Origin of the sequence: Clostridium ihumii AP5 (genome assembly GCF_000612845.1) — a bacterium.
GTDB classification, from domain to species: domain Bacteria; phylum Bacillota; class Clostridia; order Clostridiales; family Clostridiaceae; genus Clostridium_J; species Clostridium_J ihumii.
Genome location: NZ_CCAT010000048.1, coordinates 1 through 45321, shown reverse-complemented (window position 1 = coordinate 45321; position 45321 = coordinate 1). Strand labels below are relative to the sequence as shown.

Genomic DNA, 45321 nt, shown 5'->3' with positions numbered 1-45321 from the left:
GCTCTTCATGTGGTTGCAAACTGTAACAAAAATACCTTCTATCTTGTCCATTATCTTCTTTGTTAGTCAAAAGTGGAGATGCCCCATTTATTGCTTTATTGTTATTATCATAAAAGCTAATTTTATACTCTCCTAGATTTTTTTCCAAAACCTTATCTGTTTTATTTTTTATTGTCATATTTATAATAAAATATGAAAATTCATTTGTTATACTTCCTTTATCATCAATTTCTACTATCTTTTCCTCTGTAATTTTTCCTCTTTCATCAACTCTTGCCATAGGAATATCATTTCTCATTTTAAAGTTTTTTTGCTCTTTACTTCTTTCTACTTTATTAACTATATAAATTGAATCATCAAACTCTATTTCTTTTCCAACTTTAAATTCTTCTCCATTTTCATTTTCTCTTTCAGTAGCAATTGTAATTTCTCTGCCTTCCAATTTTTCACCTTGTGATATAACATTCCCGTCGCTTTCTTCTTCTTTAATATTTTCTTCTTTCTCACTTTTATCATCTTTTATGTTTTCATTTTTCTCACTATCTTCTGATTTACTATTTAAAACATTGTTTTTAGGTATAAAATTATTTTTAAGTACACTATTATAAACTACTACCATTATCATGCTCACGCCACAAACTATCAAAGCTATTTGTTTTTTATTCATCTTATATCACCTCAATACTTCTAATTTATATATTTCCTTTCACTTTAACTTCCATTTTAAAATGTATTTTGATGTAACTAAAAACTATTTCTTTAATACTTCTATAATTAATATCTAACTTTTAATGTTTTCCACTGTTGACCTCTAACTCTATAATCTACACTTCCAATAGTTAATTCAACATTGTTATAATCTAAATAATTGTCCCACATTATATAGATTAAATCTGTTGTAAGCTCTTCATGTGGTTGCAAATTATAGTAAAAATAATGTTTATCTCTCCCATTATCCTCTTTATTTGTTAAAATTGGCTCACCTCCATTTATTACTTTATTGTTATTATCATAAAAAGTAATACAATACTCTCCTAAATTTTTTTCTAAAACCTTATCTGTTTTATTTTTTATTGTCATATTTATAATAAAATATGAAAATTCATTTGTTATACTTCCTTTATCATCAATTTCTACTATCTTTTCCTCTGTAATTTTTCCTCTTTCATCAACTCTTGCCATAGGAATATCATTTCTCATTTTAAAGTTTTTTTGCTCTTTACTTCTTTCTACTTTATTAATATATAAATTGAATCATCAAACTCTATTTCTTTTCCAACTTTAAATTCTTCTCCATTTTCATTTTCTCTTTCAGTAGCAATTGTAATTTCTCTGCCTTCCAATTTTTCACCTTGTGATATAACATTCCCGTCGCTTTCTTCTTCTTTAATATTTTCTTCTTTCTCACTTTTATCATCTTTTATGTTTTCATTTTTCTCACTATCTTCTGATTTACTATTTAAAACATTGTTTTTAGGTATAAAATTATTTTTAAGTAAACTATTATAAACTACTACCATTATCATAACTACGCCACAAACTATCAAAGCTATTTGTTTTTTATTCATTTTATAGCACCTCAATACTTCTAATTTATATTTTTTAATAAATGTCTTCCTTTTTTCCCTTAATTAAAAATGTACTTGCTGTAATTAAAAACATTATCACTGTCTCTAATAATATAATTATAAATTTGTTTTTATAAGAATATGGTTGTAAAAATATAAGTGGTATATATGATTCTAAATTAAATGAACCTAATACAGAATATATAAATACATATATTAAAAATGGAGCTATAATTACCATAAATTTGTATTCTGCTATTAAACTTATGGAAAGTCCTATTGTTGCAATTAATCCACTAAATATGAAATCTATAATTAAATACCCTAATATATATATATATGGATGAGTAAAAAACACTTTACTCCACATACTTACTTCACTTAGATAACCATATGAATATGCATTAGGAACATATGATGGTAAAATCATTGATGTTATTATTAAATTAACAATTAATGGTACTACAACTGCAATACCTGCTGCTATAAATGTAGCTAAATATTTTCCTATAAAATAATCTTTTCTATTAGCTCTTATAAGTACATTTTTTATATATCCACTCTTTTTATCTGTAAAAAAAGAATCTGCAAAAGGTATACATGCTAAAATAGGTAATATTAGATAATATAAAAATGATTGAGCTGTATACTTTCCCCCTATCCAATCTATAATTGCATTTGGTGGCGAATACATAGGTTTATTATATTTACTTGCCATCTTAATAAAATTAATTGCTGCAGCATTATATTGAATATTATGAGCTACAGTTATAATCAAACCAATTAAAATTGCTGATACCATTGCTCTGCTTTTTATAGCACGTGATAGCTCTATCTTAAACATTTTTTTCATTTAAAACACCTCACTTGAAATTTAAATATATAATTATTTATGTAGTTTTATGCTTACTTAATCACCCCACTTAAATGAATTTTTAATCTAATTATGTGCTTGCTATGCTTTATATTTATTAAAATTACATATAAAATTAATGTAATAACTTTCACATTATTACATTTGCTTTATAATTATTATTTCACACTGTCATTGTATTACTGTGTATTTTATGTAGCCTTTATGTAAACATTTTACATAAAATTAAATTCCTGTATAATAAAAAATTCACACCCTTTAAGTGTGAATTTTTAATATACTTTTAATATAAAATTTTATCATAACAGTAGAATGGTTTTTCTTTGCCTAAAAAACTCATTTCACCAATTAGCTTCAGCCCACATTTTAAAAATAATGAATTCATTTTTGTATTTATTGAGTATGTATCAGTTTTTATGTATTTAATATTATTTTCCTTTGCTAATTCTTCAGCAAAACTTATTAATTTTTTACCTACTCCTTTATTTCTAAAATTAGAATCCACTGCCATTCTGTGAATTACCATACACTTTTCATTAGATGACCAATTTAAATCTTTATATTCATTAGGTTCAACATAGTTTATACATACAAATCCTTTTATAGAGTTTTCGATTTCTTCAACATACAAATCTCCATTTTTTATGTCATTGAAAAAATCTATATCTCTTGGATAGTTCTCGTCCCATTGAGTATTATTGTAACCTTTCATTTCTTTTACTGTAGATTTTATTATTTCCATTATTTTTAATACATCATCTTCTTTTGCTTTTCTTATCATTAGTGCACTCCCTTTCTCTTTTCATAAATTTCCAATCATCTTTTGTATTCTCAGCCATTCTTTTAATAAAATTAGTAGCTAATGTTTTTTCTTCTTCATTAAAATTTCTAAAACAAACTTCTATATTTCTATTTTCTTCTTCAATTAAAAAATCATATATATTTATAGCTTCCTGTGTTGGTTTTAGTTTATATCCTCTTTTATCCTCTTCATTTTTTTCTTTTATTACATATCCACCATCAATTAATCTTTGAATTGCCTTTGTAGTAGTTGTTTTATCAACTCTTAGCATATTTGATAAAGTAATAAGATTTATACCTGGATTTTCACATATACGGGTCAAAAATATAAATTGCCCTTTCTGCAAATTTATTTCTTTATATTTTTCATCACTGATATAATGTATTGCTCTTGATAATGCACCTATTTGTCTTAATATCTCACATTCTAATTTTTTAATAATTATCACCTCATTTAGTTGAATATTCAACTTAATTAATTTATATTTTACATTATTATAGTTGAAATTTCAACTATAATAATGTAATTGAAAATAATTATCATTATTTTGTGATAATGTATAGCTTTTATCTGAAATATATATTATTATATATTTAGGTAAACAAGCTAGAAGATTAAATTAATCTTATTTAAATTGAGAACTCGGAAATTAAAATGTTATATAGAAATTAGAAAGTAATATATCCAAATGTGACTAGGCAAGGTTGAAGCCTTTCCTACAAGTGAATTGGCACATTTTACTTTTTCTTTGTAGATAAAATCTATATCAGTTTGGTAGCTGAATTTTTAATCTTGGCTGTCCTTGATTTGAGTATAAATATTTTTTAAAAATATATTCAAGTGACGTTTGGCAAGAATTAATTCTCGCCTATAAAGGTTATAATAACATTTAAGAATAGAAATACCTATAAACTCAGTTTTACTGGTCACTTTCAATTCTCAATTTTTAATTTTCAATTAAATTAACAATGAAGGTAGGTAGAATTATGTCAATTTATACAATTACTTATTATTTAAAAGAAGAATCTCATTCTTGTGGATGTGGAGATAGCCATGAACATCACCATCATCATCGTGACGATTATGCAATTACTGGTAACATAAAAGCATTAGGTTCTTGGGCACATTTTATGCCTACTAGCTTTTTAGTTAAAACAGATTTAAGTGCTAATGAAATTTTAGAAAAGCTTAAAGAATTCGTTGAAGAAGATGATACAATTTTTGTTACTAAAGTAGATAAAGAAAATGTTGCATCTTTAACTCCTGGAGTAATTGACTGGATAAATAAATAATACAAAAAACCTCTCATAATATATTGAGAGGTTTTTTGTTAGTATTTCATTTACTAATATATGTATTTATGACACAATTAGTATATATTCTCATCAAGGTGGTGATTTTCATATTAAAATATCTAATTTTCCTATTTATATTTATACTTCTTAATAGTCTAATTCTTTTTAAACGATTTAAAAACACTAAGTATAAACAATTCATTCTTTATACTACAATATTTATAAATATTTGTTTTATAATAACTATCATATTTTGTTTTAATTTATAAAATTAAGACATCCATTCTTCATATAAATGGATGCCTTAATTTTTTATATTAGCTTTTCTATTTTATTAAATATAGATGAGTTTTCTTTAATTTTGCTTTCATTACCTACTACTGTACAGTAATTTTCATTCATGCCTTCTTTAATCATATTTGTGTATTCTTTCATTTCATCAAGTGTTGTATTTAAAATTTCATCTTTTTCTCTTTGTGTATCTTCATAAGTTACATTACAAATATAATTACTAACTGCCTTCTCACCTTTTTGTGATAATGTTAGTGGTTCATAAACTCTACCTATTGTTCCAATTATAAATTTATCCATATCATCTTTTTTGAAATCTATTTTATCTATAAATTTATAAGTTTCATTATAAACATCTATTGTTTTTGTAAGACTTGGATCTCTGTAAGAGAAAAATGCCATATTTCCATTTTTATCTATATTCATGTAACAACCATATGCACCACCTTGAAGACGAACCATAGGATATAAATATTCATTTTCTAGTATATTTTCAAGTACATTTAGATTGCCTGAATACTTATATCCAAGTTTTGCAAAGTTAAATCCTTTTATGACATATTGTACATTACTAGCAGTTATTATTCCTTCAATATCCTTGCCTTTTTTCTCTTCTAATTTAAAAGGTTCATATTTGCTATCATTCATACTATCTAAAATTGTGTTTATATTAGATGTTAATCTATCACTTTCACCATTTTCTCCAACTATAGATACAATTAAATTATTTTTGTTAAATATAGTTTTATAAACCTTTGAAAGTTTATTTTTAATTTCATCTACATTATTTTCAAAGTTATTTTCTAAATTGCATATAAATTTATAATATGAAGCACCAGTTACCCTATCACTATACTCTCTGCTGCATGAAACTTTTGATAATACGTTATTCATTCCAATTACATGTCCAGCATTTATTAATTTCATTTGAAGTTTAGATTTTATCTCTTGAATAATTTGTTTTAATCTTGTACTATCATCAAACTTAGTATCAAATATTATTTCTTTAATTAATTCTAATAATATACTTATATTTTTTGAAATAACCTTTGATTTAATAGTAAATTTAGGGTAATATTCCATGCTATTATTCTTTTCTGTATAAACTTCATTTTCAAAGTGTATTCCACCAGTATTTTTTTGAATTTCTGTTATAAGCTTAGAATAATTTCTCTTTTTAGTATCCATTTCACCTAATACATCACTTAATAACCCTAAATAATTAATATTGCCTTCATCAATACATGTAGCATCAAATAAGAAATTTATATATGCAATTTTATTAGTTTTTAAATTAGTTTTTATTAATGTATAATCCTTATTTTTAATTACTTCACTCGGTATCTTCTCTGCTTTTCTATCTATTTCTTCCATAGGTAATTTAGGTAAAGTATTTTTTTCTTCTTCTGTATCTTCTCTTAATTGAGCTTGATGTAATTTTTCATTTCTTTCCATAAGCTTTTCTAATTCTTCTTCACTTAAACTATTCTTATAATTTTCTAGTTTTTCTTCTAATAATCTATTTTTATCTACTTCTAATCCTTTTTTAGGATTTAAAACTACTAATGAGCAGTGTTTATTGTTAATCATATTGTTTTCTATAAATTTTTCAAAATATCCATCATTTATAGCATTTTTTATTTTATTAAGATTCTCTTCATATTTTAAATGTGTTAATGGATCACCATCGTATAACCAACTATTCAACACTCTTTGATTATATTCAATTCCTTTGTTAGCAATTTGCCAAGGGTCTGCTTCACGTAGTGCAAATTCTAATGTATTTATAGATGCTTTTAATTTATCCTTATCTATGCCATCTTCAACAAGTCCCTTTAAAGTATTGAATATAATTTCTTTAAATTCATCCTTTTTATCTCCATCAGCATTTTTTATTACTATTGGAAATAACATTTTCTTAGTTGGGTCCATATTCATTTCATCTATATCTATTATGCATTCTCCTATACCTACTTTAAGTAAAGCTTCTTTAATCGGCGATGCACTAGATTCTATAAGCATATCGTAAAGTATTTGATATGCTAAATAATCTTCTCCATTTTTTGTTTCTCCAAAAGCAAAGTTTAATGCTAAGAAAGATTTATTTTTGTCATCATCTTCTTCACTAATAGAATATTCTACTATTTGCTCCTCAATATTAGTAAAAATCTTAGTATCTTCTATACAAGACGGAATTTCTATTCTATCAAATTCATCAAGATACTCTTCATTTATAAATTTTAGACAATTATCTAAGTCTTGATTGCCATATAAGAATATATAACTATTAGTTGGATGATAATATTTACTATGGAATTTTTCAAATTGTTCTTGTGTTAATTTAGGAATATCTTCTGGTGCTCCACCTGAAACAAATTCATATGTTGTATTTGGAAATAATGAACTATATATTTTGCTTGCCATTACTTCTTCTGGTGAAGATACAGCCCCTTGCATTTCACTATAAACTACACCTTTATAACATAATTTATTAGTATTTGAATCAATTTCATAACGCCAACCTTCTTGACGTAATATCTCATGATTTTCATATATTCTTGGATGTAAAACTGCATCTAAATACACATCCATTAAATTCATAAAATCCTTGTGATTTCTACTTGAAACAGGATAAATTGTTTTATCTGTGTATGTCATAGCATTTAAGAAAGTATTTAATGAACTTTTTTCTATATCACCAAATGGGTCTTTTGCTTTAAACTTTCTTGATCCACAAAGTACAGAATGCTCCAAAATATGAGCAACACCTGTGCTGTCTGTAGGAGTTGTCCTAAAGCCTATAGAAAATAATTTATTATCATCTTCATTTGCTAAATGTAATAGTCTAGCCCCACTTTTAACATGTTCGAACACTCTAGCTATAGATTGTGCTTCACAAATTTTTTCTTCTCTTAATAATTTAAAACCATGATACATTTCATCGACTTTAAAATTCATATTAAATCATCTCCCCCATCATTTCTAAAACAATATAAAAAGCCATAGAGTTTAAATTACCCTATGACTTAAAATATCAAATAAAAATTTTTAAAATTTATAATCAAGGTCATTTAAAATATTATTAAATTTGCTTATATATATTAATCTTTTCATTACAATGACCTCCTTTTAATAAACTTTATGTTTTGACTTTATCACTTTTTTACATTTAAGTAAATACTTTTAAATTTTTATTCATATAAAGTTTAAAATCTGTTATGTGCTTTATTTTTATAGTGTTTTAAGTTTAGCTTTTAAAGTTTTTATCATTATTTAAAATTTGTTTTTTAATTTAAGATTTGTTTAAGCTTATAATTTTATAATTTACTCATAGAAACGAAAACAACTTTTATGGGAGGTAAATACTTATGGCTATAAAATCTTTTAAACGTTTTGAAAAAAAATTTATATTAAACCAAACTGAATATGATAATTTGCTTTTGAAATTAGAACCTTATATGACACAAGATGAATATTGTAAACTTTCTAAAACATATGATATTTTCAATATATATTATGATACAGATACTGATGATGTAATACGTCATTCCATTGCAAGTCCTTATTATAAGGAAAAACTTAGATTAAGAACTTACACAAATCCTACTAATTTAAATAGTAAAGTTTTCCTTGAATTAAAAAAGAAGATTAATGGGATTGTCAGCAAGCGTAGAGTAGTTCTTACACTTAAAGAAGCTTACGATTTTTTAGAATCTGGAAAACCACCTATTACTAATGATTATATAAATAATCAAGTTATACGGGAGATTGAATATTATCTTAGCAAAAATAAAGTTAAACCTAAAGTTTATATTGCTTATACAAGAAATGCCTTGTTTGCAAAAGATGATAGAGATTTTAGAATAACCTTTGATTCTAAAATATTAACACGACGTGATTATTTGTCCCTAGAAGAGGGGTGTTTTGGAAATGATATTTTAGGAACAAATAAATATCTTATGGAAGTTAAGTTTTTGGGAGCAATCCCTGTGTGGTTTACTAAAATACTTTCTGAACTAGAAATATATAATACACATTTTTCAAAGTACGGAAATGAGTATATGGATTATTCTTATAAAAAAAGATATGGCATTGTTGAAAGGAGAAAAGCAATATGTTAAATACACTAATATCATCAACTACAGGAGAATCGTTTACCCTGGCTAACGCACTAATAATTATAGCTTCCTCTATTATACTTGGTTTAGTAATTAGTATTGTATATATGAAAACTAATAAAAAAAATGGGTATAATCAAGGTTTTACAATTACATTAATAATGTTACCTGTTATAATTTCAATTATAATACTACTTGTTGGAAATAATGTTGCTAGAGCATTTAGTTTAGCTGGTGCATTTTCAATTATTCGTTTTAGAAGTGCCCCTGGCGATCCAAAAGATATTTCTTATGTATTCTTTACTTTAGCTGTAGGACTTACATGTGGTATGGGTTATATTGGATATGCTGTAATATTTACAACTATACTTTGTCTTTTAATGTTTGTTCTTTCTGTAACAAAATTTGCTGCACCTAATGGTAAGATTATGCAACTCAAAATTACTATTCCTGAAGAATTAAACTATGAAGACATTTTTGAAGATATATTAAATACTTATACTACTTTCCATGAAATGCAAAAGGTAAGAACTAGAGATTTTGGAGCATTATTTGAACTTAGTTACATGATTTATTTAAAAGAAGATATAAATCAAAAAGAGTTTTTAGATTCACTACGCTCTAGAAATGGTAATTTAAATATTAGTTTAACTTTTAATGGTTTTGAAGAAAAAATATATGGCTAACCTCCATCCTTGAATGTATTATTAAAATATATTCAGGGATTTTTTTATAAATTAATTTTCATTTAAGGTTAAAATGTTAAAATCTAATTATAAAAATTGAAACTGTATATATTATATGTTATGAGGTGATTTAGATGAGAATATTACTAATAGAAGATGAAATACAACTTTCTGAAGCATTAAAGCAAATCCTTGTTAAAAACAAGTATTCTGTTGATGCTGTGTTTGATGGTGAAGATGGGCTTATATATGCACTTACAGATGTTTATGATGTAATAATTTTAGATATTATGCTTCCAAAATTAAATGGATTAGATGTTTTAAAAGAAATTAGAAAAAAAGATATCTCTACACCTGTAATTTTGCTTACAGCTAAAGGTAGCATAGAAGACAAAATTATAGGTCTTGATTCTGGTGCTGATGATTATTTGCCAAAGCCATTTTCACCAGATGAATTGCTTGCAAGATTAAGAGCTGTTACAAGAAGAAATGGTGAATTTGTTAATGAAAACATACTTAAATTTAGTGATATAAATTTAAATTTAGCTACATATGAAATGATAGTGTATGATAATTCATTGACACTGACTTTAAAAGAATTTGAAATTCTAAAATATTTTATGCAAAGACCTAAAATTGTAGTAAGTAAAGATGACTTAATAACTAAACTTTGGGGCTTTGAATCTGAAGTTGAACATAATAATATTGAAGTTTATATATCTTTTTTAAGAAAAAAATTGTCTCATTTAAATTCCAATGTGAAAATTACTACTATTAGACGAGTTGGATATAGATTGGAGGAATAAATATGTTTGATAAACTTAAATCAAAATTTATTCTAATAAATATGATGTTATTAACTGTAGTGTTTTTAGCTATATTTGCAACTATCTATATAATGACTTCAACAAATATAAATAGGGAAATTAATATGACTCTTGATAATTTGATAAAAAACGGTAATATTAATAAACCTAAAATTAAGGAATTTGATAAAACTTCTAATGAATTAATTAAAGCTAATCATAAACCAATTCCAAATTCAGATAGCATTGTTGTTGAGGTTGATAATACAGGTAATATTCTAAAAAAATTTCAATCATTTGGTGTAGATATTGATGATGCTATACTTAAAAATGCTATAAACACAACTTTAAATACTGAATCGTCTTCTGGGACAATAACTATAGATAGTACTAATTATTCATATTTAAAGTATACTAGTGAATTTGGACGTAAAATTGCTTTTGTAGATAGAAGCCACTATGAATACTTAATGGCTGAACTATTAAAAAACTTTCTTTTAATAGGTTCTATAAGCTTAATTGCTTTATTTGTAATAAGTGTTTATCTTACTAATAAAACTATAGCTCCGATAAAAGAAACTTTTGAAAAGCAAAAGGAATTTATTGCAAATGCATCTCATGAATTGAAGACACCTTTAACTATAATAAAAACAAACACATCTTTAATTCTTAGTAATCCACAAGACACAGTAGAAAATCAATCAAAGTGGATTAATTATATAAATGCACAAGCTGATAGAATGTCTACACTTATAAATGAAATGTTATCACTTGCTAAATTAGATATTGCTGAAAACAAACTTACATTAACCCCTATAAATATAAGTAAAATTATGAACAATATGATTTTAATGTTTGATGCTGTTCTTTATGAAAACGAAATAGATTTAGAATCAAATATTCAAAATGATGTTTTAATAAATGGAGATCAAGAAAGTATAAAAAAACTATTTAGTATTATAATGGACAATGCGGTTAAACACACTAATCCAGGAGGAAAAATAACAGTTTCTATGTTCATTGAAAAAAGTAAGGTTAGAATAATTATAAAAAATACTGGTGAAGGAATAGCACCTGAACATCTTGAAAAAATATTTGAAAGATTTTATAGAGTTGATAGTTCTCGTGATAGAAAAACTGGTGGTTATGGCTTAGGACTTTCTATTGCAACCTCTATAGTAAAACAACATAAAGGTAAAATTTATGCTGAAAGCGAAATTAATAAATCTACTTCCTTCATTATAGAGTTGCCTCAATAAATTAAAATAAATTTTCTCTTCATATTCGTAGCTGAGGTTTTAACCTTGGCGGACTTTGATTTTTCTCCTTTTCTAAGTCCTGGTAGAATGAATTCCACCCTACATATCTTGTCACATTTTTTTCTTCTTTGTAGCCGAGATTTCAATCTTGTCGGGCCATAATTTAAATACACTATCATCATTGGTGACAGTCATTAATTTATGTGACTGTCTTTTTTGTAAGCTAAAATATATATTTTAATAACGTTTTGCAAGGTTAAAACCTGGCCTACATATTGGAAACAAATTTTTTTCTCACTTGTAGCTGAGGTTTTAACCTTGGCGGACTTTGATTTTTCTCATTTCCTAATTCCTGGTAGAATGAATTCCATCCTACATATATTGTCACATTTTTTTCTTCTTTGTAGCCGAGATTTCAATCTTGGCGGGCCCTAATTTAAATACACTATCATCATTAGTGACAGTCATTAATAATTTTAAATGTACTATACATCATTGCATTTAGAATAAAATACAATGAAAAAGAGTAAATTATCTTAAATAATTCACCCTTTTCTATTCAAATTTATATATACTTCTTATAATTGACTATTATTTTCGTTTTTTGGTGTTGCTGATGTTTCAGCATCATTAGGATTTTTCATTTCTTTTCCTGGTGGTGTTAAATTTTCTCCATTCATCTCACCTTCTGGACGTCCACCCTTATTTCCACCACGGCCACCGCCCATGCCTCCACCTTGAGTGGCACCTTCCTGTGTAATGTTATTTATAACACTTGTAACTTCTATGTCGCCTACATTAGCTCCACCTGAATATTTTCCATCACTATATAATCCATCTACTTGTTTTCCAGTTGAAGATCCCCCTACTGAAACTAAATATTTTTCATTACTTTTTATATTTGGTGAGCATATAACAAGTGATTGATATGATTTTGATGGTGCAAATGTAATAATCTCTTCACCACTTTCTGATTTTACATTGACTAAAGTATTTGCTTCTTGTGATGTTAAACTTATATTTAATGTATTTTGCTTAGATGAATCACTTGGTGTTTGAACCATTCCTAAGCTTCCTGCTGCAATTAATGTTCCTCCACTAACCTCACACTTTCCATCATAATCTAGTGCTCCATTTCCATTGTTTTCTGGTCCATTTACTATTACAACTCCATCAGTCATGTTAATTGAAGCATTAGGATCAAATTTTTCACCTTTCATCTTATCCTTAATACTCAACTCTTCACTCTTAGAACTACTATTAGCACTTCCTCCACCTGAAGAAATTGTAATGTCTCCATCTGCAATTAGCAATTCTGTTTCAGCTTGAATTCCATCTTCTCCTGATGTTATATTAATTCTCCCATTTTCAATATATATATATCCTTTAGTTGCATCTGTTGTATTATCCGCTTTTAAGCCATCACCTTCTGATTTAATTGTTAAATTTCCACTTGATATATTAATGCAATCTTTACCCTTTATCCCATTATTCTTTGCATTAACTACTATTTCTCCACTTTGTATTTTCAAATCATCTTTACTTGCAATTCTATTATTATAATTCCCATTAACACTTAATTTACCTTCCCCTATAATTGTTAAATCATCCTTACTAAAAATTGATGCATTAGGTTCATTATTAGCTTCATCATCTAATACATAACTTTCCCCATCTGTAAGAGTATTTTCTGTACCTTTTTCTAAAGCAAGCACACATTTTTTAGCACTCTTTACATATAGAGGCGCACTACTTTTAGATGTTATATTTACACCATTTAATATTATATATACCTTATCTTCCGAACTTGCATTTACTACTATTTGTCCCTCTTCCATATCTCCACTTATACTGTAAGTTCCAGCTTTTGTAATATTTATATTATTGTTATTTATAGAAGCTCCTTCTCCTTCAACAGACATATCACTTCCAAGTTTTATAATAGTATTTGCCTCTCCAACAGTTTCATTATCTAATGACTTTATATCTATTTTTGAACTTTCATTAACTTCAGTTGAATTATTGGTACTTGTATTGTTTGAACAAGCTGTAGCTGTTAAACATAATGTTAAGGCTATTAATATTGATATACCTTTTCTCTTCATAATATAAATTCTCCTTTTTTGTCTATATAAAAAATAAAGTTCTTTCATCGTTAATGAAATAATAGCACCTGTACCTTAAACCAAACTTAAGTTTCAAATTAGAATTTTAAAATACAAAATTTATATTTAGATGCTTTATTGAAAAAAAGATGACTGTCCCCCAAAATAAGATTTGGTGACAGTCATCTTTTTTTAATGTTCTTCTTTATTTCCTAAAACTGATCCTAAAAAAACAGTAAGACATATAACACTTGTTATTGCAATTATTATACTCATAAGTTTTGCTAAAACTGATATAGGCACTATATCTCCATACCCAATAGTAGTAAAAGTTATTATTGTATAGTAGAATAAATCAAATTTGCTTGGATTACCCGAATATGCATTTGCATTCATACTTTCAACAAGGCATACACCCAAAAATAAATTTAAAATTATCATAATTAATATAACTATAGAAACTATAATTATACTTCTTGAATCCACTTTTTCAGAACTCTTACCACTTATATTTCTAGGATTTCTTATAACTTTAATAAGAATTCTTAAATTTAGCAAATGACTTATAGCAACTCCAATCATACCAATATAGCAAGTGTCTGCAAATTCACTTGGAAAAAATATAAGAATAGTAAAATATATATTTAATATAAAATAACTAATTAATAAGTCTATTTTCATGCTCATATCTTCAACTGTATAAAATAACTTATATACTTTAGATGAAATTAAAAGAATATATCCTACTATAAAATAAATACCAATAATTATACAAGTTATAATTATTGTTTTTGTAATTAAATTTACATAAATGTTCTCTGCTACATCTAAATACTTTATAATTCCCGTTGTAATATTTATCATCATAAATATCTGTGCTAATACTAAAAGTATAGTTTGCATCAATCTCCCAATTGCATTTCGTTCTTTAAATAAGGATTTATAATAGTTATTTATATCTTTTATTCCTTTTTTAAGTGAATATACTGTTTTCTTATTATAAACTTTTCTAATAAACACAATTATTAATATGATAATTGTAGTTGTAATCATAAAAAATTTTCCCATAAATAATCTCCATTTACCATTTTAAATATTTTATATAAATTTAAAGTAATTATACTACAGTAAAATTATTTATTTCTACATTTACATATTTAAATAAAAAAATAAAGTTAAAAGATTTATTTTCATCATCTTTTAACTCTATCTAATATATCTATTATATTATAGGAAAATCATTATTAATATAACTGCTGAAACTATTTGTAGTAATCCAACAAACAATCCATAAAGTGATACTGCTTTTCCTTGTTTTATTAAATCTTTAACATTTACTTTTAATCCTATTGCAGCTAAAGCAAATATTTCAAGCTTATTACTTATTGTTTTACATAACATTGATACATCATTAGATATGATTCCTAATGAAAACAATGCACAAGTAACAAAGAATCCTATTACATACCAAGGTATTTTTACCTTGCCCTTTTTTACATCTATAGCTTCTTCTTCAATTATTTCTTCATTATTTTTATTCTTTAAATGACCAAATACAAGCACTACTACTACAAGCAATATAACTCTTACAATTTTAAATATAGTAGATAGGTCTTTTACTGATTCATTTACCATTGCCCCACTTGCAACAACTTGACCAACTGATTGTAATGTTCCTCCAATCAACGCTGACGTTTGCATAGTTTCATGACTGTAAAGAACCTTAGCAATAAGCGGTAATAAAAACATTAAAAATATGCCAGTTACATTAACTATTGTAATTGCTATTCCCTTTTCTTTATCATCTGCATCTATTACAGGTGCTGTAGCTGCAATTGCAGATGAACCACAAACTGCATTTCCACTAGCCATCATAAATCTAAAATTTTCTCCAAAGCCTAATTTCTTTCCTATAAACAAAGCACCAACTATAGTAACAGTCATTTGACATACAATAAATGTAATTCCTCCAATTCCTAGCTCCATTAATGTTGAAACACTCAATGTTGCCCCTAATAATACTATTGAATATGATAATAAGTCTGTCTCTGAAAATTTATATCCTTTTTGAAAAATTTCTTGATTTAAAAATAGATTTCCAACAATCATCCCTAAAAATATAGCAATTGTTGCAGCTCCTAACTTTGGAACAAACTGCCCTATAAATATACTCAAAACTCCTACACCTATTGAAACGACTAGTCCTGGAATAATTTCTTTTATTTTCTTCATCATATACCATTACCTCTTTATATAAAAATTTAATTAATTTCCTAATCACAAGTAATAGTATAATCACTGATAAATCATAAGTAAAATGAATTGTTCATATGATAATAATTAATATTATTAATGATTATTTATAATCTAATTATCAAAAACAGTATTTTCAGTCTTCCACTCTATTAACTTTATATATAACCAAAAACCATATATTCCAAATGTTATAATAGTCAACATCCACCATTTTATATAATTCATAAACAAACTACCACCACTGCCTATAAACCTTAGTCTTCTTCCTTCTATAACTGTATTCTCTATTTCCCATCTATACTTTATACACATAGCCCATGGTGTTGCTATCCCTAAAGTAACAACACTTATTAAAGCTGCTAATAAATTAACACATATCAGACCTAATAATCCACCTTCAAATCTTGACATAATATCCTTCCTCCTCATTTGTTATATCTATAATAGTATAGTAACTTTCTAACATAAACTATACATTTATTCATCCTTAAATAATCCTTAATTAAATTGTAGGTGACTTATAAGTGACAGTCATAATTTATAGGTGACAGTCATTTATTTATTGACTATTTTTTAATGACTGTCACTTTAAATAACTTTAAATAGCATATAAATTGGTGACTGTCACTTATAAATGAGCTATAAAGGGTATATATTTTCAATTTTAATTGAAGTTTTGATAGCTTGTACACTTTTAAAGGAGAAAAGTAGAATGTCTTTATTTTTTTTAAAATTTCTAGTGTTATTTTAGTTGTTAAATTTTTTTGTTATTTATTTTCACTATAAAATTTTTCAATTATGTTTTTGTATTTATTTTCATGTAGTACTAAGTGAATGCCTTCGTTGCTTAGGGCATTTACTTCTTCTATGGACATGTTTTCTAGGATATGTCCTATTTCATAGGTTGTTTTTTCTGTGTATATTCCTGCTAATAGTATGAATAATGCTTTTGGTGTTTTTACTCCATGATCTGCTTTTGTTAGGAATGAACTTCTTGTTATTCCTGTTTCTTTTTCTACGAAGTTTATTATTTGTTCTACATCAAAGTTTCTTTTTAGTATTTTTCTTGTTATTCCAAATTTCTTATCGTTTATTTTTATTTCTATTTTTCTGTTGTTGATTGTTAGTGTGGTTGATAGGTTTAATTCTTTAAAGTGTGATACTTTTTGTATTAATGTGTGTTTGAATAGTTTTACGTATGATTCTACTGCATATCTAGAGTTTATTGATAATATACTTAGTATGAAGTCTGTGTCTAATATTCCAAATTCATCTTCATTTCCGAGGTAACAACGCATGCTTGAAAATCTATATGTTTCAGGCATTTCACTATATCCAAATATGTCTTTTGGATTAGCATGTATGTATAGTGATGCTTTTAGTAAATATTCATCCGTATTTATTACTTCACTAAAAAATCTTTCTTTTAGCAGTGGTCCGTTTGTGTCATATTTAGGGTTATAGTATTTTACATACCTAAGTCCTATACTTTTCATTATGGTGCTAATTTCTTCGCCATTTGAGTCTATTATGAAGTGTGCATGAGTGTCCATTAAACAATATGCATAGATTTTAAATTGATATTTTATTTGACTTTCTCTTATTTTTTCCATCATCATTTCTTTATCTGATTCTGATGGAAATAATGGTTTTGATTTTGATTCATGGATTACTATATGATATATTCCATTTAAATCTGTTACTCTTGCTTGACGTGACAAAACAATCACTCCTTTTTATTATCATTTGTTTGTAAGTATTACCAACTGATATTTATTTAAACAAAAGGAGTGTCTTGTTTTTCTATAAATATGATTTTTCATTTTTCTCTTTTAATTCTTTTTTATTTAACCATTGTATTGCGCTCAAATATCTTTCTTCTACATTACTAAAATGTCCACCTTCATTAAGTACAATTTCCACTTTACCATTTATATTAATTTGATTTTTTATACTTTTGTATGTTTCATAAGTGTTTTCCTGAACTTTTGATACTATTTTATTTTTAGTTTTACATTCATTTTTTCCAAGTGATAAAAATATTTCAGAATCTTTATTGATTATTTTATTATTTTTTACAAATTCTAACCATCCATCATACCATAATGAACTAGATATACACGCAGCTTTTTTAAAGTTGAAAATTTTATACATAGCATATACTGAAATTAATCCACCTAATGAGTATCCCATAATATATGATTTGTCTCTAATTGTTCTATAATTATTATCTATAAAACTTTTAACAGTATTGTTTATAAAACTTAAATATTTATCTCCATTTCCACTAAAAATACTGTTATCAAATGGATTTTTACTTTTCCATGGAGTATACTCCTCACCACGATTGATAGGATAAATCATTACTATAATACATTCATAAGTTTTGTTTTCTTCATTTGATTTTTCAACTTTTTCTATAATTTTTTTTATTGATTTTTCCATAATATCACCATCATTACAATATAAAACTGGGTAGCTACATTTGCTACTATTATACGAACTTGGTGTGTATATAAGTATTTTTCTTTTATTTAAAATAATACTTTCTAAACTCCCCATCATATTATTACTTCCTTTATCCTTCTAATATTCTAATTAAATTTTATACACTTTGACTTTCCATTTTACATTGCAAAACATATGCAGGTGGTAAATTTCTAAAGGTCTTATCAATTTCAATTTCATTAAAAAATTCTTTAAATAAATTTTTTTTAAATAAAGTATATTGAAAAGTTATAAATTCTCCTCTTTTTTCTATTGTCTTTGACGTTTCCTTTAAAATATTCATAGATACCTCTTCTGGCAATGATGCAAATGGAAGCCCTGAAATTATATAATCTACAAATTCTATATTATATTTTTTTATTATTTCACTTATTTTCTCTGCACTTTCATTTAATATTATTACATTTTTCTTGTGTCCATATAGTTCTTTCAGTTTGCAGTAAAATTCTTCATTAACCTCTAACAATATTATTTTAGTATCATCTTTAGCTCTTGCTAATATTTTTTCTGTAAAAGCTCCTGTTCCTGGACCATATTCTACAATACATTTTGCTAATTCAAAATTTATTTCTTTAATCATTTTATAAGCTAAATACTTACTGCTTGGTGCAATAGCCCCTACTTTTCTTGGATGTTTTATATATTCTTTAATAAACATTTTATTTTCCCCCATGTATTCCCCATAAATATTTATTCCATTTTGTATTTGTCATACATTATCAAAATAACCTTCTTACATTATAATCCTTTTATTTTCTTAATTGATGTATTTTTTGTTACATTATATATTGGTATTTTTATTTAAATAGAAACAGTCTATTAAGAATAAACTGTTCTTTATCCTTAATAGACTGGGTCTGTTACGATTCCAATTGATGTAGCCTTTATTACTGGGCTATTTATAAGTTTTTTCATTTCTTCTTTTGTTCCTTGAACAATAACACCTAAGATTTCAGCATCTTCAGCTGATGTCTTTCCTCTTTCCATAATTGCATCATATAGTTCATTGTTGTATCTATATCTACTTTTCTTTAAATTTTCTATCAATTCATCATAATCATTGTCATAACTACCATAAATTTCGTGTGAAATTTCTAAACCTAATACCTCTGATTCCCTAATTCCATTGGCTTTAGCATCATAGTTATCAACTTTATATTTGTATTCATCCATTTTTTTATTTGTGAATTCATTTAACCATATCCATGTTATCTCTGGAAAATTATATTTATTTTTCATTGTAGGCATGTTTACTATTTTATACTTTTTGTCAAATGATATTGCCATTTCAATAATTTTTCCATCAGGAATGCTGTCTATTTTCTCCAGATCATTTTGATATTCCTTATATTTAATTTCTGGATGAAAAAATCTCATTTTCTTATATCCATTTTCCCAAAAATCTACTGGCCACTCTCCACTTTTATGATATCCCGCTCCACAGAATCTATAACACATCTTAAAAAAACTAATTCCAAATGAAGATGTCCTATCTTCTAATATAATAGATTTATCTCCAATTTGTTTTGATATTTTATAAGTTCCCTGTCCACCTAAAAATCCAAAAATATCATTTGCTTCACTTATATATCCATTTGGAATTGATAATTTAACATCAACTTCATTTTTTTCATACGCATCATTACTAAACTTAAAACACATTAACCAATTTAAAACTCCACCAACTAAAAATACTATTATACATATAGTAACTATTTTAATAATTAATTTAAATTTAGCCTTTTTTACTGATTTCTTTATTTTCTTCTCATCAAAGATTTCCTCTATTTCTTTCATTTAAAGCCCTCCATTCTTCCCTAAATTTATTTCTTGCCCTATATAAATAAGTTTTTACATTTGTTTCTTCTGTCCCCAACAATAAGCTTATTTCTTTATAACTTAACTGTAATTCATATTTTAAGATTAGAAGTGACCTATATTCTTCCTTCATATCATTTAAAACCTTCGATACTTCTAAAGCTTTTTCCATTTGCACTATCTCATTTTCTACATTACATTCATCTTCAATATTTTCGTAAAATCGCTCTTCATTAATTGAAACAAAACTTATTATTTTTTTCTTTTTATTCTATTTTTATAGTTATTCATAGCCACCTTAAATAGCCATGAAGAAAGTTTTTCAACTTCAACAGAATCCATATATTCTATAGCTTTTATAAAACTATCATGCACAATGTCTTCTGCATCACTAATAGAACAACCACATTTGACAAGATATAAACATATTATTTTAAATTGCTTTTTATATAAGTTTATAACTAAATCTTGCTCCATCTTTCATCCTTTCTAATTATTTATTGCTTAAAATCCCATCTAATTAAATTGCCTTCATATATATAACAATCCACATTTTAAAATGTATACATTTTTTATAATTTTTACCTATATTTTAAATTATAATTTTATTAATTTCTTATTTAATTGTATAATAATTAATATACATAGTGTAAAAATTTGTATTATTTCGTAATATTTATCTGGTTTAAAATTTATGTTTAGGGGGAGATACCTATGAGACAAAAAAATGATTTTACTAAAGGAAGTGTTCCTAAATGTATAATAGATTTAGCATTACCAATGACATTAGCTCAACTTATAAACATTCTTTATAATGTTGTTGATCGTATGTATATTGGCAGAATACCAAATGCTTCAACTTTAGCACTTACTGGTGTTGGAATTACATTTCCTATTATTACAATAATAATGGCATTTGCTAATTTATTTGGAATGGGTGGGGCTCCGCTCTGTTCTATTGCAAGAGGAAAAGGTAATATTGATGAAGCAGAAGAAATTATGGGAAATTCTTTTTCTCTTTTAATTGTTTTTGGAGTTTTGCTTACTGCATTAGGTTTAATATTTAAAAAGCCTATCCTATTTCTTTTTGGTGCTAGTGAATCTACATTTTCATATGCAAATAATTATATTACTATTTATCTTCTTGGAAGTATTTTTGTTATGATTAGTCTTGGTATGAATAGTTTTATCAATTCTCAAGGCTTTGGTAGAATCGGCATGATGACTATTTTACTTGGTGCAATTACAAATATTATTTTAGATCCTATTTTTATATTTGCATTAAATATGGGTGTACAAGGTGCAGCAATTGCAACTATAATTTCACAATGCTTATCATCAATATGGGTTTTAAAATTTTTAACTGGCAAAAATGCAATTCTTAAAATTAAATATAAAAATTTCAAAATAAAGATACCTATACTAAAACAAATTGTTTCGCTTGGTTTATCTGGCTTCATTATGGCCCTAACAAATAGTATTGTTCAAGCTATCTGCAATATTACATTGCAAGTTTATGGTGGAGATTTATATATAGGCGTTATGACTGTTATTAACTCAATTCGTGAAATTATCATGATGCCTGTTCATGGAATTACTAATGGGTCACAGCCTGTTTTAGGTTTTAACTATGGTGCAAAAAAATATGAACGAGTTAGAAGTGGTATTAAATTCATGTCTATAGTTTGTATTATATATGCAAGTTTAATATGGTTAGTCTTAAGAATATTTCCTGAATTTTTTATAAAAATATTTAATAGTGATCCTGCTTTAATTAAAAGCACTGTTCCTGCTATGAATATGTATTTCTTTGGATTTTTCATGATGTCCTTACAGTTTTCAGGACAATCTACTTATGTAGCACTTGGCAAATCTAAACAAGCAATCTTTTTTTCATTATTACGTAAAATAATAATTGTTGTTCCACTTACATTAACACTACCGAAAATGTTTAATTTAGGTATCATGGGTGTATTTTTAGCAGAACCAATCTCTAATTTTTTAGGAGGTTTAGCTTGTTACATAACAATGATTTTTACAGTTTGGCCTTCCCTTAAAGAGAAGTAATGTCCTTCGAATGAATTCAACACTAATATTAGCATTGAATTCATTCGCATTTTAATTAAATTTCACCTGTAATTCCTTTTTCTCTCCACTTACCTCTTTTAAAGAAAATCGCAGTTACTACTGCTCCTAATACCCAAGAAACAAGTAAAGATATAAATGTAGATTCAGGTCTGCCTGTAGGATATGCTGCACTTCTTGTTAAATAAGCAACTCCATACGCAATTGGTACACGTAGTATTACAGTAGTTATTAATGAAATCCACATAGGTGTCATTGTATCTCCTGCGCCTCTCATAACCCCTGATAAACTTTGTGTTACTGCCATAGCAATATAACCTAATGAAAGAATCCTCATCATATGCATACTTAAATCAACTAATTCTTGTGTATCTGTAAATATAGCCATTAAATACTTGCCAAAAGTTAAAATTAAAATTGTTATAGTAGTTGAGACCATAACCGCAATCATTGTTCCATCTTTGGTTCCTTTGTCAACCCTATCCATCTTTTTGGCACCAATATTTTGACCCGCATATGTTGTCATAGCACTTCCAAAAGTAAAGTTAGGCATCATTGCAAATCCATCTACACGCATAACTATTACATTACAAGCTATAACCATTTCTCCAAAACTATTAGTTAAAGATTGTACAACTATCATAGCTAATGAAAAAATAGCTTGTGTTAGTCCTGATGGTAACCCTAGTTTTATAAGTTTCATTGAATATTTTTTGTCTACCTTTAACATTTTTAAATTCAAATCAAAAGTACTCTTCATTGTAGCTAGCTTAATAATGCAAAGTACTGCTGACACACCTTGTGCAATAACTGTTGCAAGTGCAACTCCTGGAACTCCCCAGTCAAGTCCTGCTACAAACCAAATATCAAGTCCTATATTTAAAACTGTTGCTATTAATAAGAAAACAAGTGCTGATATAGAATCTCCAAGTCCTCTTAAAACGCCTGCTAAAATATTGTAATAAGCAAATCCTGCAATACCTAAATAGTATATTATAAGGTATTTTGAACACCAATCAAGTATTGCATCTGGTGTATTAAGTAATAAAAGTAATGGTTTTGTAACAATTGGACCTATAACCATTATTATCACAGATGCAATAGCTGTAAGCGATATACAAATGCCTATTGTATGTGATAAATGTTCACGTTCTTTTGCTCCAAAATACTGTGAAACCATAATTCCCGCACCTACTGAAATTCCGACGAATAATACAAGTAACAAATTCAATATTGGTGATGCACTTCCAACTGCTGCAAGAGCGTTATCTCCTACATATTTACCAACAATTATAGAATCTGCTGTATTATAGAGTTGCTGAGCTATATTACCTATTAGCATTGGTATTGAAAATTCAACAATTCTCTTCCACGGCGTTCCTTCTGTCATGTCTTTTGGCGCAAATAATTCTGAAATTTTTGCCATAGATTCCCCTCCTTTGTAAATAAAAAACTTCATAATATATTAAATAATATTATGAATATTGGCATTAATTTGCATTTAATTAACTCTTAATTTCTAAAATACCATCTAACATATTTTAGAAATTAAAACTATTATATCATATAAAGTAAAAAAAACTCACCTCATTTTTGGTATAAAATTTTATAAATCTTAATTTTATATAGAAGAAATTTAATATTTATACATATATAAAAAAGATGTTTGAAAATACAAACATCTTTATCCATATTGTGTTATTTATATCTAATTTAAATTTATATAACAATTTTCTTCCATTTTTTGTTGCAATTCATTTAAAAATTTATTTAGTTCTCTGCTTTTTGCTAACTTCTGTTTTGCAATTTTAGCATAATATAAACTTTCTGCTTCTAACTCTTCTACCTCATTAATAATATTTTCTAATTCTTGCCTTAATATTTTACATTTACTATCTGACCAATTAGTATCATATACTTCTATAAAACTATCTATCCATTTATTAACTTCATTTCTAACTTCATTACTTTGGCAATTTAATAATATTCCATATTCTATGCTTTCAATTGCATCCTTTAATTCTTCCAATCCTAATATAAATTCTTCATCCTCTATATTTTCTATATCTTTATATTTACTAATTAGTCCTTCAAAGTATTCTAAAGAAGAATTTTTATATTTCAATATATCTTCTTCATAATATCCCATTAAACAATCACTCCTCGATTTTATAAATACGAGTATATTATATGTATATTCATATTTTTTAAAAAAGATAGTTATAATTTGTTTATATAAATTTTACCTGTATACTTTTTATAAATATAGATATTTTTATTTTAAAACAATTTAATATTAGTTCACCTTACTATATACTTCAAATAGTTGTAGCTATATTATATAAAAATTAATTATCATAATATTAATATAGTTCTTCATGTAACTATATTAATCTACGCTTTTTTAAATTATATTTAGTGTATATGATTAATATGCTTTAAATAAAGAAAGAATTGTTAACAAAATTAGTTACAATTCCTTTCTTACTATTATTTATTTATAGTTTTTGATATTAAATTTGCTGATTGAGTTATGTTTTCTAGTGTTAATGTAATTTTTTGAACAGCCTCAGCTTGAGTAGCTGCTATATCATTTGAACCATGTACCGCTTTTGCTACACCTTCTATGGACTTAATCATTTCATTTAGCGCCTTATCAATTTGATTAGCAGATTCTCCACTCATCTTTGCTAATTTACCCATTTCACTTGCAACTATTGTAAATCCTTTTCCTGTTTCGCCTGCCTTAGCTGCCTCAATAGATGCATTTAATGATAATATATTAGACCTTGATGCATTGCTTCTTATAGAATTAACTACTGATACAACATCACTTACATTTTTTTCTACAACCTTCATTATATCTTTAATATTATTTAATGCTCCTGATAAATCTACTGCTCCATTCTTAATATCATTAATAGAATCTTTAGTTTCATTAAGTGCATTATTCATTTCTATAGCTTCTTCACCAATTTTTTCTTTGTGTTCTGTTGAGAATGCACAAGTAATAATACCCACTACTTGTCCATCATCTTCAACTGGAACTAAATTACCTTGAATTGCCACCCCAAAAACTTCTTTAGGTAATTTATTATGTATAACTTTTCCTGTCCTCATAGCCTCAAATATTTTATCATTTCTATTTTCAATTCTATATCCAATATCAAAATGCAAAGGGAATGTATCTGCCTTTTGAAAATATAAAACAGTTCCTTCTCTATCAAATATAGTTATAGCTAAATCTTCATCAACCATTTTCTTTACTAATGGTAGCATTTCTTTCAACTGCTGTAACTTTTCTTCTCTCATATATAGCTCCTATCTTTTAATTTAAATTATAGTAAAATTAAAATTATTTTAAAAATATTTTACTATTAAATAACCCACCTATCAATATAGTTCATAAATAATTAATTAAATATTCTCCACTTTCTGTACATATCGAATATTATATTTTGCAGATTACTTATAAAAAACTACATATTAAATTTTTGATTACTATTATTATACGAAAATTATTATATTACCATTAAAAACAAAAAATATATCAATATAGAAAGAAACTTATATGACAATTATAAAAGTATGAATCTATAATACACATAGGTGCTATATTTTAATAAAGATTTATAAAAATATAGCAATAACTACCTTTTATAAATCTTTATTTCTAATTTAAATTTTATGATCCTGTAGATTTATAATGTCTAACTCCTATTCTCCATAAAATATATGAAGGTATAATAAATAATATTGCACATATTGGTGATATCATATATAACCATGTATTTTTACTAACCCTATTTATTAAATATAAGAAAGGATAGTAGTTAACAAATGCTAATGGTACTACAAATGTAAAAAATTTCAATATCCACTTTTTATATATACTTAGTGGATATTGCGCTATTTCTCTTCCTCCATCTGTAAATATGTTCATAAATTCTAATCCCTCTATAGTAAAAAAGCATATTGCTGCATATATCATAAATAGACTAAAAAATAGAACTGTACCTCCTATTATCATAAGCATTAATGTGAATACTTTTCCTATAGTAAAACCTATATCACAAGTAATTATTGCATATATAAAAATTATTCCAGCTTGAATTAAACGACCAACTCGTGAAAATTCTATTTTACTCCCTAAGACTTGAATAATTTCATTTCTTGGTCTTAACATTATCCTATCAAACTCTCCATTAGATATTATAACTGAAAATCTATCAAAGCCTCTTCCAAAACATTCTGCTAATGCAAATGACATAAGTATAGTACTAAAGCATAATAATACTTCGTTAAATGTATATCCATCTACGCTGCCAAATCTCTCAAACAAAAAATACATTCCTAAAAATGAAAGTATTGTTGCAATGGCTTGTCCAAATATAGTGAAAAAGAATGATGTTTTATACTCCATAGCAGATCTTAAATGTATTGAAAAATATTTTAAATACAACTTCACAACCTTAACCTCCTTGCACTACAACTTTTTTCATTGCTTTTTTCATTATAATTTTTCCAATAAAAATTAATACTATAGCCCAAAATAATTGTAATACTATAGAAATCAAAGCACTTTTAATTTGTGTGTCACCTATATATATTCTAAATGGAGCATTTTGCATAGATGCAAAAGGTGTTATGTAAATAAATTTTTTTAGGTTATCTGGTAATAATGGTAATGGAATAACACCGCCCGAAAAAAAGTCTGCTACCATAATCATAACTATTTCAACACCTTTAGATGATATAGTATAAAAACTAAATATATAAATAAGCATACAATATGCAATAACAACAATAGTTCCTAATATCATAGATATTAAGAATAGTATAAATTCTATAAATGAATTAGGTACGTTAAATTTATATGCTTGTGGCAAAAAAGCTGTAATTATTAATATTGGTGCAAATCTTAATGTTGTCTTTGATACTCTAGTTGCTAAATTTTTCATAAACCACATATCATATATCTTTAATGGTCTACACATTTCATATGCAACATTTCCACTTGATACTAACTCCAGTATATCTTTCTCTAAAAACCAAGTCATAAATAATGCTAGAAAACTTTGTTGTAACCATATATACGTTGAAAGTTTTGAAATTTCCATAGGTACAGCCGATGGATTGCTTCTATAAAAAGCATGATATAACATAATATACATGAATCCCCATGCTAATTGAGTTACTATTCCTGCATAAGCGGCAGCTCTATATTGAAGCCCATTTATAAATCTTATCCTAAAAAAACTTAAATATGCCTTCATATCTTATACTCCCTGTAAAGTCCAACAACCACATCTTCTACTGTACTTGAACTTATTTGTATATCATTAATATTTACTTTTGATGATAAATATGCAATTCCCTCTGAAACTGAAATTTTTGATGTGTCTATTTCTATATTGGCTATTTCATTATGATTATCTATAATTTTAAGTCCATTATACGTTGCATCTAGTTTTCCTGAGTAATTAAGAGATATAGTTCTTTTAGTATTAAATTTTTCTTTTAATTCATCTAATTTTCCATCTAAAAGTACTTGTCCTTTTCCTATTAATATTATTCTATTTGTTAATGCATCTAAATCTTGGGTATCATGTGTGGTAAGGATAACAGTTGTTTTTCTTTCTTTATTAATGTTTTTTATAAATTCTCTAACTGCAATTTTTGATACTGAATCTAATCCTATGGTAGGTTCATCTAAAAATAAGATTTTAGGACTATGAATTAGTGAAGCCGCAATTTCACATCTCATACGTTGTCCTAAACTTAGTTGACGAGTTGGCATTTTAATTAGTTCTTTTATGTTAAGCATTTCTACAAGCTCATCTATGTTCTTTTTATATTGTTTGTCTGGTACTTTATATATATCTTTTATTAAACTAAAGGAGTCTACTACAGGTACATCCCACCAAAGCTGAGATCTTTGACCAAATACTACTCCTATATCTTTTACATGATTTATTCTATCTTTCCATGGTGTTCTTCCATTTATAATACATTCTCCACTGTCTGGATTTAGAATACCACTCATAATTTTTATTGTAGTACTTTTTCCTGCACCATTGGGACCAATATAACCAACCATTTCTCCTTCCTCAATTTTAAAAGATACATCTTTAAGAGCATAAATTAATTCATATTCCCTATGAAAAAGTGCCTTTACAGCTTTCCCCAGACCTTCATCTCTTTTGGAAACTTTAAAACTCTTGCATAAATTTCTAACTTCTATCAAAATATTAATCCTCCTATTTTAAATTAGGTGAAATGCTTATAAATTATACCATAACAATAAGCTTTTTGAAAGATTATTCAAAATTTTTAAAATACTCTTGTGGAATATAAGCCATACATCTTCTTTTAAAGTTTGCTCCTATTTATAGTAACTATATTATTTTATTAAAATGTTAATAAAACCTCTAATATTATTTTGTCATATTTTACACATATTTTACTTTTTATAAAAATATGGTATAATAATGTAGAAAAATTTCGAATATTATTTTGTTTGAAAAAATTATATTTTCTATTTGAAAGGATTTATTTATGAAAAAATTACTTATTTTATGTTTAAACTTATCATTATGTTTATTCATATTAACTGCATGTGGCACATCTAATAAAGTTAAAGAACTGACTGAAGATGATGTTAAAACTTATACTTCACAAATGAGTGAAGAACCTCTATCAGGTGATATAACTTTAAATGGTGTAAAATACACTTTACCAACAAAAGCTAAGAACTTAGAAGATAACGGTTTTAAATATAATAATTATAGTGATAAAGGTCAGCCTTTAGAGACTGGATATTATGTTGAAGATATCTGTATGGATGATGGAAGCAAAAGTGAAGAAAGTCGTATGTATGCAACTCTTTTTAACACAAGTGGAGATACAGTTAATTTTGATGACGCAATGTTAGGAATCATTAAAATTTCCAAAACCAAGGAAGGTTATGAAAATACTGTAGTATTACCAAAAGGAATTACATTAAACTCAACATATGATGATGTTATTAACGCATATGGGACTCCAAAAGTTGACTATATGGATCAAGTTGGTTGGGTTAAATACTTTGTTTCTGATCTTGGGAAATACGGACAAGAGCTTCATATTGAATTTGACAAGGACACAAAAGTTATTAGCTCAATAAGATTAAAAAACATACCTAGAGAATAACAATAACTCATTGCTAAAAAGAATTTATATAAACATTCTTTTTGACAATGAGTTTTCTATTTAATATTTAACTTTCAGAATTTCTTCCGCTCCAAAAATAGAACCATATATTTGAAATTACGAATCCAAAAACTGTTAATATAATAAGTATAACTATAGATAAATGTATCTCCCTTATGTCACTTGTAGATATTTTTAAGTTATTGCTAAATACACTAAAATAATTTGCAAATCTACTACCCCATGTGCATGGAATATATGGCCAAATGCCATGTCCTAAATTAGTTAATAATAATGCACTTATAAAACTTTCTGTTATTCCTATACTAATTGATACACTTTTGCCATATTTCATATTTAAAAATAGATGAAATATGTAACTAAATATACTGCTAACTAAAAAAATACAAGCTATAATTATATAAAATTTAATACTAAACAAATCATTATGAAATACATATTTAACACCTATGAAAAATCCTACACATGCAAGAATTGAAGCTAAAAAACCTAGTACTACTATTACTAACATCTTACTTATAAATGTTAACACCTTTACTTTAGTTCCAATTAACATATTTATAAAATTTCCCGCTACTGATTCCTTTTCTATATATAATGCACTAACAATACTAATCATAGCTGGAAATACAACTCCAACAACTTGCATATAACCTACAACCTTAGCAAAATCAGTATAACTTGAAATTGCAAATGCTCCTAAAAACACTCCTATTCCAAGTAATGGGATTAATAAATGAGTTAATAAAACATTAGATCTCTTCATTTTTATGATTTCAGAATATAACATCCTAGAAAATACCTTCATCTTATTTTCCCTCCTGCTTTTTAAATAATCTTATTGTAATTAGCGTGAAAATAATACAATATAAAATAGACATTATTATTCCTGGGGCAATAACATTGGATTTTTCAAATATTGTTCCAGCTTCAACTTGAAGTCCATTAGGTAATATATTTAAAATAGGACACATTAATCTAGCTGAAATAGATGATGGATACAGAAACCAATAATCTTTTATTGCAAATATTACTCCAAATGCATTGAAAATTATAGAAATTAATATTGTTACAATACTTCCAAATTTACTGCTTAAAATCATACATACTGGAACTTGCCATAAAAAAGTTACAAATATAACTATAGTTGCTACAAAGCTTCTACTAACTGTAATAGTTTCTTTAAAAATATGGCCTCCTATAGTCACTCCAATTAGAAATACAATACAAGATATTAAATATAATAAACTGCATGTTAAAATTTTTCCCATCCAAATCTTTTCTTTTTTAAACGGCAATGTAAACAGTTGTCTATATCCTATTTTTGAATCTTTTTCTATTAGTATTGCACAAATTATACTAATTTCAGCTGGAAGAAACATAGTATACCACCAGTTATATGCGCCATTTTGAAAAACATACCCAGCTCCTAATACAGCTGGTAAAATTAAACTTAATATTGGGATAATAAGGATTAACTTTTTGCTAAAAGTTCGTTTAAGTTTTTGAGTTTCTGATATAACATACTCTAACATCTTAATTCTCCCTTCTATTTTCAAGTACAATTTTTCTAAATAATCCTTCTAAATTTTCATTTATTTTACCTTCATATCCAACTACTCCATCTGATATTATTGCAACTTCATCAACAACTTGTTCTACTTCACTTAAGATATGACTTGATAATATTACTGTTATATCTTTTTTAGGCAAAGATTTAATTAAATTTCTAAAATCCTCAATACCAATTGGGTCTAAGCCATTAGTTGGTTCATCTAATATAATAAGTTTAGGCTTATTTAATAATGCCATAGCAATTCCCAAACGTTGCTTCATTCCTAATGAAAATTTTCCTGCTACTTTCTTTCCTGTATTAGTTAAGTTAACAATCTCCAATACTTCATCAATCCTTGAATTAGGTATTCCTAATGCTGTAGTCCTAACTTTCAAATTTTCTCTTGCAGTTAAATTTTCATATAGTGGTGGATTTTCTATCAAAACACCTACATCTTTTAAATTTCCTCTATTCCATTTTTCACCTTTAAAATAAACTGCTCCATCACTTGGTCTATAAATTCCACATATCATTTTCAATATTGTAGATTTTCCTGCTCCATTGGGACCTAATAAACCATAAATAGAATTTTTAGGTACTGATAGATTTACTCCTTCTACTATAGTTTGATTTTTAAATTTTTTTGACAAATTTTTAGTTTCTAATAAATATTCCATATATATTCTCCCCTTCACTTTTCATGAATCGAGTATATACTTTAATTTTAAAGATTCCTTAAAGTTTTGCACTAATTTATTCTTTTTTCATGTTATATGTTAAAATGTATATATATGGAGGTTTTGTATGGAAAATGATTATATTTTAAAGATGATAAAATCTGCTTTAAACGTAATTGGCTATATTTTAAAAGGTAAAAAATCTATTGAGGAAAATATCGATTTAAAACGTGAAAATATTGTTTTGAATGAAGAAGAACTTTTAGAATTAACTATTATTCATTTATTAAGTGAATGTAAAATCAACGAAGCTGAAAATATTTTATTTGAAGCTATACAAAAGAATAACTCTCCAAAATATTTGTCTTTAGCATTCTTTTTCTATAGTGAAATAAATGAATGGAGTAATGAAAAATTATCTGATTGTAACTTTTCAAGAGATGAAATATTAACTGGATTAAATGATGTTAAAAAAATCTACGATATATAAAAAAGCGTATTTCCATACGCTTTTTTATACACATTTAAATTACAATGTATTTTACAACTGCTTTAACAATTGATAATGGACATTTAACAGTTATTGATGATATTGTTCATTTCATTCACAATACCTTTAATTATATCTAATTGGATCTTTGCAAGGTTTAACCTCACCTACAGAAAAAAGATTTAATTTTGCTTTTAAATATTGGAATATTAATTTTCTGCAGCTCTTTTTAGTAATTCTTCTTCATTAAAAATTTCTATTTTTTGTCCTGAATTTTTCAAATCAATAGCCCTTCTTAATTTAGTACTCATCTCAGTTCTATGTAAATTTTGTATATTTTTAGTATTAGTTACAAGACAAGTAGTTTTTTTAGTTACTGAACTCCCCGTACTCCCACCATTTTTTCTAACAAAACTTGTAGCCTCTATCCTTGTCATCGTGTCTAGCCTTCCAGTAAATACTACAACTTCACCCTTAAAAGCATTTTGATTTAACGAATCAACTATATTTACACTTTCTCTAGTTGCTTGTCTACTAGATTTTTTTAACACTTTCCCCTTATTTGATGATGGTATGTATCCATTTTTATTAACAATACCCAAACTTACCCCAACCTGTTTAGATATTTTACTGATATCTTTTAACTGTAACTCTTTTGATATATTAAGTAATATATTACTACATGCTAATGCATCTGCTAGTGCATCATGGTGTTTAAACTCATAATCTAAAAATTTATTAACTGTATTTAACTTTGCATTTTCAAGTTCACTATAAAAATTTCTTGAAAGTTTCATAGTACAAATATAATTAAAGCTTTGTGACTCTATACTATATAATTTTAATGTATTTCTTAAAACTGATATATCAAAAGCTGCATTATGTGCTACAACTAAAGTTTTGTCAAAATAATGTTTAATTTTCTCCCAAATTTCATCAAACTCTAATTCATTTTCAACCATACTTGGCCTAATTCCGTGAATTCCAATATTAATTGGCATAAATCTCATTTCCTTAGGCCTTATTAAATAATGTATCTTTTCTATAACTTGTCCATCTTCAACAACAACGATTCCTATTGAACATGGACTATTTCTTTTTTCATTAGCAGTTTCAAAATCTATAGCTACAAAATTCATTGCTTTTCTCCTATAATTTATATTAATTTCATATTATCTTAAGAATTCTTTTATTATAACATAAATTATATTAATAATTTTATCTTTTTAAATCCATCACAAAAACTATAAACGCCAAAACTTTACATGTAGTTTTTAATATTCTGTATTGAATTCGTAGCAAAATTTATAGAAACTATTTTTATGTATTTTTATGTATTTTTAAATAAATATGTGTATGTTCAATTTTTTTCATTTATAATCCTATAGTAGTAAAATAATTTCTTTTTTCTATTTTTTTATATATTATTTTAAAAGCAACACTAAATAAAATTATAATTATTAGTACCATAAATGCTGCATGCATAAAGAATTCTTGTGGTAATATTTTTATCACTGGATCAGTTACCTTATTAAATATCCAATAATCATTATTAAAAAACAATTTATGAAATATTATAAACGAAGTATCAAAATCAATTATAAAAATACTTACTAATATACTTGGTAAAATAATTAATGTTCTTGCTGTATATTTTATATACTGAAACTTTTTCTCTTTATAATAAATATTTATACCTATTATATTTATTATCAAACTAATTAATAATAGTATATCAATTGTTACAAATATCCTTTTTACATCTTCAAAGTGTTCTTTACCATGTTGTGAAAATTTAATTGTTGGCAATTCAAACTCTTTATTTTCATTATTATAACTAAGCAAATATTCAACCATATAATCATAATTTTTTACTATTTCTTCTTTACTATATCCACTTTTATTTTCTATTTCTAAACTATTGATATCATAATAATATAAAGGTTTAAATACCAATGTTAATTTAACCGCTATAAGAATAATGAATAATGTTAAAGAAATAGACAATAATACATGATATATTTTCTTGTCACTTTTTCCATATGTATTTTTATGCCTAAGATTCATTTACAACTCTCCTTCACATATAACTTTTAAACATAACTATTTATACTAAAAAGTTATGTTGTTATTATGAAGAAGTGCCTTTATCATTTAATTTTTTTCATTATAAAAAGTAACTTTAAATATTGAACCTTTTCCTATTTCACTTTCTACTGAAATATTTGCATTGTGACATTCTAAAATATTTTTTACTATTGCTAATCCTATTCCTGTACCTTCTATTGTATTTCTAGCAACATCACTTCTATATAATCTTCTAAATATATAGGGCAAATCATTTTTACTTATTCCTATTCCTGTATCTTCTATTTCAACTATAATTTCATTATTAATTTTACTTAAGTGAATATATACAAATCCATTATTTGCTGTAAATTTCAATGCATTGTTTAATAAATTTATAAATACTTGTTTTATTTTATCTACATCTCCAATAATGAAATAATCCTTATTATTTTCTATATTACAATAAATCTTTATTTGTTTTGATTTTGCTATGACTTTAAACTCTTCATAAATTTGTATTATTAAATCTTCTAAATCAATTCTCTGTAAATTAAATTTAACACTTTCAAATTCAAACTTTTTTAGAAGTTCTAAGTTGTTTAATAATTTTCCAAATCTTATTACTTCTTCATTTAAAGTTATTAAACTATCATTTGTAATTGGAAATACTCCATCTATCATAGCTTCTAAATTATTTTGTAATATATTTAATGGTGTTCTTATTTCATGTGATATATCACTAATTAATACTTTTCTTATCTTATCTTGGTATTTTAATTTTTCTGCCAATATATTAATGCTGCTTTTCAAGTTATTAATCTCTTGAATTTCACTATTACTTTCTATATTTATATCAAAGTTTCCCCTTGAAAGTTTAACATACGCTTTAGATACCTCTGATATTGGTTTAGAAAATTGTTTTGATAAATAAAAACTAATTAAAATTCCTATCATAAGTGTAATAATTGTGCTTATTACAATACTTCTATTTATTGATACAATGAAATTCATATCTGCTTCTGATAATAAGATAGGTGAATATTGTCCAATTTCCACATATCCAACGTTTTGTTCATTAGATTTTATTTCAAAAATTTTAGATGAATATATCTCGCCATCATTATCATTTCTATGTTTAAAATGTAAATCATCCTTCATATCATTAGGATTCATTCCCCATATAACATTTTTATTTTTATCCATTAGTGTTAAATAATACTCATTCATATATGCTTCATGAATTAGTTCATCCCCTGAATCTTTATAAAACTCTCCATACTTATTGTATATTTCTTGAAAATAATTTACGATTCTCTCATATCTTTCATTTTGAACATTATCCATATATTCTTTGAATGATTTATTTATTGTTAAATTAATAAATAGCGTTACAAGAAAAATCGTTATAATAGAGCTAACAATAAATACTCTATTTAATTTTTTTCTTATATTTATCAATTTTCATCACCACCAAATTTATACCCCACTTTTATTACTGTTATAATGTATTTAGGGTTTTTACTATCAATCTCTATCTTTTTTCTTATATTTTTTATATGTACATCAATTGTTCGGTCATAGCCATCAAATTCTATACCAAATAACTTATTTATAATTTGATTTCTAGATAATACTAAACCTTTATTTTTTATTAATAATGTTAAAATATCAAATTCATTAGGAGTCAGTGTCACCTCTTTATTATTTACCTTTACTAATCTTCTTTCATCGTCAATAAATAAAATTCCATCATTGTAAATAACTTTATGACACTCTTCTTTCTTAATTCTTCTAAATAGAGCATTTACCCTAGCTACTAATTCTCTTGGACTAAATGGTTTTACTAAATATTCATCAGCGCCTATATTTAGTCCTTCTATTCTAGAATTTAAATCACTTTTAGCTGTTAGCATAAAAATATATACTTCAGATTGTTCATAAAATACTTTACATAGACTTTCTCCATCAATATCTGGAAGCATTAAATCTAATATTACTAAATCAATTTGATTATTTTTAAATATATTCAGTGCTTCTTTACCATATCCAGTGTAATAAACTCTATAGTTATGTTTTTCTAAGTAAGCTTTAATTACTTTAGCAACAGATTCCTCATCCTCAACTAATAAAATATTATACACATTTACCACCACCTTAATACCATAGTATACTTTATAAATATAATATCTCAATATACTATATTATTTTATTCTCATTACAATATTAACATAAAAATTTAAGTATATTTTCTATACTTATACTTATGATTTTTCAAAATTTCTAAACGTACATTTCTTTAATATCATATATAACTTTAATCATTTCAAATATGCTATATTCTAATTAACATTTTATTACTCCATAAAATTCATAAAAATCAAAATGTATAAAAATTATTTTTTAAATTTTTAGTCTTTTGAATTAATTTACTCACTTAAGCTTTATTTTGCATAATTTATTTTATTTTAATATTTTTCGAAATAATGTTTGACATATTGAAATTATCCTCATATAATATTGATTAAACAATTTCTAATAAGTTAATATATAATGCAAATAAATACAATGATGAGAAGAGTAGATATAAGACGTAGTTTTAGCGAGTTGACGATGGTGAAAGGTCAATAACGAAGCTTTTATTGAAAAACATCTCGGAGTTTCTAACCCAAATCATATATTATGAGAGTAGACTTAGACGGAATCTCACCGTTAAAAGAGAAAAAGTATCAAGTTAATCTTCGTACTTTTAGAGCTGATCGTAATGATAATTTGGGTGGTATCGCGGAATTTAAACTTTCGTCCCTTTGTATAGGGATGAAGGTTTTTTTATATTTAAAAACATTACAAAAGGAGAAAAATAATGAAAGATAAAGCAAAATCTAAAGTATTAATTGTAGAAAATTACAAATCAATGTTATCCCTAAAAGAAACAGAAATGGCAATCAAACTATTAAAAATTTATTTTGAATCAGAACTTGCAAAAGAATTAAATTTAACTAGAGTTTCAGCACCTTTGTTTTTGCCTTCCGAATCTGGTCTTAATGATAAATTGAATGGATTTGAAAGACCTGTTGCATTTGATATAAAGGCTATTAATAATAGCAATTTAGAAATAGTTCAATCCTTAGCTAAATGGAAAAGACTTGCACTTCATAAGTATAAATTTGAAATTGGTGAAGGTTTATATACTGATATGAATGCAATTAGAAGAGACGAAGATTTAGATAATTTACATTCTATATATGTGGATCAATGGGATTGGGAAAAAATAATTTCTAAAGAAGATAGAAATGAACTTACTCTTAAAAATACAGTTATAAAAATATTTAATGTATTTAAATCTACAGAAACATATATATCATCTAAATATCCATCATTAGAAAAATTTCTTCCTGATGATATTACATTTATAACAACACAAGAACTTGAAGATAAATATCCAAATCTTTCACCTAAAGAAAGAGAACATGAAATATGTAGAGAAAAAAAGGCAGTATTTATCATGAAAATTGGAGATACATTATTATCTGGCGAAAAACATGATGGAAGAAGTCCTGACTATGATGATTGGACATTGAATGGAGATATTTTGTTCTATTATCCTCTATTTGATTGTTCTATTGAGTTATCTTCTATGGGAATTAGAGTTGATAAAAAAGCTCTAGAAGATCAATTAGTTAAATCTAATTGTGAAGATAGAAAAAACTTATATTTTCATAAATTATTACTTGAAGATAAACTTCCATACACCATAGGTGGTGGAATTGGTCAATCTCGAATGTGTTTACTATTTCTAAGAAAAGCTCATATTGGAGAAGTACAAGCCTCAGTTTGGGATAATAACACTTTATCAATTTGTGAAAAAAATAATATAAAGCTATTATAGTTTTTTTTAATAAAGAATGGACTATATCAAACCGTCTTATAAAAATAGTTTTGATATAGCCCAATCATTATTAGTTTTAATTTATTCTTTAACAAATTCTCTTAATTTAAAACTTCCTGCTGTAAAAAATACTAATGACATTAATACAACTATTAAAGTTGGAATCACAATTTCTCCTGTGTTTATTATTTTTAAAAACCATGTAAATGGTGATATAACACTAAGATTTGTTATTACTTCTGGTACATTATTGAAAGATTCTAATTCGCTGCCAAAAATCCCTAATCCAAATGTTGCAAGTGCTAAAACAACTGTAAATAAGCTTGCAATTGTTGCATTTTTAATCCATCTTGTTACTGCTAAAACTATAGCAGTTGTTACTAAACTACTTAAAAATATAATTAATATTCCCTGTGGTATATTTACGTTTGGAGTTTTCACTAAAATTGTTACAATTAAAAATGCAATACTACTTAAAACCCCTTGTAATATAAATGATGATAAAAATAACCCACCTAAAATATCCATATCTGAATTATTTGTTGCTATAGTTCTCTTTAACACTTTTTGCTCTTTAAGTTTAATTATTTCCGTAGTAATAATTGATCCACCAATCATCATAAAGTAGCATATCATGGTTACATTAAGTTTATAGTCATCTTTATTTTGTATATTTTCATTTTCAATATTTGTAACTATCGCATTTTCACTTAATCCTTTACTAACTTCTTCTTTTGCGACACCCATTACATATTTTGAAATAATGTCTCCAGCCATAATAGCTCCAGATGTAGCTTCAGATTTGTAACATTTTATTTTAGGCATTTTATTATTTTCTATTAACTTTTGAAAATCACTATCTATAACATAAATAGCACCTACTTTATTTTCCCTAATTGAGTCTAAATGTTCCTCTACCTCTCCATCAAATGTACTCACTGTATACTCAGCACTTAATTTTTGAATAAGTTCATTAGAATAACTTGATTTACTATTATCTATTACTACAATTTCTCCACCGCTTTCACCTGAACCACCAAAATTCATAATTAAAAGCATAGCAACTGGAAATATTACTGTCATCAATAACATAGATGGATTTTTCATTTGCTTTTTTATATTAATTAAGACTACCCTTATTAATTGCATACTTTTTTCACCCCACTAATCCATGCTTTTATTACTGCTAATGTATAAACTATTAGAGATATTATAATTACTATTGCTATCCATTTTCCACATCCATCTAAATTTCCACTTGCATTATATATCGAAAATGCATTGTTCAAATAATGAGTTGGAGTTAATACAGCAATTTTATTTGCTTCACCTACAAATATTTCACCACTAATTAACGGTAATGCAAATATAACACTTCCAACTATTTTTCCATACTTAGCACCAAATAGTGTTGATATTCCTTTGGCTATAGATACAACTAATATAGTTGACAATATTATTAATATACATAAATCTAAAAATTTCCCATTAAAACTTAATCCTGCAATTCTAAAAAACATTACATAAGCGGTAATTATTATAAACACATAAACTAATAATGCTGCTGTCTCATAAAAAAGATATTGTAGTCTCGTTATAGGTGCTGAAATAATTCTTTTTTCTAAGTTCATACTTATATCTGCATATCCACTTTGAATCATAGTAAATATAAGCATTGTTATTACAAATCCTATCATTGATGATGCCATTTTCTTATATGGATTATCTGTTTTTACAGCATCTATCATTACATTTTCAATAATAGCCTCGTTATCAAGGTTATCTAAAGCCTTTATATCTCCGCCTTTTATAGATACATATAGTTTTTGATGATACTTATCTAAAATCACCTTTAAAGTGTCTATTGTCATTTTCATATTATCCACTTTTTTATTAATAACTATATTACCTTTATTTAAAGATAACACATTCTCTTCATATCCCTTTTTTATTATTATCTCTGCATCTGGCTTTTCATCTACTAAATTCACAATTTCCTTAATATTATCAGTTTCTAATAAATTAACTAGCTCTTTAGACATATTACTTTTATCTTCATCAATAATTGTTATATCAACTGGTTTTAGTGTTAACGGACTTTCATGAGCCATTCCTTGAAAAAAGCCCATAAAACATGCAATTAAGATTGGAAACAAGATAAAGTATGATACGGTCACTACACCATTTGAAATCATTCCTTTAAGTGTAGTTTTTATATAATATAAAGTCTTCACACACTCATCCCCCTAGTCTCTTAAATTTTTGCCTGTTAATGCTAAAAATACATCTTCAAGTTTAACATCTTCATAGCTAATCTTTTTTATATTTACACTATCTTTTTCTAGGATTGAAAGAACATTTGCAAGTTTAAAATTGACTCCAATTGTTAACGTAATTACATTATCACTATCCAATATTTTTTCTACACCTTCAATTTTATTTAGTTCCATAACTGTATCTGCACATATATTTTGTGTTTCTATAATTATTTTATTATTAGAAAATACAGAAGCTTTAATTTCTTCTCGTTCTCCATATGCCACTTCTTTTCCTAAATCCATTATAAAAACTCTATTGCAAAGCTCCTCAATTTCCTCCATATAATGTGATGTATAAATTACTGTTGAACCCCATTCTTTACATATATTTTTTATAAATGCAAATATATAATTTCTTGATTGAGGATCTACTCCAACTGTAGGCTCATCTAGAATTAAAACTTTAGGGTGATGTAAAATAGCCACTGCTATATTTAATCTTCTTTTCATTCCGCCTGAAAATTTCTTTACCTTTTTCTTTTTGGTGTCCTCAAGTCCAGTTACTTTAAGAGCTTCAGCTATTCTTTCTTTTAAAAGTTTTCCACTTAAACCATACAAGGCACCGAAAAACTCTAAATTATCATAAGCTGTAAGTTCTTCCATTAATGCTAAATCTTGAGGAACATATCCTATAAACTCCTTTGCTTTAATAGGTTCCTTTAAAATATCGTATCCACATATTTTAATAGTTCCACTATCTGGCACTAAAAGACTTGTCATTATATTTATTAATGTTGATTTTCCTGCACCATTTGGACCTATAAATCCAAATATTTCACCTTCATTTACACTATAACTTACATTATCTAAAACTAATTTATCATTAAACCTTTTAGTTACATTTTTTACTTCTACAATACTCATAATAAAAATTCCCCCTTAGAACTTTCTTTAACAATATAATACAATTTTTAGTACTATATAAATACAACTGAAGGTCACTACATAAATGACTTAAGTCACAAAAAAATAATAAGCTATTAACCTTAGCTTATTATTTCCTCTAAAATATATTAATTTACTATTCCATTTTTAAAAGCAAAAATTGCAATTTGAGTTCTGTCTCTTAATTCTAATTTTGATAATATGTTAGTAATATTATTTTTTATTGTTCCCTCTGATAAAAATAATTCCTCTGCAATTTCTTTATTAGTTAAACCATTTGCTATGGCTTTTATTATTTTAATTTCTTTTTCTAAAAGACCATATCTTTCAATATCCTTTTTAACTTCTTTGTTTAACTCCATCATCTCTAAAGCCACATCAGGATGAACAACCATATTTCCCTTATATGCTGTTTTTATTCCTTCATATATTACATCATGTGAACTATCTTTAAGCATATATCCAAAAGCTCCATACTTTAATGCTTCCTTAATGTATTCTTTATCTTTAAAAGTAGTCAAAATTATAACTTTTATCTTTGAAAATTGCTCTTTAATAAGCCTTGTTCCCATAACCCCAGTGCATTCTTTCATTCTTATATCCATTAAAACTACATCTACATCAATAGTTTTACAACATTCTAATGCTTTATATCCATTTTCAGCAGTTCCTACCACTTCAATATCATCAAATATTGAAAGCATCATTTTTAATCCATCTCTAATTAATTGTTCATCATCTACAATTAAAACTTTAATCTTATTCATATTATACCTCCAGTTCTTTAGGTACTATAACTTTAATAAAAAATCCATTTTTTCTACTAGATTTCATTTCAACTATTCCATCTAGTTCATCAATTCTTTCTTTTATACTTTTTAGACCTATTCCACTTTCTACTATCTTATCTGTTCCTTCACCGTTATCATTAAATGACATTATAAATTCTTCTAAAGTAAAATTCATAATGACTTTTACTTGTGTTGCTTTACCATGCTTTAAAGAATTTGATAAAACCTCTTGGGTAATTCTATATAAATGACCTACTTGTTTAGTTGATAAATTCCAATCTCCTTTTGATACAATAACCTTAACTTCCACACCAGACATTCGTTCAAAATTCTTGCATACATCTTGTAATCTTAAAACTCCACTATAATTCTCATATTCATCAGATTTTAACTCTTTAACAGCTTTTTTTACATCCTGAAAACTTTCATTAATAAATATTCTCAAGTTCTTTACCATATCTTTAATTGGATTATTTTCTTTATCTAAAATTGCTTCCATTGCAGATAATTGAATCATTGCAGTTGATAATGTATGACCTACACTGTCATGAATCTCCCTTGAAATTCTATTTCTCTCTTTTAATAAAGTAAATTCTTCAATTGATTCTATATATCCTTCCAGCTCTTTATTTACTTCTATAAGCTTTTCATCTGATACTTTAAGTTTATCATATAGACTTTGTGCCTTTAATTTTGTACTATAAAGTCTTGATATAAAATTTAAAAGAATAAAAAATATTATAAGTAAAACACTTGTAACAATTCTTTCTTCTACATTTTTATTAAACACAGGATTTATTCCTAGTATTAAAACTGTTCCAGCAAATAAATACTTTAATACACTATTTTTCACTGTAAATATGTCTATTGAAATACCTATCAAATAAAAAATAATACTACATCCAAAAGTTAATTTTCCTATACACACTGCTGCTAATTCAATTACTATAGATAAATAAAACATTCTTTCTCTATTTATATGAAATATTCTTAAATGATTATTTATAATAAACAATAAAATAAATACAATACTCAAAACACTATAATTTCCTTCTTTTACAAACATTTCAATTACTAATATAACAAATGAAATATATCTTATTAATAATAACTCTTTGCTTTTTACCATAACATCCTCCTATAGGGTTCCAAGTTTAAATTTAAAATACCATTTTTATCAAATGATACTAACTATATCACATTTTATTCTATTATCATGTTGGGAACCAATTAAAAATTAACAGTTATCAATTAACAATGATGGTAAATATTATTCACTTCGTTCTTAATATTTACAAATACAAGTTAATAAAAACTAAGTTTTTATATAATCTTTAATTAATTTGCTTTGCAAATTATTATAAAAATCGATTTTTTAAAACTGATACTTCAGTTTTATCCTACATTGTTAATTGTTAATTGTTAATTTCTATATAATAATTTAGTTATTTCTTTCTCAACTGAAACATAAATAACTTAAAATTTAAATTTGTATTCCTATATACATTTAATATTAAATTCTATAAAATTGCCAGTATATTTTTGTTAAAGATTATAATCTATACATAATAAAAAACGTCGCTAATTTAATCTTAGCGACGTTTTATTATACTAAATTTTAAATATTTTTACTTTATAATATATTACTTAAATATATTTAATAGTTGTTTAAATGCTCTCTCATTTCCCCCACCACCAACTTGAGTTATTTCCTTTGGCTTCTTTTTAGATAGTATATCTTTTTGATTTTCATCTAGATTATTCCCTACTATTACAACTGGTGATTGTTCTCTAGCTGCTAATATCCCAACAGATAATGCATCTATTAAATCTTCTTCCTTATTTAACCCATTTTTGGTGACAAATATATTATTCAAATTTTCATTACTATAGAATTCTTTTATTATAATATTATTAGTTTCATTTCTGTTTTCTCCACCTAACCTTTTTGAATTTGGTAATTTATTTTTTATATCCTCTGATATAACACCTTGACCTCCAATAATATATGAAGATTCAATATTGTTATTATTTATAAATTCATTAAATACTTTTGTTCCTTCACTTGGTGATGATAATACTATTGGCATATTTTCATTTGCAGTTACTGGAGCTATTGAAACTGCATCTGATAATCCATTTACTCCATTCACTACTGCTATTTTAGATATATTTTTTAATTTTTTAGCAATTTCTAATGAAGTTTTGTACCTATCATCACCACCGATTCTTTCCACATTAATTCCTAACTCCTCTAATTGTAATACTACATTTTCTGATACAACACCTTCGCCACCAATTATATATGCATTTTTAGCTTGTAATCTTACTATCTCATTCTTAGATTCACTACTTAATCCTTGAACTTCTGTTAGAATTATTGGTGCATTTTTTAATTTTCCAAAAGGTGTTGCTGAAAGTGCATCAACTATTGATGTAGAATTGACAATTAATACATTATCAGCTTTATTCCACCCCCTATTACTTATCTTTATTGCTGTATCATATCTGTTATCGCCCACAATTTTATTTGAAATAATTGTTGGTTTGCTTATCACATTTCCACCACCACTTGAAGGCTGTAATTCTTTTGCTTCAACTATTACTGTTATTTCCTTCATAACTTCATTATCATCATTATCCTTAACTATATATATAACTTTATATTCTCCTGTTTTTTTTGTGTTAACCGTACCTTTTACTATTATTCTTGATGTTATATCCCCATCTTGTTTATCGCTTGCAGTTACATCATTTAATATATTTAATTCTTCACCTATTTGAATCTTGATATTTCTAGCATTTATAATTGGCTTATTTATATTACTATTTCTAAGAGAATATACAGCATCATCTAATATATTAACTTCTTTTATCAAAAAATTATTCTTGTCATTTACTACAGTAAGATAACCTTCTTGTTGAGCCTTAATTATATACTGATTCCCACTTTGATTTATTTTTCC

At 25.9% G+C, this 45321-nt stretch carries 45 protein-coding genes and 1 other annotated feature; of the genes, 9 read left to right on the top strand and 36 right to left on the bottom strand.

All coding sequences use genetic code 11. The features are described from left to right. The 6 genes from BN346_RS10160 to BN346_RS10135 form a co-directional block, all read right to left on the bottom strand. Window positions 1-667, bottom strand: a 667-nt coding sequence (locus BN346_RS10160; protein ID WP_040328374.1) for a hypothetical protein, incomplete at its 3' end; no start/stop codon positions are given. 107 nt (window positions 668-774) lie between these two features. Then, on the bottom strand, window positions 775-1200 hold the full coding sequence (locus BN346_RS10155) for a hypothetical protein (RefSeq protein ID WP_040328372.1): 426 nt from the start codon (window positions 1198-1200) through the stop codon (window positions 775-777). Between the two features lie 29 nt (window positions 1201-1229). Continuing rightward, complete coding sequence (locus tag BN346_RS10150) at window positions 1230-1568, bottom strand: hypothetical protein (protein ID WP_040328371.1); 339 nt, start codon at window positions 1566-1568, stop codon at window positions 1230-1232. 34 nt (window positions 1569-1602) lie between these two features. Further along, window positions 1603-2421 (bottom strand): ABC transporter permease, encoded by an 819-nt coding sequence (locus BN346_RS10145; protein WP_040328370.1) that lies wholly within the window; start codon window positions 2419-2421, stop codon window positions 1603-1605. A gap of 304 nt (window positions 2422-2725) precedes the next feature. Further along, window positions 2726-3223: a GNAT family N-acetyltransferase gene (locus BN346_RS10140; RefSeq protein ID WP_040328369.1), complete on the bottom strand. Its 498-nt coding sequence runs from the start codon at window positions 3221-3223 to the stop codon at window positions 2726-2728. Then, window positions 3198-3692 carry a MarR family transcriptional regulator gene (locus tag BN346_RS10135; RefSeq protein WP_162472036.1) on the bottom strand — a complete coding sequence of 165 codons (495 nt, stop codon included), beginning with the start codon at window positions 3690-3692 and terminating at the stop codon, window positions 3198-3200. Before BN346_RS10135 ends, BN346_RS10140 begins: the two co-directional genes overlap by 26 nt. Before the next feature lie 538 nt (window positions 3693-4230). On the opposite strand from BN346_RS10135, the gene BN346_RS10130 reads away from it, so the two are divergent. Continuing rightward, complete coding sequence (locus BN346_RS10130) at window positions 4231-4536, top strand: hypothetical protein (protein ID WP_040328368.1); 306 nt, start codon at window positions 4231-4233, stop codon at window positions 4534-4536. A gap of 315 nt (window positions 4537-4851) precedes the next feature. Here BN346_RS10130 and BN346_RS10125 read toward each other — a convergent pair whose 3' ends face one another. Further along, entirely contained in the window at window positions 4852-7788 is a 2937-nt protein-coding gene (locus tag BN346_RS10125) for an insulinase family protein (RefSeq protein WP_040328367.1), read from the bottom strand. Between the two features lie 410 nt (window positions 7789-8198). Between BN346_RS10125 and BN346_RS10120 the strand changes: the two genes are divergently transcribed. From BN346_RS10120 to BN346_RS10105, 4 genes are all read left to right on the top strand, one after another. After that, window positions 8199-8951: a polyphosphate polymerase domain-containing protein gene (locus BN346_RS10120; protein WP_040328365.1), complete on the top strand. Its 753-nt coding sequence runs from the start codon at window positions 8199-8201 to the stop codon at window positions 8949-8951. Then, a complete protein-coding gene (locus BN346_RS10115) occupies window positions 8945-9634 on the top strand; it encodes a DUF4956 domain-containing protein (protein ID WP_040328362.1) in 690 nt (229 codons plus the stop codon). Before BN346_RS10120 ends, BN346_RS10115 begins: the two co-directional genes overlap by 7 nt. A gap of 134 nt (window positions 9635-9768) precedes the next feature. Next, window positions 9769-10440 carry a response regulator transcription factor gene (locus tag BN346_RS10110; RefSeq protein ID WP_040328360.1) on the top strand — a complete coding sequence of 224 codons (672 nt, stop codon included), beginning with the start codon at window positions 9769-9771 and terminating at the stop codon, window positions 10438-10440. 2 nt (window positions 10441-10442) lie between these two features. Then, window positions 10443-11699, top strand: a complete 1257-nt coding sequence (locus BN346_RS10105) for a sensor histidine kinase (RefSeq protein WP_040328359.1) — start codon at window positions 10443-10445, stop codon at window positions 11697-11699. Between the two features lie 578 nt (window positions 11700-12277). On the opposite strand, the gene BN346_RS10100 is transcribed toward BN346_RS10105, so the two are convergent. The 10 genes from BN346_RS10100 to BN346_RS22075 form a co-directional block, all read right to left on the bottom strand. Then, window positions 12278-13804: a carbohydrate-binding domain-containing protein gene (locus BN346_RS10100; RefSeq protein ID WP_051540258.1), complete on the bottom strand. Its 1527-nt coding sequence runs from the start codon at window positions 13802-13804 to the stop codon at window positions 12278-12280. Window positions 13805-13996: 192 nt separating this feature from the next. Next, on the bottom strand, window positions 13997-14872 hold the full coding sequence (locus tag BN346_RS10095; protein ID WP_040328357.1) for a potassium channel family protein: 876 nt from the start codon (window positions 14870-14872) through the stop codon (window positions 13997-13999). Between the two features lie 159 nt (window positions 14873-15031). After that, a complete protein-coding gene (locus tag BN346_RS10090) occupies window positions 15032-16039 on the bottom strand; it encodes a YeiH family protein (RefSeq protein ID WP_203226296.1) in 1008 nt (335 codons plus the stop codon). Between the two features lie 132 nt (window positions 16040-16171). Further along, window positions 16172-16471, bottom strand: coding sequence for a DUF898 family protein (locus tag BN346_RS10085; RefSeq protein ID WP_203226295.1), 300 nt, complete (start codon window positions 16469-16471; stop codon window positions 16172-16174). A gap of 356 nt (window positions 16472-16827) precedes the next feature. Next, window positions 16828-17781 (bottom strand): transposase, encoded by a 954-nt coding sequence (locus BN346_RS10080; RefSeq protein WP_040328355.1) that lies wholly within the window; start codon window positions 17779-17781, stop codon window positions 16828-16830. A gap of 82 nt (window positions 17782-17863) precedes the next feature. Then, window positions 17864-18625, bottom strand: a complete 762-nt coding sequence (locus BN346_RS10075) for an alpha/beta hydrolase (protein WP_040328352.1) — start codon at window positions 18623-18625, stop codon at window positions 17864-17866. 40 nt (window positions 18626-18665) lie between these two features. Further along, on the bottom strand, window positions 18666-19226 hold the full coding sequence (locus BN346_RS10070) for a class I SAM-dependent methyltransferase (protein ID WP_040328351.1): 561 nt from the start codon (window positions 19224-19226) through the stop codon (window positions 18666-18668). A gap of 185 nt (window positions 19227-19411) precedes the next feature. Then, window positions 19412-20365 carry an anti sigma factor C-terminal domain-containing protein gene (locus BN346_RS10065; RefSeq protein WP_040328349.1) on the bottom strand — a complete coding sequence of 318 codons (954 nt, stop codon included), beginning with the start codon at window positions 20363-20365 and terminating at the stop codon, window positions 19412-19414. Further along, on the bottom strand, window positions 20340-20558 hold the full coding sequence (locus BN346_RS22080; RefSeq protein WP_242838420.1) for a sigma factor-like helix-turn-helix DNA-binding protein: 219 nt from the start codon (window positions 20556-20558) through the stop codon (window positions 20340-20342). The genes BN346_RS10065 and BN346_RS22080 overlap by 26 nt, the downstream gene beginning before the upstream one ends. 80 nt (window positions 20559-20638) lie before the next feature. Further along, window positions 20639-20863, bottom strand: a complete 225-nt coding sequence (locus tag BN346_RS22075) for an RNA polymerase sigma factor (protein ID WP_242838419.1) — start codon at window positions 20861-20863, stop codon at window positions 20639-20641. A gap of 237 nt (window positions 20864-21100) precedes the next feature. On the opposite strand from BN346_RS22075, the gene BN346_RS10055 reads away from it, so the two are divergent. After that, window positions 21101-22453, top strand: a complete 1353-nt coding sequence (locus BN346_RS10055) for an MATE family efflux transporter (protein ID WP_040328347.1) — start codon at window positions 21101-21103, stop codon at window positions 22451-22453. A gap of 55 nt (window positions 22454-22508) precedes the next feature. On the opposite strand, the gene BN346_RS10050 is transcribed toward BN346_RS10055, so the two are convergent. The 6 genes from BN346_RS10050 to BN346_RS10025 all read right to left on the bottom strand — a co-directional run bounded on the left by BN346_RS10050 (window position 22509) and on the right by BN346_RS10025 (window position 28718). After that, window positions 22509-23897 carry an MATE family efflux transporter gene (locus tag BN346_RS10050; RefSeq protein ID WP_040328346.1) on the bottom strand — a complete coding sequence of 463 codons (1389 nt, stop codon included), beginning with the start codon at window positions 23895-23897 and terminating at the stop codon, window positions 22509-22511. 282 nt (window positions 23898-24179) lie between these two features. After that, complete coding sequence (locus BN346_RS10045) at window positions 24180-24620, bottom strand: hypothetical protein (RefSeq protein ID WP_040328344.1); 441 nt, start codon at window positions 24618-24620, stop codon at window positions 24180-24182. 341 nt (window positions 24621-24961) lie between these two features. Continuing rightward, on the bottom strand, window positions 24962-25783 hold the full coding sequence (locus BN346_RS10040) for a methyl-accepting chemotaxis protein (protein ID WP_040328343.1): 822 nt from the start codon (window positions 25781-25783) through the stop codon (window positions 24962-24964). A gap of 373 nt (window positions 25784-26156) precedes the next feature. Then, complete coding sequence (locus BN346_RS10035) at window positions 26157-26939, bottom strand: ABC transporter permease (protein ID WP_040328342.1); 783 nt, start codon at window positions 26937-26939, stop codon at window positions 26157-26159. A gap of 4 nt (window positions 26940-26943) precedes the next feature. Further along, window positions 26944-27747 (bottom strand): ABC transporter permease, encoded by an 804-nt coding sequence (locus BN346_RS10030; protein ID WP_040328341.1) that lies wholly within the window; start codon window positions 27745-27747, stop codon window positions 26944-26946. Continuing rightward, window positions 27744-28718 carry an ABC transporter ATP-binding protein gene (locus BN346_RS10025; RefSeq protein WP_040328340.1) on the bottom strand — a complete coding sequence of 325 codons (975 nt, stop codon included), beginning with the start codon at window positions 28716-28718 and terminating at the stop codon, window positions 27744-27746. Before BN346_RS10025 ends, BN346_RS10030 begins: the two co-directional genes overlap by 4 nt. 311 nt (window positions 28719-29029) lie before the next feature. On the opposite strand from BN346_RS10025, the gene BN346_RS22070 reads away from it, so the two are divergent. After that, entirely contained in the window at window positions 29030-29662 is a 633-nt protein-coding gene (locus tag BN346_RS22070; protein WP_040328339.1) for a hypothetical protein, read from the top strand. A gap of 67 nt (window positions 29663-29729) precedes the next feature. Here BN346_RS22070 and BN346_RS10015 read toward each other — a convergent pair whose 3' ends face one another. Genes BN346_RS10015 through BN346_RS10005 form a run of 3 tightly spaced genes read right to left on the bottom strand, consistent with a single transcriptional unit; the run spans window position 29730 to window position 31915 of the window. Beyond that, entirely contained in the window at window positions 29730-30491 is a 762-nt protein-coding gene (locus BN346_RS10015; RefSeq protein WP_040328337.1) for a lantibiotic immunity ABC transporter MutG family permease subunit, read from the bottom strand. 1 nt (window position 30492) lies between these two features. Continuing rightward, complete coding sequence (locus BN346_RS10010; protein WP_040328335.1) at window positions 30493-31218, bottom strand: lantibiotic immunity ABC transporter MutE/EpiE family permease subunit; 726 nt, start codon at window positions 31216-31218, stop codon at window positions 30493-30495. A 1-nt stretch (window position 31219) separates the two neighbouring features. Next, window positions 31220-31915, bottom strand: a complete 696-nt coding sequence (locus BN346_RS10005; protein WP_040328333.1) for a lantibiotic protection ABC transporter ATP-binding protein — start codon at window positions 31913-31915, stop codon at window positions 31220-31222. 127 nt (window positions 31916-32042) lie between these two features. Here BN346_RS10005 and BN346_RS10000 point away from each other — a divergent pair, with 127 nt between their 5' ends. Beyond that, entirely contained in the window at window positions 32043-32405 is a 363-nt protein-coding gene (locus BN346_RS10000; RefSeq protein WP_040328331.1) for a DUF6483 family protein, read from the top strand. 209 nt (window positions 32406-32614) lie between these two features. Here the strand turns inward: BN346_RS10000 and BN346_RS09995 are convergent, their stop codons facing one another. The 4 genes from BN346_RS09995 to BN346_RS09980 form a co-directional block, all read right to left on the bottom strand. Next, window positions 32615-33544, bottom strand: a complete 930-nt coding sequence (locus tag BN346_RS09995) for an exonuclease domain-containing protein (RefSeq protein WP_040328329.1) — start codon at window positions 33542-33544, stop codon at window positions 32615-32617. A 235-nt stretch (window positions 33545-33779) separates the two neighbouring features. Then, complete coding sequence (locus BN346_RS09990; protein ID WP_074432698.1) at window positions 33780-34472, bottom strand: TIGR01906 family membrane protein; 693 nt, start codon at window positions 34470-34472, stop codon at window positions 33780-33782. A gap of 87 nt (window positions 34473-34559) precedes the next feature. Then, window positions 34560-35933, bottom strand: a complete 1374-nt coding sequence (locus BN346_RS09985; protein WP_040328327.1) for a sensor histidine kinase — start codon at window positions 35931-35933, stop codon at window positions 34560-34562. Continuing rightward, window positions 35930-36616: a response regulator transcription factor gene (locus tag BN346_RS09980; RefSeq protein WP_040328325.1), complete on the bottom strand. Its 687-nt coding sequence runs from the start codon at window positions 36614-36616 to the stop codon at window positions 35930-35932. The genes BN346_RS09985 and BN346_RS09980 overlap by 4 nt, the downstream gene beginning before the upstream one ends. Before the next feature lie 415 nt (window positions 36617-37031). Then, window positions 37032-37282: a binding site (T-box leader), on the top strand. A 53-nt stretch (window positions 37283-37335) separates the two neighbouring features. Here BN346_RS09980 and asnA point away from each other — a divergent pair. After that, entirely contained in the window at window positions 37336-38361 is a 1026-nt protein-coding gene (asnA, locus tag BN346_RS09970) for an aspartate--ammonia ligase (RefSeq protein ID WP_040328322.1), read from the top strand. Window positions 38362-38442: 81 nt separating this feature from the next. On the opposite strand, the gene BN346_RS09965 is transcribed toward asnA, so the two are convergent. The 6 genes from BN346_RS09965 to BN346_RS09940 form a co-directional block, all read right to left on the bottom strand. Further along, entirely contained in the window at window positions 38443-39510 is a 1068-nt protein-coding gene (locus BN346_RS09965) for an ABC transporter permease (RefSeq protein ID WP_040328321.1), read from the bottom strand. Beyond that, entirely contained in the window at window positions 39501-40595 is a 1095-nt protein-coding gene (locus BN346_RS09960; RefSeq protein WP_040328320.1) for an ABC transporter permease, read from the bottom strand. Before BN346_RS09960 ends, BN346_RS09965 begins: the two co-directional genes overlap by 10 nt. A gap of 12 nt (window positions 40596-40607) precedes the next feature. Continuing rightward, window positions 40608-41543 (bottom strand): ABC transporter ATP-binding protein, encoded by a 936-nt coding sequence (locus BN346_RS09955; protein WP_040328319.1) that lies wholly within the window; start codon window positions 41541-41543, stop codon window positions 40608-40610. 149 nt (window positions 41544-41692) lie between these two features. Next, window positions 41693-42331 carry a response regulator transcription factor gene (locus tag BN346_RS09950; protein ID WP_040328317.1) on the bottom strand — a complete coding sequence of 213 codons (639 nt, stop codon included), beginning with the start codon at window positions 42329-42331 and terminating at the stop codon, window positions 41693-41695. Between the two features lies 1 nt (window position 42332). Beyond that, complete coding sequence (locus BN346_RS09945; RefSeq protein ID WP_040328316.1) at window positions 42333-43484, bottom strand: sensor histidine kinase; 1152 nt, start codon at window positions 43482-43484, stop codon at window positions 42333-42335. 514 nt (window positions 43485-43998) lie between these two features. After that, the coding region (locus tag BN346_RS09940; protein WP_148361096.1) for a cell wall-binding repeat-containing protein at window positions 43999-45321 on the bottom strand (1323 nt) is incomplete at its 5' end.

What these genes read in the sequence shown, in the direction of transcription:
- BN346_RS10155 (WP_040328372.1), bottom strand. Translation starts at nt 1,200, where the DNA reads ATGAGAAATGATATTCCTATGGCAAGAGTTGATGAAAGAGGAAAAATT.
- BN346_RS10150 (WP_040328371.1), bottom strand. Translation starts at nt 1,568, where the DNA reads ATGAATAAAAAACAAATAGCTTTGATAGTTTGTGGCGTAGTTATGATA.
- BN346_RS10145 (WP_040328370.1), bottom strand. Translation starts at nt 2,421, where the DNA reads ATGAAAAAAATGTTTAAGATAGAGCTATCACGTGCTATAAAAAGCAGA.
- BN346_RS10140 (WP_040328369.1), bottom strand. Translation starts at nt 3,223, where the DNA reads ATGATAAGAAAAGCAAAAGAAGATGATGTATTAAAAATAATGGAAATA.
- BN346_RS10130 (WP_040328368.1), top strand. Translation starts at nt 4,231, where the DNA reads ATGTCAATTTATACAATTACTTATTATTTAAAAGAAGAATCTCATTCT.
- BN346_RS10125 (WP_040328367.1), bottom strand. Translation starts at nt 7,788, where the DNA reads ATGAATTTTAAAGTCGATGAAATGTATCATGGTTTTAAATTATTAAGA.
- BN346_RS10120 (WP_040328365.1), top strand. Translation starts at nt 8,199, where the DNA reads ATGGCTATAAAATCTTTTAAACGTTTTGAAAAAAAATTTATATTAAAC.
- BN346_RS10115 (WP_040328362.1), top strand. Translation starts at nt 8,945, where the DNA reads ATGTTAAATACACTAATATCATCAACTACAGGAGAATCGTTTACCCTG.
- BN346_RS10110 (WP_040328360.1), top strand. Translation starts at nt 9,769, where the DNA reads ATGAGAATATTACTAATAGAAGATGAAATACAACTTTCTGAAGCATTA.
- BN346_RS10105 (WP_040328359.1), top strand. Translation starts at nt 10,443, where the DNA reads ATGTTTGATAAACTTAAATCAAAATTTATTCTAATAAATATGATGTTA.
- BN346_RS10100 (WP_051540258.1), bottom strand. Translation starts at nt 13,804, where the DNA reads ATGAAGAGAAAAGGTATATCAATATTAATAGCCTTAACATTATGTTTA.
- BN346_RS10095 (WP_040328357.1), bottom strand. Translation starts at nt 14,872, where the DNA reads ATGGGAAAATTTTTTATGATTACAACTACAATTATCATATTAATAATT.
- BN346_RS10090 (WP_203226296.1), bottom strand. Translation starts at nt 16,039, where the DNA reads ATGATGAAGAAAATAAAAGAAATTATTCCAGGACTAGTCGTTTCAATA.
- BN346_RS10085 (WP_203226295.1), bottom strand. Translation starts at nt 16,471, where the DNA reads ATGTCAAGATTTGAAGGTGGATTATTAGGTCTGATATGTGTTAATTTA.
- BN346_RS10075 (WP_040328352.1), bottom strand. Translation starts at nt 18,625, where the DNA reads ATGATGGGGAGTTTAGAAAGTATTATTTTAAATAAAAGAAAAATACTT.
- BN346_RS10070 (WP_040328351.1), bottom strand. Translation starts at nt 19,226, where the DNA reads ATGTTTATTAAAGAATATATAAAACATCCAAGAAAAGTAGGGGCTATT.
- BN346_RS10065 (WP_040328349.1), bottom strand. Translation starts at nt 20,365, where the DNA reads ATGAAAGAAATAGAGGAAATCTTTGATGAGAAGAAAATAAAGAAATCA.
- BN346_RS22080 (WP_242838420.1), bottom strand. Translation starts at nt 20,558, where the DNA reads ATGGAAAAAGCTTTAGAAGTATCGAAGGTTTTAAATGATATGAAGGAA.
- BN346_RS22075 (WP_242838419.1), bottom strand. Translation starts at nt 20,863, where the DNA reads ATGGAGCAAGATTTAGTTATAAACTTATATAAAAAGCAATTTAAAATA.
- BN346_RS10055 (WP_040328347.1), top strand. Translation starts at nt 21,101, where the DNA reads ATGAGACAAAAAAATGATTTTACTAAAGGAAGTGTTCCTAAATGTATA.
- BN346_RS10050 (WP_040328346.1), bottom strand. Translation starts at nt 23,897, where the DNA reads ATGGCAAAAATTTCAGAATTATTTGCGCCAAAAGACATGACAGAAGGA.
- BN346_RS10045 (WP_040328344.1), bottom strand. Translation starts at nt 24,620, where the DNA reads ATGGGATATTATGAAGAAGATATATTGAAATATAAAAATTCTTCTTTA.
- BN346_RS10040 (WP_040328343.1), bottom strand. Translation starts at nt 25,783, where the DNA reads ATGAGAGAAGAAAAGTTACAGCAGTTGAAAGAAATGCTACCATTAGTA.
- BN346_RS10030 (WP_040328341.1), bottom strand. Translation starts at nt 27,747, where the DNA reads ATGAAGGCATATTTAAGTTTTTTTAGGATAAGATTTATAAATGGGCTT.
- BN346_RS22070 (WP_040328339.1), top strand. Translation starts at nt 29,030, where the DNA reads ATGAAAAAATTACTTATTTTATGTTTAAACTTATCATTATGTTTATTC.
- BN346_RS10015 (WP_040328337.1), bottom strand. Translation starts at nt 30,491, where the DNA reads ATGAAGGTATTTTCTAGGATGTTATATTCTGAAATCATAAAAATGAAG.
- BN346_RS10010 (WP_040328335.1), bottom strand. Translation starts at nt 31,218, where the DNA reads ATGTTAGAGTATGTTATATCAGAAACTCAAAAACTTAAACGAACTTTT.
- BN346_RS10005 (WP_040328333.1), bottom strand. Translation starts at nt 31,915, where the DNA reads ATGGAATATTTATTAGAAACTAAAAATTTGTCAAAAAAATTTAAAAAT.
- BN346_RS10000 (WP_040328331.1), top strand. Translation starts at nt 32,043, where the DNA reads ATGGAAAATGATTATATTTTAAAGATGATAAAATCTGCTTTAAACGTA.
- BN346_RS09995 (WP_040328329.1), bottom strand. Translation starts at nt 33,544, where the DNA reads ATGAATTTTGTAGCTATAGATTTTGAAACTGCTAATGAAAAAAGAAAT.
- BN346_RS09990 (WP_074432698.1), bottom strand. Translation starts at nt 34,472, where the DNA reads ATGAATCTTAGGCATAAAAATACATATGGAAAAAGTGACAAGAAAATA.
- asnA (WP_040328322.1), top strand. Translation starts at nt 37,336, where the DNA reads ATGAAAGATAAAGCAAAATCTAAAGTATTAATTGTAGAAAATTACAAA.
- BN346_RS09965 (WP_040328321.1), bottom strand. Translation starts at nt 39,510, where the DNA reads ATGCAATTAATAAGGGTAGTCTTAATTAATATAAAAAAGCAAATGAAA.
- BN346_RS09955 (WP_040328319.1), bottom strand. Translation starts at nt 41,543, where the DNA reads ATGAGTATTGTAGAAGTAAAAAATGTAACTAAAAGGTTTAATGATAAA.
- BN346_RS09950 (WP_040328317.1), bottom strand. Translation starts at nt 42,331, where the DNA reads ATGAATAAGATTAAAGTTTTAATTGTAGATGATGAACAATTAATTAGA.
- BN346_RS09945 (WP_040328316.1), bottom strand. Translation starts at nt 43,484, where the DNA reads ATGGTAAAAAGCAAAGAGTTATTATTAATAAGATATATTTCATTTGTT.